Raw genomic sequence first — 57,671 nt, 5'->3', positions numbered from 1 at the left:
AACTGGAAACATCTTCCTGTAGGATACCACGGTAGAGCCTCTTCTATTGTAGTTTCAGGAACTGATATCAACCGTCCAAAGGGTCAAATGAAACCAGCTGACGTAGAGAAACCAATTTTTGGTCCTTGTAAGCAGTTAGACTTTGAATTGGAAATGGCGTTCATTGTCAACAAAAACACAGAGATGGGCGAGAGTATTTCTACTCAACAGGCTGAAGATGCTATCTTCGGAATGGTGGTTTTCAATGACTGGTCTGCAAGAGATATCCAGTCTTGGGAATATGTTCCGCTAGGTCCGTTTCTAGCTAAAAATTTCGGTTCGTCAGTTTCTCCATGGGTAGTTACTTTGGAAGCTTTAGAACCATTCAGAACGGCTTCTCCTACTCAAGATCCTGAGGTGTTGGATTATCTGAAATTTGAGGGCGATAAAAATTACGACATTAACCTTGAAGTATATATTCAACCAGAAAATGGTGAGGAAAATCTAGTCTGTGAAAGCAATTATAAGCATATGTACTGGAATATGACTCAGCAATTGGCTCATCACACTGTAAATGGTTGTAACGTAGAAGTTGGTGATCTATACGCAAGCGGAACCATTTCAGGAAGCGATCCAAAATCTTTCGGTTCTATGCTTGAATTAACATGGAGAGGGCAAAACCCGATTCAACTGAGCAACGGACAGGAAAGAAAATTCATCGACGATAATGATACAGTAACAATGAAAGCTTGGGCTGAAAAAGATGGTGTGAGAGTTGGTTTTGGTGAAGTAAGTGGTAAAATTATTCCTACAGTTTAATTATAATTTTTAATATAGAGATGCTTCGCTTTGCTCAGCATGACACCGCTAAAAATATACTGTAAAAACAGTTAGTATTAGAAATGTCATGCTGAGCGGAGTCGAAGCATTTTTTTTAACATAATTTAAATACTTAAAATTTAATTAAGTATTAAAACAAAAAACATGAAAACACTTATTCCATCTGAAATAACTCCGGTACAACTACAAACTGTAATGCAGACTGCCGTTTCACCACGACCGATTGCATTAGCTTCTACGGTTGATAAGAATGGTGAGATCAATCTATCACCGTTCAGTTTTTTCAATATGTTCAGTACGGTTCCTCCGATTTTGATTTTTTCACCTTCGAGAAGAGTACGTGACAATACGACAAAACATACTTTAGAAAACGTGTTGGAAGTTCCTGAAGTTGTAATCGGCACGGTAAATTTTCCTATTGTTCAGCAAATTTCTTTAGCATCTACAGAATATGGTGATGGTGTGAATGAATTTATCAAATCCGGCTTAACTATGAAGGAAGCTGATTTGGTACAACCTAAATTAATCGAAGAATGTCCTGTAAACTTTGAATGCAAGGTTTTAGAAGTAAAATCTTTGGGAGATCAAGGTGGTGCAGGAAATCTGGTCATCTGTGAAGTGCAGAAAATCCATATCAGAGAAGAATACCTGAATGAAGAAGGGAATCTTGATCAGAAAAAACTGGATATGGTAGCCCGTTTAGGCGGAAACTGGTATTCCAGAAATAACGAAAACAACCTTTTTGAAGTTCCAAAACCATTGGTAACTAAAGGAATTGGCTTCGATCTTCTTCCGGATGAAATAAAACTGAGCAAAGTTTTCACTGGAAATGATTTAGGAATGTTGGCCAACGTTGAGGTTTTACCTGCAGGAGATTACCATTCTGATGAAAAAATTCATCAAGATGCCCAAAAATTTCTACTTGAAAGTAAAATTGAAGAAGCCTGGAAAATGTTAATTAAATAATTTTTGGCTGGAAGCAAGAAGTAAGAAGATAGAGGTTGCAGTTGAAACGCAAAGTTTCATCGTTTAAAAACTTCCGACTCCAGGCTTCCTGCTTCCAGCCTTATTCATTTATAATTTCTTATTGATAAATTCAATAGATTTTTCTACTACTGTATTCAGATCTTTTGGCAACTCATTTTCTTCCCAAGGTTCTTTGGCTCCAAACGTATGGTTACCTTCTTCAATTAAAAATAGTTCTGAATTTGGATTTAAAAAGTGAAGATGCTCCGCACTTTTTACCCTTACACTTTCGTCATTGGTTCCGTGGATGATTAACATCTGTGCCATTGCCATTTCGGTGGCTCTTTCCACATCAAAACGCAGTTCGTTTCTTTTAAAATCTTCATAAAACTGATAATAATGAGGCATTTCCTGCTTCGTTCTTCCGTTTACCACATAAAATACCCCTGCTTTTTCCCATTTTTCAAAAGCGTCATTTTTAGGAAAACGATCCAATGTATCCACACTTGCCAGTGTTATTAAACCATTGATTCTTTCATCCTCAAAAGTTTTAATGATGGAAACCCCTCCTCCTCTACTATGACCCATTACAATTAGTTTTTGGTCATCCACTTTTTCATGTTGAATAAAATAATCTATTACCACTCCTAAATCCGAAAGTTCTTTAGAATAATTATTATTTCCAAACGCTTCCAGATCAGCAAAATTATGGGGATCTTCAACCGTAGTTCCGTTATGGGAAAAATTGAATTTCACAAAGAAAAATCCGGCTTCTGCAAACTTTTCCGCCATTAAATTCCAGGCTCCCCAATCTTTATATCCTTTATACCCATGAACAAAAATCACCAAAGGTAATTTCTGATCTGATTCAGGGCAGAATGCATCTGCAAGAAAGGTTCCGGTCTCCGGGTTATTTAACTGTATATCAATTTCTTTTATCAATTCCATAAAATCAACACATTTTGTTTAATATCTTTTTAAATTTGTATAATTCACTTTTAATTAAATATATGAAAAAAACTTTACTTCTTTTATTATTAACTTCATTATCGCTCGTTTTTGGACAAAGTACTAAAAAAGTCTTCTTTGTAGGAAACAGCTATACGTATTATAATGATCTTCCCGTTTTAATCGCCAGTATCGCTGCTTCAACAGGAGATGTTTTAATACATCAAAGCCATACTCCGGGTGGATCAACTTTACAAGATCATGCGAACAATCAGAATGTAACTTCTACCATCAGTTTAGGAAACTGGGATTATGTAGTGCTGCAAGAGCAAAGCCAGCTTCCGTCTTTTCCATTATCTCAGGTACAAACCGATGTTTTCCCCTTTGCACAACAGCTTTCTACACTGGTAAACAATCAAAACGCATGTGGAAATGTAATCTTTTACATGACTTGGGGACGAAAATCAGGAGATCAGTCTAATTGCTCTTCCCTACCCTACAATTGCACCTACCAAGGAATGGATGATAAACTATACGAGCGCTATATGCAAATGGCGACTGATAATGAAAGTTTGGTTTCTCCTGTCGGAAAAGTCTGGAGAAATATCAGAACTCAATATCCTTCTTTAGAACTTTATTCGTCAGATGAATCTCACCCGTCTTATTTAGGTTCCATGGCTGCTGCTTATACTTTTTACACCATCATTTTTAAAAAAGATCCTACATTGACAACTTTCAATGGTAATCTTACGGTAAGCGAAGCGAATATTCTTAAAAATACCGTGAAAAATGTGGTTTTTGATCATATGAATACCTGGTTGATTCCAACAAATGATGTTCACAGCCAGTTTTCATTTACATATCCGAGTTCCCAAACGGTTCAATTTACCAATCAGACTCAAAATGCAACCTCTTTTTTGTGGAATTTCGGAGATGGAACCACTTCTATTTTAGAAAACCCACAACATCATTATGCTACTCCCGGAAATTATACAGTAAGTTTAACGACCAATGCTTGTGGAGGTAATTCTACCAAAACAAAAAATCTTATAGTCAATAATTTAAGCATTCTTGAAAATTCTAAGAATACCGTTCAGATTTATCCGAACCCGACAAGCAATTTCATTAATATAGTTACTGATTCAAAGTTTTCTCTAGTTTCTCTAAAAGATGCGACCGGAAGAATCGTCAATCATAATTTGAAAACAACAGAATCCGGTTATATCATTTCTTTACAACATTTATCTAGCGGAGTTTATCTTTTGCAGTATAAGATCGATGAAAAAGAGTATACTCAAAAAATTATCAAAAAATAGCCCTATTTTTGCTGCATGTTGGATTTAAGAACGGTAACCGTAATGCGATACATTCTGCCACTTCGAGAGGGAGGTTCTCTTCCTGCTTTGGCAGAAGCTGATGACGATTTCAAATATGTTTTAAAATTCCGTGGTGCAGGTCACGGAGTAAAAATGTTGATTTCAGAATTATTGGGAGGAAAAATCACTGAAGTATTAGGATTAAAAATTCCTGAGCTAGTTTTTGTTAATCTCGATGTCGATTTTGGAAGAACAGAAGCTGATGAGGAAATTCAGGATTTATTGAAATTTTCAGAAGGTTTGAATTTAGGTTTGCATTATCTTTCAGGCTCTATTGCTTATGATTCGAGTGTAAAGGTTGATTCTCTTCTTGCTTCAAAAATCGTTTGGCTGGATGCATTTATCACCAATATCGATCGTACGTTTAAGAATACCAATCTTCTGATGTGGCATAAAGAATTATGGGTTATCGACAACGGTGCTTCTTTCTATTTCCATCATTCGTGGCAGAATTTTGATACGGCGGCAAAAACTCCGTTCAAATATGTAAAAGACCATGTTTTGTTATCACAGGCAACGCAACTTGATGAAGCAGATCGATTCGCAAAAGAAGTGTTGAATGATACTGTTTTCAGAGAAATTGTCAACCTGATTCCTGAGAACTGGTTACATTGGAACGATGCAGATGAAACACCGGAAGAAATCCGTGAAATTTATTTCAACTTCCTGAAGACCCGATTAGAACATTCTGAAATCTTTTTAAACGAAGCCAAAAATGCAAGAGGATAAAATATACGAATACGCAGTCATACGTCTGGTTCCTAAGGTTGAAAGAGAAGAATTTTTCAATATAGGTTTGGTGATGTTTTCTAAAAAGGAGAAATTCATCAAGGCAGACTTTTATTTATGTCCTGATAAATTCAGACTTATGCACAGTAAACTGGATTACGAAGATATTATTCAAAATCTGGAAAGTTTTAAAAAAATTGCAGAAGGAAATAAAGATGGTGGTCCTATCGCACAACTTGAAATTCCTGAGCGTTTCCGTTGGTTGACAGCAGTAAGAAGCTCTGTCGTTCAAACATCAAGACCTCATCCGGGAAAATCTAAGGATCTGGAAAAGACCTTTGGTAAACTTTTTGAAGAGTTAGTAAAATAACCATCTCTTAAATTTTACATTATGAAATCATTGAATCACAATATAGTTAACAGGTTTTTGACAAACCTGTTTTTTATTTTCCTTTTGGGAGTATTCAGCCTAGGTTTTTCTCAAAATCAAATTGAACAGGAAGCACAAAAAAGTATTTTTCTCCCTGAAAAAACTATAGTTTCCGAGAATATCACCTATAAAACCAACAATGAAAAACCTCTCCTTTTAGACATTTACAAACCGAAAAACTCTTCTTCCGAAAAACTTCCCGTTTTAATCTATGTTCACGGCGGAGGTTGGGTTGGCGGAGAAAAAACCATTCATGCCGATACTTATATCGAAAATACAATCTTAAAACTGGTAGAGAGAAACTATGCAGTTATCAGCATTGAATATACCTTAGTAAACGAAACAGTTCATTTTCCTTTGCCCATTCAGGATACAAAAGACGCCATACGATGGGTAAGAAAAAATGCTGAAAAATATAATTTTGACGCCAACAACATTGGTCTTTTCGGAGCTTCGGCAGGATCTCATCTTTCCATGTTAGCAGCGTATACCAAAGATAATGAATTTGTCGGAGCCCCTGAACTTTCGGGATATTCTGCTAAAGTCAATTATGTAGTTAATAATTTCGGACCTACAGACCTGAATACACTTCTGCATACTCGTGCAGGTAAAATTCCTGTATTCTTTATTAATTTATTTGCTAAAAACATTGTGGAATTAAGGTCTAAAATTGTGTTGGGAATGTCAGGTTATGATATCAAAAAAGATAAAAGAAAAATCGTTGAATATTTTAAAACCATTTCTCCTATTTCTTATGTTGATCATGGAATTCCGACTTTAATTCTTCAGGGAAATAAAGACAAAGTAGTTCCTATGCAGCAATCTAAAAAATTAAAAAGAAAACTTAGAAAAGAAAATATTGCCAACAGCTTAACCATTGTAAAAGACGGTGTACATGGTTTCAGAACTACAGACAAAGCATATCTTGAACAGCTTTCTAATGAAATGGTGGACTTTATTATTGCTCACAAAAAATAGTTATTGAATTAAAACCCAATAGATACCTTAAGTTTAACTAATACAACTTTTATATATCTAAAAATAGAATTCAAACTAATTTCACATGAAAATAAAAAAATTATTTTCAACCTCTATTTTCAGCGTCGTATTGATTACCTGCAGCTTTAACTCTGCGGATCTAGCAAAACACAAAAGCTCTAAGAAAATACCTGCAGTAAAAGAAACTATGTATTTTCCGCCTTCCAATAGTGACAGCTGGGAAACAAAATCAATTTCCAGTTTAGGATGGCATCAGGATAAAGTTCAGGATCTGCTGGATTATTTACAAAGCAAAAATTCTAAAAGTTTTATAATTCTTCAGAACGGAAGAATTGTAATGGAAAACTATTTTGGAGGACATACTTCCAAAACTCCTTGGTATTGGGCAAGTGCAGGGAAAACTCTTACCTCCGCCGTAACCGGAATTGCAGAACAGGAAGGCTTTTTGAATATCAACAATAAGGTTTCGGCATATATCGGAACTGGATGGACGAGTGAACCTTTAGCAAAAGAAAATCTCATCACCTGCAAAAATCTGTTGACGATGACTTCCGGCTTAGATGATAGCAGGGGTAATGATGTAACTCCAGCAAATCTCCAATACAAAGCTAATGCTGGTACAAGATGGGCCTATCATAATGTGTATGTAAAATTACAAGATGTAGTTGCGGCTGCAACTAAACAAAGCTGGTCGCAATATTTCAATACAAAACTCCGGGATAAAATCGGGATGACCGGAAGCTGGATTCAAAGAGGTGACAACAGCGTATATTGGAGTACTACAAGAAGCATGGCCCGCTTTGGATTGCTCGCTCTCAATAATGGAAACTGGAATGGCACACAGATTATTAATGCTAATTATTTTCAAAACGCAACCAATACGTCACAAAACATCAATCTTGCTTACGGATATTTGTGGTGGCTTAACGGAAAAGCAAGCTATCATCTCCCACAAACGCAAATTCAATTGAATGGAAAACTAATTCCAAGTGCTCCGGATGATCTGTTTTGTGCTTTAGGAAAAAATGATCAGAAAATCTACGTTGTTCCCAGTAAAAAACTGGTAATCATAAGAATGGGTAATGCAGCAGATCATGTGAATTTTGCTCGTTCAGGTTTTGATGAGGTCTTATGGCAAAAAATAAATGCCGTGATTAATTAATCGGTTCTGTATACAACTGACTTCCCCAAAATTGTAAATCTCTTTCTGCTAAATTAGAGTTAAAGAATATCTCATTTACTTCTTCTATGATCCTTGCAACAGCATTAGGATCTGCAGTTCTGATTCGGGTTTCATGATTGTCTTTTATACCTTTTGCTGTAAAATTCAAGGATCCCATATAAGCAATTTCATCATCAATCACATATATTTTACTATGAACGAATGTTTTGTTAAAAGAATTGCCGGTATTGGGAGAAATAAACACTTTAAAAGGGAACAACTGTTTATATGTATAATGATAAATCCGTTTGTTTTTAATTTGCCTCACGATAAAGTCTCTCACAAAAAACAGCACAACAACAAGAATAAAACCATAGGCAAACTTCCATTCTTTCAAAAGAAAAATTAAAGGAACTAAAACCACGGCCAAACCTATTATTGTAAAAAGCAGAGTTCCAGATAGACTGATCAAACCGTCTCTTGAATGTTTTGCTTTTTCATCAACATGTCTTTTCTGAACAATTAACTTATTAATATTCTTATCATTTCCGTAAAAATCTTCTATTTCATCACTGGTAATAAGACTGATCTTAATTCCTTTGGTATGCAAAAAAATCAATTCCTTAATTAACGAAGGAGAAAGATAAGGAGATACTATTTTTACATTTGTTTTTGCATTTCTGATATCCTGCAATAGTTTTGCGCCTGCACTTTTTCCTATATAAATATCGCAGACTGCATTATTATAAAACATACAACAAAATAATTTTGTTCACTTAAAGACTAATAAAAAACTTTGCAAGAATGACTTACAAAGTTTTTATGTGTAAAATATTTTTATTCCTGGATGATTACTCCAATTCTTTTTTCAATGTATTGGCAATAAAAGTTTTCAACTCTTCTCCATGAATATTGATGGCAATGATTTTTCCGGATTTATCCAACACCAGGTTATAAGGCAATTCTTGAATTCCATAGGCTTTGGCAATGGGACTTTTCCAAAACTGAAGATCACTGATTTGCGGCCAGATAATGCCTTCCCGATCAATAATTTTCTTCCAGTTTTCTTTAGACTTGTCCAAAGAAACGCCTATAATTTCAAACCTCCCTGTTTTTATCGCTTCTCTGTTTTCGGTATAAATTTCTTTTAAAAAGGGCTGTTCTTCAACACATGGAGCACACCAGGTTGCCCAAAAATCGAGCAAAATAATTTTCCCTCTCTGAGAACTCAGCTTAAAATCATTCCCTTGAAAGGTTTTTAAACGAATTTCAGGAGCTTCGTCATTCAGTTTCAATTGTTGTGCAGTAATGAATCCGAAACAAAAGAACAGAATACTTGATAATAATAGCTTTTTCAAAATATTAGTCATTCGTCGGATAATTATGATCGATCCAATTGGTTTTTACATTTTTTGGAAGATCCAGGATTTTCACATTTTTAAAACCCATTTCCACCAGTGCATTAAAAGCCGGGCGAATATTCGGACATCTGTCGTACGGACAACAACCGCAATAGATCACTATTTCTTTATTTTTATCCAGTTTTCCCACATAACTTTTCAGTTTTTCAAGGTTTTCAGGATCATTAGCCATTCCCATATCTACTGACCCTTTTACCACTGCAGAAGGACCTACAGACAGGATCAAAATATTTTTGGTTTGCTTTTTAATGATTTTAGCTGCTAAAATATCCGGAGCCATCACTTGATTTGCCGACCATGGAACAGATTGTGTCTGAGCTTTTAAAAGCCCGCCAAAACACATCATCATAGCCAGTAAAAACAATATTTTTTTCATATTAATTATTTTGGTAAGGTTAAATTTATCAATTATATTTTAGTCAGTTTAGCATATTTCAGGATCAAATTTTTCTCTCCTTCATGCATGAAAACTACTTTTGCTTTGATATTCTGAGGATCTGTACCATCCAGGAAAGTGACCTCTCCAATTCCAAATCGGTCATGTCTTACTTTATCCCCTACTTCAATATCCTGAGAAGAAGCACCGCTTGGATTGATAATCCTTGCTGTACTTACCGGTTTCAGCTTTCTTGGTTCTGCAATCGGTTTAGAATTTTCACTTCTTTCGATTGTTTTCTTTTCAACTCTTTTGAAGCTTTTCATTTCAGAAGGATGCTCATCAAATATGTTAGATTTCACTCCTGAATTATTAATGAATCGTTTTTCAATAGCCGGATTTACAAATTCGATATACTGATCATCAATTTCACTTAAGAATCTTGAAGGTTCCGCATCAGTAATTTTTCCCCACTGAAAACGTGAAATCGCATAAGAGAAAAAGACTTGTTTTTCAGCTCTCGTTAATGCCACATAGAACAAACGTCTTTCTTCTTCCAGATCTTCTCTAGTTGCCGAACTCATAAAACTAGGGAAAAGGTTTTCTTCCAAACCAACCAAATGAACAACCGGGAATTCCAGCCCTTTTGACAAGTGAATCGTCATTAACGAAACCATATCTTCCTCATCATCCTTCACTTGGGTATCCGCAGAAAGCGCAATATTTTCAAGGAAGTTCGGTAAGCTCGGATCTCCGTCTTCCAGCTGCATCTGCTCTTCGATGAAACCCTGCATCGAGTTCATCAATTCCTGAACGTTTTCTACACGCGAAATTCCTTCCGGAGTCTGATCGTCTTTTAAAAATTTAATTAAACCGCTTCGTTTTGCCACTTCCATCGCCACATTGTAAGCTGTCTCTGTTTTCAGCAATACCTGAAATGCTTTGATCATTGACCAAAAGTCATTCAGTTTGTTTAGAACGCCATTATTTAAACCCAATTGTGGAGCATAAATCGGAAGGTTACTCAACACACTAGAAACCGCAACGTTTTGAGCATCGGCAAACACCACTAATTTATTCTGAGTCGTTTCTCCAATTCCTCTTGCCGGATAATTAATGATTCTCATCAACGCTTCCGAGTCATTTTCATTCACCAAAAGTCGAAGATAAGCGATCAAATCCTTTACTTCTTTTCTTTGGTAGAAAGACAGCCCTCCGTACACTTTATACGGAATATTTTTACGTCTCAACGCATCTTCAAAAGCACGTGTCTGAGAGTTGGTACGATATAAAATGGCAAAATCGCCATATTTTCTTTGTTCCCGGTTTCTGGTTTCCCAGATATTTCCCGCTACGAAATTCGCTTCATCAGCATCAGACATGGAGCGATAGACTTTGATCTTTTCTCCTTCTTCATTTTCACTGAAGACGTTTTTCTTGAACTGCTGAAGGTTTTTTGCAATTACAACATTCGCGGCGTTTACAATATTTTGTGTTGAACGGTAGTTTTGTTCCAAAGCAACGGTTACCGCATCGGGATAATCTTTTTTAAAGTTTAAGATGTTGTAAATATTAGCACCACGGAAAGAGTAAATCGATTGTGCATCGTCTCCTACCACACAGATATTTTCAAATTTTGAAGCCAAAGCTTTTACAATCAAATACTGAGAATGGTTCGTATCCTGGTACTCATCTACCAAAATATACCTGAACCTGTCCTGATATTTCGCCAATGCTTCAGGAAAACGGGTCAATAACTCGTTGGTTTTTAACAATAAATCATCAAAATCCATTGATCCATTTTTAAAACACTGCTCTACATATCGTTGGTAAATCTGCCCGATGAATTTCATGTTGGCTTTTTCGTCTGCTTCCATTAATTCAGGATTGGCATAATATGCTTTTACCGTAATCAGGTTGTTTTTGTAGGTAGAAATTCTTGCCTGAACTTTTTTAGGCTTATACAAATCAGCATCAATATTCATGTCTTTCAACACTTTTTTGATGACGTTCAAAGCGTCTTGCTGATCGTAAATCGTGAAATTGGAAGGATAGCCCAAATAATGCGCTTCACTTCTCAGAATTCTCGCAAAAACCGAGTGGAAAGTTCCCATCCAAAGACTTTTTGCATTGCTTTGTCCTACCACTTTTGCGATACGTTCTTTCATTTCCTTTGCAGCCTTATTGGTAAAGGTTAGCGCCAGAATATTGAAAGGATCTATTCCATTGGTAATCAAATGAGCGATACGCATGGTAAGAACACGTGTTTTTCCCGAACCGGCTCCTGCAAGCACCATCAATGGTCCTTGTAAAGTAGTAACGGCTTCAAATTGTGATTCATTCAGTCCTTTCAGATAATCCTCCATACAGCAAAAAATTTTGGGAACACAAAATTAGTGTATTCTATGGAGAATTCAAATTTTGGTTTTAGAAGTTAGAATTTCATACTATAATTTCTAACATGATATATTTAATTTCCCTTCCCTAAAATTTATTTTAACTTTTTGTAACATTTAAAGTAAATTTGGCACTAATTGACAAAACAATTTCTATTTATGAAAAAGCGACTTCTTTCTGTTGCTGCAGCGGCTTTCTTCGGAATGGCTTTGAACGCACAACAAATTAAATTTGAAGAATATGACTTGCCAAATGGTCTTCACGTAATTTTACATCAGGATAATTCTGCACCGGTTGTAACGACAGGTGTAATGTACCATGTAGGTGCAAAGGATGAAGTAAAAGGAAGAACTGGTTTTGCTCACTTCTTCGAGCATCTTTTATTTGAAGGAACACCAAACATCAAAAGAGGTGAATGGTTCAAGATTGTTTCTTCAAACGGAGGACAAAACAACGCTAACACAACGAATGACAGAACGTATTACTATGAAACTTTCCCTTCAAACAACGAGCAGTTGGGTCTTTGGATGGAATCTGAAAGAATGCGTCAGGCTGTTATCAACCAAATAGGGGTAGACACTCAGAGAGAAGTTGTAAAAGAAGAGAAAAGACTAAGAATGGACAACCAGCCTTATGGAAATCTTTTCACTACAGTACAGAAAAACCTTTTCACCAATCACCCATACAACTGGCCAACAATCGGTTCTATGGAAGATTTGAATTCAGCAAAACTAGACGAATTCATTGCTTTCTATAAAAAATATTACGTTCCAAATAACGCTACTTTAGTGGTTGCAGGAGACATCAAACCTGAGCAGACTAAAAAATGGATCGAGGAATATTACGGAGGAATTCCAAAAGGAACGGTTTATCCTAAGAATTTTCCTAAAGACGAGCCTATCACAAAAGAAAGAGAAGTAACGGCTACAGATCCGAACATTCAACTTCCGGCTTATATTTTTGCGTACAGAACTCCGGGTAACAAAGAGAAAGATGCTTATGTTTTAGATATGCTTTCTTCTTATTTAAGTAGCGGAAAATCTTCTGTTCTTTACAAAAAATTAGTAGATCAGGAGAAAAAAGCACTTCAGGTTTCTGCTTTCAACCAAGGTCTTGAAGATTACGGAATCTTCGCATTCTTTGCAATCCCAATGGGACAAACAACGAAGCAGACTTTACAAGCAGACATTGATAATGAAATTAAAAAACTTCAGACAACTTTGATTTCTGATGAAGATTACCAAAAACTTCAGAATCAATTTGAAAATCAGTTTGTAAACCAAAATTCAAGTATTCAAGGAATTGCATCTTCATTGGCAACTTACAGAGTGTTAAACGGAGATACCAACCTTATCAATAAAGAAATTGACATCTACAGATCTATTACAAAACAAGATCTTCAGAATGCTGCTAAAAAATATTTGAATTCTAATCAAAGAGTAATCATCAATTACGTACCTGAAAAAAAATAGTCATTTAAAACTTTTAGGTTGAACTATGATTATTAAAAATTAAATTTTTACAAATGAAAAAGCAATTAACATATATAGCAGCAGCATTTTTATTCTCAGGAATGATTTCTGCACAAAAAATTGATATTAATGCAATGCCAAAACCAGGACCTACTCCTGCCATCAACATTGCAAAACCAAAAACGTTCCAATTAAAGAACGGTCTTACAGTAATGATTGTTGAAAACAACAAATTACCTAGAGTAAACATGAGCCTTTCTATGGACAGACAACCTTATTATGAAGGAGCTGTAACAGGAGTAAGCGAAATCATGGCAGACCAGCTTGGAAACGGAACAACGACTTTAAGTAAAGATGAATTCAACAAAAAAGTTGACTTCCTGGGAGCAAGCTTAAACTTTTCTTCTGCTGGGGCGTCTTCTAATTCACTTTCAAAATATTTCCCTGAAATTTTGACTTTAATGTCTGATGCCATCATTAATCCTAAATTTTCGGCAGATGAAATTAAAAACTCTAAAGATAGAGCAATCGAAGGTCTAAAAAGCGAAGAGAAAAATGCTTCGGCTATCGCGGGTAAAGTTTCTAATGCTTTAACGTATGGAAAAAACACTTCGAGAGGGGAATTCGAGTCTGTTGAATCAATCAATAAAATTCAACTTACGGATGTTCAAAATATCTATCAGAAATATTATGCTCCGGACAATGCTTATTTAGTAATTGTAGGAGATGTTAAATTTGACCAGGTAAAACCAATGGTTGAAAAGGCTTTCGGAAACTGGAAAAAAGCAAATACAAAATTTGCCGCTTTAGAGCCGGCTTCTAATGTAGCTAAAACTGAAATCAATGTTGTAGATGTTCCTTCTGCTGTACAATCTGTAGTTTCTGTAGGAAACATTAACACGTTGAAAGTGAAAGATGCTAATTTTTTCCCTGCAACAATCGCTAACTACATTCTTGGTGGAGGTGGTGAAGCAAGACTTTTCATGAATCTTCGTGAGAAAAACGGTTTCACATACGGAGCGTATTCAAGCATGACTCCAAGCAAATATTCTCCGGAATTCTCTGCTGAAGCGAGTGTAAGAAATGAGGTTACCGATAAAGCGGTAGTAGAATTCATGAAGGAACTTAACGGTATTTCTACCATTAAGCCTGAAGAACTTGCCAATGCAAAAGCAAAATTGAAAGGAAGCTTCATCATGTCTTTGGAGCAGCCAGCAACAATTGCAAGATTTGCAGTAAACCAAAAAATCCAGGATCTGCCTGCTGATTTCTATACCAATTACTTAAAATCTATCGATAAAGTAACTGCTGCAGACGTTACAAACGCTGTAAAAGCTACAATCTTACCAAACCAAAGCAGAATTTTCATCGCTGGTAAAGCATCTGATATTTCTGAAGGATTGGAAAAATTAGGTTACCCAGTAAAATATTTTGATAAAGAGGCTAATCCGGTTGCAAAACCTACTGTACAGAAAGTTGATGCTAATGTAAGCGTAGCTTCTATTGCTGATAAATACATCAATGCAATCGGAGGAAAAGCAAATTTGGCTAAGATTTCTTCTTACACAATGAACGCTTCTATGTCTATGCAAGGACAGAATATTGACTTTAAAACCATTAAAGCTCAAGGCGGAAAGGAATCAACTATCGTATCTATGATGGGGCAAACTATGCAAAAGCAGGTATTTGACGGAAAAACCGGTTATTCTGAGCAAATGGGTAAGAAAATCGATATGAAAGCTGAGCAAATTGCTGAAAAGCAAAAAAACACTGAGCTTTTTGAAGAATTAGGTTTTGCAAAATCAACTGATTATAAAGTAGCAGGAATCGAGAAAATTGCTGGTGAAGATTCTTACGCAGTTAAAGGAGGTGATACTACTTACTACTACAGTGTAAAAACCGGATTAAAAACCGGAGAAACTAAAACGGTAAAAGCTCAGGGTCAGGAAATGAGTATTCCTACAACATTCTCTAACTACAAAGATGTGAACGGTGTGAAAATGCCTTACACCATCTCAGTAAGTCAAATGGGAATGGATATGACTATGGAAGTAAAATCATACGAAGTAAACCAGGCTAAAGATTCTGATTTTAAATAAGAACAGATCGCTTTGATATTAAAAACAGCAACAATTGTTGCTGTTTTTGTTTTTACTTCATATCTTATTTTGCTATTCGATAAAAAAAGATTAAATTTGCCCATTCAAAAAGATAACAGAATTAATGGATACTATATTTACACTATTGATGGTTCTTATTATGATTGCCAGTATTTTATTGACAATCGTTGTTATGGCTCAAAATCCTAAAGGTGGAGGTCTTTCCAGTACATTCGGAGGGGCATCTTCTGCTCAGTTTGGAGTACAGAGAACCAATGACTTTATGGAAAAAGCAACTTGGACATTAGGAGCAGTAATTATCATTCTTATCCTAATCAGCGTTGTAATCACAGGGAAGCCTTCTCAAGCGGCTCCGGCTACACAACAACCTGTGAAAAAAGAAGCTCCAGTACAAAAATCTGCTCCGGCTTCTCAATCAACAACTCCGGTAGCTCCAACAAAATAAAAGATTACATCTTTATATAAAAATAAAAGCAACTCTTTTGGAGTTGCTTTTTTATTTTAGCTTAATCTGCTCTAATTTATATCTCAGTTTTAAACCTGCCTTAAGCAAAGAATATTGCAATGGCTTTGATTCTTTATAATATTTAGAAATAAAGATCTGCATAGCCCCGTAAAATCGTTCGAGATAGACTTCATCCTTTATTGTACTTTCTCCTTTATGATGCAGAATAGAAACTTTACCGTAATAATAGTTTTTGTAGCCATTATTTAAAAGCGTATAGCACAAATCAATATCTTCACCATACATAAAGTACGTTTCATCAAACCTTCCTATTTTTTCGTAAACCTTTTTCTTTATCAGGCAGAAAGCCCCTGTAACAACCTCTATTTCTGAAATATCAAATTCTGAAATATCATTCCGATAATACGATTTTGAATCTTTATTTTTAAAATTGGTAAAAAGCTTTTCAAAAGAATTAAACATATCCGGAACTGAGCGTTTGCTTTCCGGTAAAAAGTTTCCTTTTGCATCATGCATTCTCACCCCAAGACATCCGAAATTTTCTTTAGAATCCACAAAATCAAGGATCTCCTGCATATAGTTTCCCTCGATTTCAGTATCCGGATTAAGAATTAACAGATACTCTCCTATTGCCGCCTGTACCGCTTTATTATTAGCCTTTGCAAAACCTTCATTAACAGACGAGGAAATAAAATGAACTTTCGGAAATTCAGGAATAAGATCTCCCCACGAAGTATCCGTAGAAGCATTATCAATTACAATTACTTCATAATTTACATCTTCTATATATTTCTGAATAGACAAAAGACAATTTTTAAGTAACCGGGTTACATTGTAGCTAACAATAATAATTGACAGTTTCATATTAATCCTTTTCGTTGTAAGGCAATCGGTTGATAATCGACCTTCCTAAAGAAATTTCATCTGCATATTCCAGCTCATCCCCTACAGAAATCCCTCTAGCAATACTGGAAAAATTTACTTTAAAATTTTTAAATTTTTTATAAATGTAGTACGCCGTAGTATCACCTTCCATCGTTGCACTTAATGCAAAAATAAGTTCTTTCACACTTCCGTTATTCAACTTCCTTTCAATACTCGGAATATTCAGTTGATGGGGTCCCACTCCTTCCATTGGAGATATTTTCCCTCCCAAAATAAGGTATTTCCCGGTATACTTTCCTGTATTTTCAATCGCGATTACATCCCGGACATCTTCTACAATGCAAATCGTTTCATCACTGCGTTTATCGTTGCTGCATATTTCGCAGATCTCAAAATCAGAAAAATTGTGACAATCTTTACAATATTTTATTTCGTTCACAAGATTAATCAGAGCATTGCCCAGACTTGTCGCTCTGGAAGCAGGCTGTTTCAATAAATGTAATGCTAATCTCAAAGCCGTTTTCCTCCCGATTCCGGGGAGTCCGGAAATTTCATCTACTGCTTTCGCTAAAACTTTACTTGGATAGTCCATACCTACAAAAATAAAATAAAAAGATGAGTATCTATCGCTGGATTTCGTAAAATGAGATCTGTTTATTATAAAAATTCTATCTTTGAGCCGAAATATGAAAAAAATAAACTAAATGGTACTTAACAATCTAAATTATCCATTAGATTTTAAATTTAAAATCACAACTTTAGCCAGCGACTTCAACATTACTGACAAAAACGGAAATTATGTAGCGTATGTTCGTCAGAAAATGTTCAAACTAAAAGAAGACGTTATTGTTTTTAATGATGAGAGCAAATCAAAAGAACTTTTCAGAATCAAAGCTAACCAATGGATTGATTTTAATGCATCCTATTCCTTAAATGATCTTATCGACAACAAAAACTTCGGAAGACTGGCAAGAAAAGGAATGCGTTCTATATGGAAAGCAAGCTATGATATTTTAGACGCTCAAGATCAGCCGAAATTTAAAATTCAAGAAGATAGCGCTTGGGTAAGATTCTGGGATGGTTTTGTAGGAGAAATCCCAATCATCGGAATGTTTACAGGATACTTCCTAAACCCTTCTTACACCGTGACAGGAATAGATGGAAAAGCTTATTTTAAAATGAAAAAGATGCCTTCATTCTTTGGAAGGAGATTTCAGCTTGACCGACTAATTGATATCGATGATGAAGAAGAAAGTTTAGTTGTACTTTCATTACTTATGATGGTTCTATTAGAAAGAGCCAGAGGATAATAAAACACCAAAACCACATGAAATATTTTATCATTTTCTTTTCAGCATTGTTACTGATCGGATGTAAAAAAGACAAAGAAGCAATTTCCCCTCAAACATCGGGAGATTCTTTAACAGTTGTTCAGGATTCTACTAAAACAGAGACTTCTTCAGGGAAAATTTCTGTAGAAGTATTTCCTTTTCCTAAAGAAATCAAAGAATGCTCATGCTATTTTGCAAAAAATAAAGCCGACTTCGAAACCGAGAAATACATCTATGCCGATGATGCCGGAAAAACGGCTTATATGAAGCTTGACGGTAAAAGACTGGCTTTAAATCTTATTTCTTCCAGTGATATGGAAGCCGATGAAGAACTCAGCAAAGAAATAGAAAATGAAGAATATAAAATCTCTGTAAAAGGTAAAAAAATAAAGAACGAAGAAGCTTTATTATTCCAGGGAACACTGACTATCGAAAAACCTGATGGCACCGTAGTTACCATGCCTATTTATGGTGAATGCGGATGCTAAACCTGCTTCCGGTAAAAATACAAAAGAATGCTTCTGAATGATCGGAAGCATTTTTTATTTTGTAAATTTGAGAAAAATAAATTTCATGGAATTATCTAATATAGAACCGCAGATAATCTGGAAAAACTTCTCCAAATTAAATGCAGTTCCAAGACCCTCAAAAAAAGAAGAAAAAGTAATTGCTTTCATTAAAGAATTTGGTGAAAATCTAGGATTGGAAACTACAGTAGATGAAGTAGGAAATGTCATCATTAAAAAACCTGCCACTGCAGGAATGGAAAACCGCAAATCTGTTGTTTTACAATCGCATTTGGATATGGTTTGCCAAAAGAACAGCGATGTAAATTTTGATTTTGAAACAGAAGGAATCAAAATGGAAATTGACGGAGACTGGGTAAAAGCAAAAGGAACTACTTTGGGTGCAGATAACGGGTTGGGAGTTGCTACCATCATGTCAATTTTAGAAAGTTCGGACATTCCTCACCCAGATCTGGAAGCGCTTTTCACCATAGATGAAGAAACAGGAATGACGGGAGCTTTAGGCTTAAAACCAGGTCAATTAACCGGACAAATTTTATTAAATCTTGATACCGAAGAAGACGATGAAATTGATATCGGTTGTGCAGGAGGAATTGATGTTACGATTACTCAGACCTACGAAACAGAAGCAGCAAACGGACAAATAGTAAGACTTGAAGTAAAGGGATTACAAGGAGGCCACTCAGGAATGGATATCCACAAAGGTTTCGGAAACGCCAACATTATCTTAGGAAGGCTTCTTTACAAAGGGCTGGAAAAACAAAACATTCAGTTGATTTCTATTGATGGAGGCGGATTGAGAAATGCGATTCCTAGAGAAGCAGTAGCAATTGTTTCTGTAAGAAATGCCCAGGAATTCATTTTAGAAGTTACTGATCTTAAAAAAGAAATTGTAGAAGAATTTGCAACTATAGAAGCAGGTCTTCAGATCAATATCGAAAATGCTACTTCTTCTGAAAAAGTACTTTCCGAAACCGATTCAAAGAAAATTATTCTGACATTAAAATCTCTTCACAACGGAGTGTACAGAATGAGCCCGGATGTAAAAGATCTGGTAGAATCTTCAAACAATGTAGCAAGAGTAGAACTAAAAGGCGGAGCTTTAAAAATCTTAAATCTTTCCCGTTCTTCTGTAGAATCTTCTAAATATTCTGTTGCTGAACAATTAAAATCAGTAGCTGAGCTTGCAGGAATGAATACTGAATTCAGTGGTTCTTATCCGGGATGGAAGCCAAAGCCGGGTTCTGAGATCGTTCAGTTGATGGAAAAAATCTATGTTGAAAAATTCAGTGAGAAACCACACGTTGTAGCATGTCATGCAGGTTTGGAATGTGGAATTATCGGAGCTAATTATCCTGAAATGGAAATGGTAAGTTTCGGACCTACGATCAGAGGAGCGCACTCTCCGGATGAAAGAGCGAATATTCCTTCTGCTCAGAAATTCTGGGCATTCACTAAAGATATTTTAGCGAATATTCCTTTAAAATAAATTGAAAAAATATACTATTGAATATCCAAAATCTTACGATTTTGGATATTTTTAATTTCAACCATTCCTTAAAATTTAAAATTATTATGAAAAGTATCACGGTATTTTGCGGTTCAAGTTTCGGTTCAGATGATGTTTTTAAAGAACAAGCCACTTTGCTTGGACAAACTTTGGCAAAACAAAATATTCAATTGGTATATGGCGGAGCTGATGTCGGTTTAATGGGCGCTGTTGCTGACGGAGCTTTACATGCAGGAGGAAAAGTTATTGGTGTTCTTCCCCACTTTTTACAGTCAAAAGAAATCGCTCACAAGCAATTGACCGAAGTCGCAACAATATTTGGTAATAGATGAAACCGAATTCATCTTTAGTTGAAAAGCATTTATTCCAATAAAGAATCTGTTTTTGAATGTTAATTTATTAGTTACATTTAAGAGATTTTACAAAATATTAGGAATGTTAAAAAAAAAGAATTAATTTGATGATTTCAAAAAATTAGTAAATGAAGAAAAATTTATTTTGGAGATTATTGTCATTAATAATCTTAACTTTCTTTTTGAATTCATGTCGGAGTGAAGATCTTTTACAAGATGATAGAGGTGAACAAAAATACCAGGTTTCTATACTGAATAAAGAAGAGGTTAACAGGCTGAAACCACTTTTAAAGGAACTTTCAGAAATAAAATCTAAGTTCAGATATAATACCAACACTAATGAGAAAGTTGTTCAAAATGAGATTTTAGATGGTGCAATTATTGGAACGAATCGGGTTTTATTAGTTGAAAATAATGGAATAAAAACTTATACATTTCCAATTTCAAGAACATACCTTAGTAGTAAGTCTGAAAACCTGGTTGTAAAAGAAAATGCAGATCATAGCTTTTCAGGTGTTTTAATTCAGTACGATCTTACAAAAGAGCAACAGCAAAAATTTATTTCTGGAGAAATAACAGACATTAAAGCAAAGATTAAAATTTACGATATTGATAAACTTAACATTGCGGCAAGGGTCCAGACTGACCAAGTAGGATGTTATATCATCACTTGGGAAACTGGTTGGTGCTCTGCCGCTGTACACCAAACAGGAAGTGATAGTACTTGTAAAGTAGGAGGTGCACCTGCTCCAACAATATTATCAATAGAGGATACCTGCAATCAGGATTCTGGAGGTGGAAATGGAACAGGTGATGGAGGATTAGGAGGAATTGGAACGGGAGGAGGACCAATTGATTTAGGGGGAGTTTATATTACTTTTCCATTTGTTTCTTTAGGATATGAATATTATCAAACAGAAGATCCAGCCGATCCAAATTATGTTCATTATGTTAATACAGCCAACTATTTTATATCATTAGGAAATACGTTGAACCAATTAAGAGTTAATAATCCTGATTTGTTTTATTATACTTACTTTTACTTTAAGAATAATGGGATCAATATTCCAACAAAAAAATTTATTACAGAAAGATTGACAGGATTAAATGTATGGTATGAGAATGTAAACAGCAATCCTAATCTTTCTCCAATGAACAACCAATATTTTCTTAATTGGGCATTTCAATATCTAATACAGAACCCCGATATTACTTGGCAAGAATTCTACGATGAATATCTATCTACACCCTGTGATAATATTAAAAGTAAATTTAATGATGTTAAATTCAAAGAAAAAGTTACAACCATAGATAAACCAGCAGTTCTTGATTATGATCATGAGATGGGGTATTCAGCAGCATATCCAGTTAATACAACCATTGCAGAAACTCAATATCAACCAATGGAAAATTCACTTGGTACACATAATGTTGTTTTACCGAGCGGAAACCAATATTTTGGATTTATACATTCTCATAATAATGAAAGTAATGGAGGGACACCAATTAAAATATTTTCGCCAGCAGATGTTATAACTTTCTTAACAAGTTGTGTAAGAAATGCTGAAGAGAATGGAAATATAAAAGATGCTTATTGTATGGTTATTACATCTGAAGGGAATTATATGCTCCAATATAGTGGTAATGGCGATTTTAGCATTGGTCCCAATCAAATTAGTAATTGGAAAAATTGGTATTTAACAGAGATTCAAAAACTACAAAACGAAGATGGAACTTTTGATCAGGCTGATATAGAAAAGTTTTTTGCTAATTTTTTAAGTCAATCAGTTAAAATAACGGGATTAGAGGTTTATAAAGTAGAAAAGATAACAGGTAATGCCTCTAGAATAAATACAGATGGATCAAAAACTCCTTGTCCATAAAATTTAAAATTTAAATTATGAAAAACATATTATTACTTATATTATTCATACTAGCAACATCTTGCAAAGCACAAACCTATCCATTACGAACTTATTCTACAGTACCTTCAGATTCTTATATAAAAGATTTAGATGATGAGTTATTAGCATATGAAGGTACATGGACTGGACAGTGGAATGGAAAAATTTTTAATCTAAGTTTGAAGAAGATTAAAAAATATTTTACTCATTTGAATAATAATCCATATTACATGGATGTATTAATAGGTAAATTTAAGGTTACTAATTTAAACGGATTGGTGTTATTTGATAACACATCAGTTTCTGATAGTGATGCTAAAATTGTTGGGGGGAAAATATTCTCCCAAAGTAGTACAAAATATTCTTTACGATATTTAGATCCTGATATTTGCGATATGAATGGATTAATAATGATTAATTTTACAGACCAATCAAAGACAATGCTAAATTGGAAATTTTCTGATACGACTGATATTATTACTTCAGATTGTTCATTTTATAATTCTAATCCATTTCCAGATCCGCTGCCAAAGAGTATTGTTCTAACAAAGCAATAAATTAATTATTAAAGGGGAAACAATAATGTTGATTGCTGACGTTTGATTAAATTAATTTTTAAGGATTTGTATGTAATATAATTGATTAACATTTTCTTAAATAATGTGATGAAAATGAAAGTTGGCATTTAATTTCTTTGCCTCTACATATAATAATACAACTGAGCTTATTCTAGTAGAAACCATGCACGAAAGAAAAACTAAAATGAACGACCTTTGTGATGGCGTGATTGTTCTTCTGGGAGGTTACGGAACCTTGGAAGAGTTTTTCGAAATGATCATCTGGGCGCAACTCGGACTTCATCAAAAGCCCATTGCTGTTTTAAATATTGACGGTTTTTATAACGACCTGATAAAGCTTGTTCAAACCATGGTTGATAAAGGATTTTTAAAATCCATTAACAGAGATATGTTACTGATTAGTGATACTGTTGATGAGTTGTTGGCAATGATGAAAAATTATCAAGCTCCGACTGTTGGAAAATGGATTTCAAAAGGTGAAGTTTAGTACATTTGCAGTATTAAAATTTTTCACACATAAAAGAAATATAAAATGAAAAATATTTTTCTGACTGCAGGATTATTTTTAAGTCAAATAATTTCTGCGCAATATCATTATCCTTCAACTCCCGAAAAAACAGTTGTTGATGATTATTTCGGCACCAAAATCACAGACAACTACAGATGGCTGGAAGATATCAAAAACCCTGAAGTAGAGAAATGGTTTAGATCCCAATCGGATTTTAGTCATAGTCTTATTAATAAAATCCCACACCGTGAAGATCTGTACAAACGTATGAAGGAGGTACAGGAAATGAACGGTGATTCTTTCGACGCCATATTCCAAAGACAAAATGCTTATTTTTATACCAAAACCAAGAAAAGTGAAAACCTTTCCAAATTATACTCCAGAGATCTTTCTTCCGGAAAAGAAACATTGATTTTCGACCCTGAAACGCTTGGTAAGGATACTCAGATCACCAATTTTGCGGTTGATTCTAAATCCAAGAAAATTGCCATTTTATTATCAAAATCAGGTGGTGAAATTTGTACTTTAAGGATTTTGGATCTCACAACTCATCAACTTCTTAATGATGAGATCGGACCTATCTGGAGCGAATTTGCTTTTGAATTTACACAGGACGACAAAGGTATTTTGTATACTAAAATGAGTACTTCAGATCCTAACAGCAACATGCTTTTAAAAGATATGAAAGCGATGCTTCACGTAATAGGAACGGATACAAAAACAGATAAAATACTCGCTTCAAGAGAAGAATATCCGGAACTGAATGCTTTAACCGAACAATTTACAAGTGTCTATTTTACCGATGATTATAAATATATTGTTCTGAGATTAAGCTCCGTAAAATCTGAAAGCCCGATTTTTGTTGCTCCCTATTCAGAGTTAAAAAATAAAAAAGTAAAATGGAGGCAAATTGTAAAACCTTCAGATGACATTACGGATGTGTTTATTTCCGGTGACAAGCTTTTCCTGCTTACCCATAAAGATGCTCCGAATTACAAAATAACCCTTACAAGTCTTTCAAAACCTGATTTGAAGAATGCTAAAATAGTCGTTCCTGAGAGCAATAACAACGTAATTATCAGTATTCACAACTCTAAAAATTACCTTTACTATTCTTTAGGAGACGGTATCGTGAGAGATAAGTATCAGGTAAATATCAATACATTGGAAGGAAAAAAAGTTGCTTTTCCAACCGGAGTTAATAGTTCGTTATCACTCAGCCAGAGAGAAAATGATAATATTTACTGCAATAATGTCAATTGGCTAACTCCCTTAACAACGTATGAATACAATCCGGAAAAGGGAGATATCATAAAAAGCAAATACCTTAATTCTGAGACCAATTATCCTGATTATAATGCGCTTTACACTGTAAAAGAAGTTGAAGTGAAAAGCCACGACGGTGTAATGGTGCCGCTTTCTATTATTTATCCTAAAAACATGAAAATGGACGGGAATAATCCGGCTTATATTACAGGATATGGCGGTTACGGTTTTTCTTATGAACCCCGCTTTTCAGCAAGACTTTCCGTATTATTGGAACAAGGCGTTATCCTTGCCGTGGCTCACGTAAGAGGTGGCGGAGAAAAGGGTGAAAGATGGCACGAAGCAGGAATGAAAGCAACCAAACCAAACACCTGGAAAGATTTTATTGCCTGTACAGAGTATTTGATTAACCAAAAATATACTTCTCCTTCAAAATTAATCGGAAATGGAGTAAGCGCAGGCGGAATTCTTATCGGAAGAGCGATTACCGAAAGACCGGATCTTTATGCAGTTGCAATTCCTGAAGTTGGGTTAACCAATGCGATAAGAACAGAAATAACAGCAAACGGACCTAACCAGATACCGGAAATCGGAACATTAAAAAATGAAGAAGACACAAAGCATCTGATTGAAATGGATGCTCAAAGCAAGGTAAAAAAAGGAGTAAAATACCCTGCCGTAATTGTACGTGTAGGTATGAATGATTCCCGAGTGGTTCCTTGGATGCCAGGTAAATTTGCGGCAATCTTACAAAATAATTCAGCTTCTAAAAAACCTGTTGTATTGTATGCAAATTACGACAATGGACACTTTACAAGCGATTATGATGTTATTTTCAAAGAATATGCAGATATTTTTTCTTTTGCATTGTGGCAGGTTGGACATCCGAATTTTCAGCCTTCGAAAAATTAAGATAAACAAAAGCCTTTCAGGTATTTAAAAGCTTGTGTTCATATAATAAGTTGAATTTTTTTGTCATGAATATTTACAATGTAAATAAAGAAATGCTTGGAGTCGGTATAACATTTTTAACAATATTTGTTATTGTCCCATTAATTGTTCCTCAAACCGACTGTAATGAATTTCGAGAAACATTAAAACATGAAAAATGTTCAATAAAGATAGATTCGATAGAAAATTTTGGACCTTTTAAAATTTTAGGAACAAATCCCGAAACTAATGAGCCTTGTGAATGCAATCACTATAATAGGTGGTGGAATTTTTATAAAGACGAAATGAAACCCGGCGATTATTTTATAAAAAATGAAGGAGAGGCATTCTTTAAAATAGTAAAACCAGATACAATAATTACTCACGAATGGAAATGTCCATCTAAATAAACAAAACCTCCCGAAGAAAATCTTCGGGAGGTTTTTTATTATCATTTAAATAAATTCGTCTAAGGATAAGGAGCAATTTCCACTTCCAGTCCTTCCATTTCAGGAACGATATGCAATTGGCAACCCAATCTGCTGTTATCTTTCACATGGAAAGCTTCTGCTAGCATTGCATCTTCTTCAGCTTCCATTACATTCAGTCCCGGATCATTGATCACGTAGACCTGACAAGAAGCACACATCGCCATTCCTCCGCAAACTCCTATAGTTCCCTCTTCTGCTAATTCATAAGAGCGGATAATTTCCATGAGATTCATGGACATATCCGTAGGAGCTACAATATCGTGCGTTACACCTTCTCTGTCGGTGATTTTTATATTAATATCTGACATAATTTTGCAAAATTAGTCAATTTTTTTCACAACTGCTTTCTCAGCTTCTTTTCTACTTCCGTCGAATCCATCTACACCACTTACTGTTGTATATTTCAATACGAATTTTTTACCTGGATTCAGTCTGTTGTACACACTCTGACACATCAAAGTCGCTTCATGGAAACCACAAAGAATCAATTTTAATTTTCCTGGATACGTATTGATATCACCGATAGCGTAGATTCCATCGATGTTCGTTTGGTAATCTAATGCGTTATTTACAACGATCGCATTTTTCTCGATATTCAATCCCCAGTTTCCGATTTCTCCTAATTTTGGAGTTAATCCGAATAATGGAATAAAATAATCTGTCTCAATATCGTAAGGATCCTGACCGTCTACAGCAACAGTAATCGCTTCAACTTTTCCATCTCCTTTGATTGCCGTAACTTCAGCAGGAGTGATTAATTTAATTTTCCCTTGATTTTTTAAATCCTGAACTTTTTCAACAGAATCCAAAGCTCCGCGGAACTCGTTTCTTCTGTGAATCAATGTAACTTCACTGGCAACATTGGATAAGAAAACACTCCAGTCAAGTGCAGAATCTCCTCCTCCTGCAATAACTACTCTTTTATTTCTGAAATGTTCAGGTTCTTTTACGAAATATTCAAGACCTTTTTCTTCATAGTCAGCAATATTATCCATAGTCGGCTTTCTAGGTTCAAAAGTTCCTAAACCTCCTGCAATTGCAATTGCTTTTGCTCTGTGAACAGTTCCTTTGTTAGTCACTACTTCAAACCATTCATCATCTACTTTTGTATAAGAAACTGCAGTTTCTCCCAAAGTGAATCCCGGTTGGAATTGTTTGATCTGCTCCATTAAATTATCCACCAATTCACCTGCATTTACAGACGGATACCCCGGAATATCAAAAATAGGTTTTTTAGGATAAAGCTCTGCCAATTGTCCTCCCGGCTGAGGAAGTGCGTCGATGATGTGACACTTCATTTTTAATAATCCTGCTTCAAATACAGCAAAAAGCCCAGTTGGTCCTGCTCCTATGATCAATATATCGGTCGTTATCATAATAATAAGATAATTTAATTATACTTGTAGCTGCAAATTTACTAATTTTAATGCGAAGCATATTTAATTCAGTCTAAATAAAAAACTGAGATTTGTCAAATAGTGAGAAAAATAAAGCAAAAAATTTGGCAACCTTTTTGTAAATGTCTAATCATGAAGAAAATTTTAAACCTTTTCACCATATTTATATTCTCTCTGAGCTTTGCTCAAATAGATAATGTCGCGAACGGTGAATCCATCACACTTAGAATTCACTACGGATTTCTGAATGCAGGAAGTGCCACTCTTACCACCCAAAATACCACTTATAAAGGGGCACCCCACCTTTATGTAAAAGGAACAGGGCAAACGACAGGAGCTGTAAGAGCTTTTTTCAAAGTAGAAGATTTATATGAAAGTTATATTAATATCAATACAGGATTACCAAGCTTCTATGTGAGAAACGTAAAAGAAGGAAGCTATCGCCAGCATTTTGAAACCACTTTTAATCATGACAATAACACCTTAATCCTGACAGATAAAAAAACGCCTGCCAATGGTTCTAAAGTCATAAAATCAGTAAAAGGGGTTCAGGATATGCTTTCCTGTTTTTATTATTTAAGAAGTAAAAGCCCGGCTGAGTTAAAAACAGGTACTATTATCAATATGAATGTATGGATTGATGATGAAATGTTCCCCTTTCAGCTAAGAGTAGTGGGTACAGAGAATTTAAAAACAAAATTCGGGACCATCAACTGTCTGAAAATAATACCATCTGTAAAAAGTGGCAGAGTATTTAAAGAAAAAGAAGGCGTTACCATGTGGGTTTCCAATGACTACAACCATATTCCTATGCTTCTAAAAGCAGAATTGGCAGTAGGTTCTTTGAAGGCAAGTATTGATGATTTTAAAAATGTAAAATATCCTTTAAAGTTTGTAAAATAACATAGTGTTAGTTTTCTATAAAAATAGTTTCGGCTGCCCTTTGGGCAGCCGAAACTATTTTTACCCCACTGATAAACAAATAATATTTACATTTCAAATTTCTGATAAAATGAAAAATTTCAACTTTTATTCTCTACCTTATGTAATAATTTTTAAACTTGGATTGTCATGAATATATAAGCCTAAGAAAAATCATGAAAACCAAATTACTCATCACCTTATTATTATTTTCCAGCTTCATTTATTCCCAGAAAAAGGAAGATGATCATATCGTAAGAAAAAAAATACTCATTACAAAAACCCCATCTTCACCCAAAATTGACGGTATCCTTGATGATGCAGAATGGCAGAATGCTCCCATTGCAACTAATTTCATTGAACGAAATCCTAATAACGGAAAACCTCAGGAAGATTCAATAAAAACCGAAGTCAGAATTTTATATGATGACACCGGAGTTTATTTCGGAGCACAGATGTATGACCCCACTCCAAATAAAATCGCTAAAGAGTTAACAGAAAGAGACGGCATCAACAATGATGATTTTTTTGGTGTTGCTTTGAACGGCTATAATGATAAACAGCAGAGTTTAGAATTTGTAGTTACAGCAGCTGGAGTTCAGTTTGATGCAAAAATCACCACTGATGGCGAAGATGATACCTGGAATTCTATTTGGTACAGTGGTGCAAAAATCAACGAAAAAGGTTGGGCAGTTGAGATAAAAATTCCTTATTCGGAACTAAGGTTTCCTAAGAATAATGTTCAGGAATGGGGAATGAATATGTTCAGAAGAATTCAGAGAATCAAAGCGTCTTATGACTGGAATTTTGTAGACAATGCAAAAAGCTCTTACACTCTTTTTGACGGAGTTTTACAGGGAATTGAAAACATTAATCCTCCAACCCGACTGTCTTTCACTCCTTATTTTTCCACTTATGTAAACAGTTTTGACGGAAAAACTACTTCAAGTTTTAACGGCGGAATGGATGTTAAATACGGAATCAATGATGCTTTCACTTTTGACATGACCCTGATTCCGGATTTCGGACAGGCCAATTTTGATAATTCGATTTTAAATTTAACCCCGTTTGAACAGCAGTTTTCCGAACAAAGAACCTTCTTTACCGAAGGAACCGAATTATTCAGCAAAGGAGGAATGTTTTATTCAAGAAGAGTTGGCGGAGAACCATCTCGTTATCCTGTAATCAATGACAATGAAGAGGTGACTGAATATCCTGCAAAAGTAAAATTATTTAATGCTTTTAAAATTTCGGGAAGAACCAAAAAAGGATTGGGTATCGGTTTTTTCAACGGAGTTACGCAAAAAATGGAAGCTACTATTTTTAATCATGAAACCGGAGAAACCAGAAAGGAAGTCGTGGAACCATGGACGAATTATAATGTCTTGGTTTTTGACCAGAGATTTAATGGAAATTCTTCTGTATCATTGATCAATACAAACGTTACGAGGGACGGAAACTTTCGCGATGCTAATGCAACAGGTCTTCTTTGGGATCTTAACAATAAGAAAAACACATATAAAACTTTCGGAAGCCTGAAAGGAAGCTGGGTAATGGATGGCGAAACGAAATTCGGAACAAAAGCCGAAGCTGGACTGGAAAAAATTGCAGGAAAACACCGTTTTAACTTCGTTGGAAACCTGACGACAAAAGATTGGGATATTAATGACGTAGGATTTTCAACCAAAACCAATTTTGCCAATTATAACACTTGGTACGGTTACAGAATCTTGAAACCTACAAAAACATTCAATAATATATATCTGAATTTTAATCTGAATTATTTTCACAGATTAGAACCTTTTATCTTCCAGAATTTTATTTTTAATCACAATAATAGTTTTACAGATAAAAATTTTAGAAGTTTCGGTGGTGGGATTGAATTTACACCTTTTGGTCAGAATGATATTTATGAACCCCGTACTTTTGGAAGACATCTTAAAGTTCCCGGATACTTCGACTCATGGATTTGGCTTGAAAGTGACAGCAGAAAAAAATTACAGTATAATTTTACCATAGATTATTATGCATTTGATGAGAAAGGAAGAAACCAGGTAATTACCAACTTTGGGCTACGCTATCGATTTTCAGATAAATTTAATGTAAACTGGAGTTTCAACCCAAGTTTCAGTAATAATGAAACCGGTTTTACAGGAAAAAAAGACACCGATATTTTCATTGGAAGAAGACAGAGAAACACGTACGAAAATGCTTTAACTTCTAAATATACATTCAACGAAAAAACGGCTCTTACCTTAACATTCAGACATTATTTTTCAGACGTTACCTATAAACAGTTTTACACGTTAAACCAGGACGGAGGTTTAACTGAAACCAATCTTTTTGACCGAAATTTAAACGGAACTTATAACGCATGGAACGTTGATTTAAGATTTTCATGGTGGTTTGCTCCGGGAAGTCAGCTGACTTTCTTGTATCGAAATGCCACTTCAAATTATCTTGAAATGTCCAGATTAAATATGACAAAAAACTATGATCTGCTTTTCAGTGAGCCTACTGTAAATAACTTTTCATTAAAACTCACTTACTTTTTAGACTACAATCGTGTGAAAAGCTGGACGAAGAAAAAGAGTATAAAAAGCTAATAACCACAGTAATTTTTTATGAATCAGTTTTTAATTACGTTTTGTTTCTTAGGTCAGTAATTAAAAACAAAAAACCTCCGAAAATTTCGGAGGTTTGATTTTTTATAATGTTTTAAACTGTTCTAAAGTTCTGATATCATTTTCGAAGAACATTCTGATGTCGCTCATTTGATAAAGAAGCATTACGATTCTTTCAATACCCATTCCGAAAGCATATCCTGAATATTTATCAGCATCAATATTTACATTTTTCAGAACAGCAGGATCTACCATTCCGCAACCCATGATTTCCAACCAACCTGTTCCTTTTGTAATTCTGTAGTCAGTTTCAGAGTTTAATCCCCAATATACATCAATTTCAGCACTTGGCTCTGTAAACGGGAAATAAGAAGGTCTCAATCTGATCTTAGATTTTCCAAAAAGCTCAGTGGTAAAGAACTGAATGGTTTGTTTCAAATCTGCAAAACTTACGTTCTCATCAATATACAACCCTTCAATCTGATGGAAAATACAGTGTGAACGTGAAGAAACCGCTTCATTACGGAATACTCTTCCCGGAGATAAAATTCTGATCGGTGGCTGATTTTCTTCCATATAACGGATCTGTACCGAAGAAGTATGCGTTCTCAGCAAAATATCCGGATTCTGTTCGATAAAGAACGTATCCTGCATATCTCTTGCCGGATGATATTCCGGAAGGTTCAATGCTGTAAAATTATGCCAGTCATCTTCAATTTCCGGTCCGTCTGCTACAGCAAAACCGATTGATTTAAAGATTTCAATAATTCTGTTTTTCACCAAGTTGATCGGATGTCTAGAACCTAGATCTAATGGAAAAGCAGGTCTTGTAAGATCTTCTTTTTCTAAGATAATAGAAGATTCTGAAGCATTTTTCAAATCCTCCAACTTTACATTAACAGCTTGCTTTAAAGTATTGATTTTTTGCCCAAATTCTTTCTTCTGGTCGTTCGGAACTTCTTTAAATTTTTCAAAAAAATCGTTCAGAATACCTTTTTTACCATTGTACTTAATTCGGAAGTTTTCAATTTCTTCTTTTGATGTGGTACTGAAGCCGTTTACTTCAACTAGTAATTCTTCTATCTTTTCTATCATTGTTTTACCCTTTCAAAATGTTTTGCAAAAATACGGTTTTTCAACGAAATAATTTTCCTTAAACTGTTAAAAAAAATCTGCCTCTTTTCCGGAGGCAGACTTCAATCACTTATTTACTTAAATAAAAAAATTACTTTTTTTCTAAAGCCTTCACATTAATCTGGAGAGTCACTTCATCTTTGATCACTCCATTGGCTGCAGGTGCCTGGAATTTCACCCCAAACTCATCCCTGTTTATATCTTTCGGTTCGGTAGCAATGCTTACCATACCTTCTTTTACGGAAACATTCGCTTTAAACGAAACCGGTTTTGTGATTCCTTTAATCGTTAAATTCCCTTCCAAAACAGTATTATAATCCCCTTCTGCAGAAGGTGCAATTTTAGTAATTTCATAAGAAGCGGTAGGAAATTTCTCTACTTCAAAGAAATCCCCGCTTTTCAGATGTCCGTTTAATTTCTCCAACTGATCTGCATCATCTTTTAAATCAACAGAGGTTAAAGAATTCATATCGGCAACAAATTTTCCGCTTTCAAGTTTTCCTTCTTTTACGGTAACATCGCCGCTTTCAAACTTTATCGTTCCAAAATGGCTTGTGCTTTCCGATTTGAAGATTTTATATCCTTTCCATTCTACCCTGCTGTTCAGAGTATCCAGAATAAATTGATTCCCATCTTTAGTCGTTGCAATTTCATTGCTTTCACTTGTTAATGGTTTTTCTTTGCTGCAAGAAACTGCAACTGAAGCAATCAGCAGAGTCGGAATTGCTAGTAGATACAGCTTTTTTCTCATTTTCATACATTTTATTACTACAGCTAATATAATAAAAATATTCTTTGTTTCCTAAAACATATCATTTCATTACATTTGTATTATGCTATTAGAAATAAACAATTTATACTTCTCACATACAAAAGAAAAACCTCTGTTTCAGAACCTTAACCTGAGATTTGAAGCCGGTAAGATTATCGCATTGGCAGGAGAAAGCGGATGCGGAAAATCAACTTTATTAAGTTTGATGTATGGTCTTTTGGATTGGGAAAGCGGAGAAATTATTTTTGACGGCGAAAAACTGATGGGTCCTAAAGGAAATCTCGTTCCGGGAGAGGCTGACATGAAATTTGTTGCTCAGAGTTTTGATTTAATGCCTTACGCCACAGTAGCTGAAAATGTCGGGAAATTTATATCCAATATCAATTTAACTCAGAAAAAAGAAACTGTGGCAGAACTTCTTGAAGTAGTCGGATTGGAAGAATATGCGAATGTTCTACCTAAATATCTGAGCGGAGGACAACAGCAGAGAGTAGCCATTGCAAGAGCTCTTTCGGTTTTACCAAAACTGCTTATTCTGGATGAACCTTTCAGTAATCTGGATTTTCCCAGAAAAATTGAGCTTCGTGAAAAACTTTTTTCATACGTAAAACAGAATAAAATTTCTTTAATCATTTCCACTCACGAACTTCAGGATATTATTCCGTGGCTGGATCAGATTATTGTATTGCAAAACGGACGTTTAATTCAAAATGATAATCCGGAAGAAACCTTCAGAAGCCCCTACAATTCTTATGTTGCTAAACTTTTTGGCGAAGTAAATATTTTTACAGAAACAGAAATCACAGATTTCAATATCAAAAAATTCTCCTATTACCCGAAAGAAATTAACATTTCAGAAAACGGTATAGAAGCAGAAGTTTTAGAAAGCAGATTTGCCGGAAATTATTATTGGAATAAAGTTAAAACCAGAAATAAGGAGATTGTTCTGTATACGGATGAAAAACTAATAGGTTCTGTCAAAATTTCGTTTATCTAAAGCAAAAACCAATTCATAACCAACACATTTCCTTAGACTTATACTGTTAAAATTTTAATAAAAAAATACAAACGTAAGAATCGAATTTAAACTTTTCTTACATTTGTATTTCCACAGCATAAGGAAATTTTTGGTTAATTCTCTTTCTGCCTTTAAGACAAAATTAGCACTCCTGCAATCAGTCTTTGAAAGATTACACTGTCCAATTTTTTCCTTTTTTTTATGCTTTTTTCACAAACTCTGATTTCAAAGCCATTGCTCCGAAACCATCAATTTTGCAATCAATATTATGATCACTATCTGGTCTTAAGCGAATATTTTTCACTTTAGTTCCTGCTTTTACCGGTTTCGGCGCTCCTTTTACAGGTAAATCTTTCATTACAATCACAGAATCTCCGTTTTGTAGTTCGTTTCCGTTGATGTCTAAAATTTTGTCATCATTTCCTGCCTCAGCGGGATCCCATTCGTGGAAACATTGGCTGCAAACCATCAAACCATCCTGCTCGTAGGTAAATTCTGAGCTACATTTCGGACAAAGTACAGTATCACTCATATTTTTAATTTTTGCAAAGGTAAGATTTTACAACGAGTTGCAAGTTTCGTGATTCGGATTTAAACAACATCAACCACAGGAAAGCCCGAAACTCAAAACACGAAACTCGTATCTCAACTTAAATTCGTATTTTTGCAGATTCAAAATAGCAGAACCCAATTTTATGGAACTTATTCACAGAAACTTAGCAATCGGAATTCACGATGCTTTACAGGAAACATTTTTCGAGAAAAATAAATACGCCGATAAAGTAATCGAAAGGCTTTTAAAAGCCAATAGAAAATGGGGAAGCCAGGACAGAGCCGTTGTTTCTGAAATTTTCTATAACATTATCCGTTGGAAAAAACGTTTGGAATACTATATGGGTGAAGGTGTAAAACCTAATAACATCTACAAACTTATCATCGCCTATCTTCTTTGGAGCAAAACCAATTATAAAAAATTTGAAGAATTCGACGGGATCAAAATTGCAGACATTTTAACCAAACTTAAAAAAAATACCGTTCCTACAAAAGCAATAGAACATTCTATTCCAGACTGGTTAGCTGAAACGTTGGAAAAAGAATTAGGTCCAAAATGGGAAAAAGAAATGCTTGCTTTGAATGAGCAGGCCCCGACAGTTTTGAGAGCAAATTCTTTAAGAACGACGACAAAAGAACTTATTTCAGATCTTTCTGATGAAAATATAGTTTCTTATCCTATCAAAAATTATCCTGATGCAGTGCAGTTGGAGGAGAAAAAGAATGTTTTCCTTACTACCGCTTTTAAAGAAGGATTGTTTGAAGTTCAGGATGCTTCTTCTCAAAAAATCGGGTATTTCCTTGATGTAAAAGAAGGGCAAAGAGTTGTGGATGCTTGTGCAGGTGCAGGTGGAAAAACACTTCACTTAGCTGCTTTAATGCAAAATAAAGGACAAATTATCGCTTTAGATATTTTCGAATGGAAATTAGCAGAATTGAAGCGTCGTGCAAAAAGAGCCGGAGCTCATAATATTGAAACCCGCATGATTGCTGACAATAAAGTTATTAAAAGGCTTCACGAAAAAGCGGATAGATTACTTATTGATGCTCCTTGCTCAGGACTTGGAGTATTGAAAAGAAATCCGGACAGCAAATGGAAAATCGATCAGGACTTTATCGATAGAATTAAAAAAGAGCAACAGCAGATTCTTCAGGATTATTCTAAAATGCTTAAAAAAGGAGGAAAAATGGTATATGCAACATGTTCTATTCTACCTTCTGAAAACAATTTACAGGTTGACGAATTCATTAAAAACAATCCGAATTTCAAAATGATTAAAGACGAAAAAGTAATGCCAAGCGAAGGCTACGACGGATTCTACATGGCTTTGATCGAAAGAGTTTCTTAAGATAAACGAACATACAATATATAAACTACTCTATTTTTTGGAGTAGTTTTTTTTTATTTAATCGTAACATTTCTAAATTTTCAATACTAATAGAGATATAAAATTCACAAAGAATAATCTTCTGCAAATTAAAATTTATCTTTGTGAAAAACCCGATTTCATTATGCATCAAAGAATTTTATTAAGTTTTTTTACTTTCCTATGCTGTTTTTCTTTTGCTCAGACTTATGAAGTGCAATATATCAGTTCATCCAACGGAAAAGTTTTAACAGAACAATCTCCAACATTAGTTTGGGCCAATGAAAAAGAAAATTTCATATTAAACAATAAAATCCGGGAACAAAAAGCAGATTTCCCATTTGAACTCACCAAGATTGAAAAGCCATCCAACACCATTGTTTCTTATGCATTTTTAAAACCCAATGAAACGATTTCAGCTTCTGATGCAGAATCTGTTGGAAAACAGAATTTTGAATTAACCAACGAAACCAAAAAAATCTTAGGTTATAACTGTAAAAAAGCAGTAACTAAAATCAATTCAAACACCATTGAAGTTTGGTACACGAATGATTTAAAAATCCAGGGCGGACCTTCCACAATAGGGCAAAATTTAGGTTTTGTTTTAGAAATTGAAAGGAATAAAAATTCTGTAATCACAGCAAATTCCATTAAAAAAATTAAGAAAACCGATATTGATAAAATCCTTAAAGGTTCGATCAGCTCTACAGATCAACTAGGGTATAGAGATCTTTTGTGGAAAAGCAGATTTACAACGTTAAAGGTCTTCGATAATGAAACCATCAACTTTTCCGATGCCTCAAAATCTGATGAAAATGTTAAAAGATTTGCCAACGGAACCATCATTCTTAAAAAAATTAAATTTCCAAAAATTAGTGAAGGAGAAAATATTTTCGCTGAATTAAAACAGCAATCAAACGGAGATGCTTACGACCGAACCGGAACTGTTTTCTTTGTTCCTCAAGATCAATCACAATCTTTTTTTGACGGACTGGAAAAAGGAGCAAAAACACTTCCTGTCTATGACAACGGAAACGGGAAACAATATTATGGTGTAACTGCCACAGAAAATTATAATCCGGCTATTGAAATGATGCGATTTTTTACGGCTTTCGGAATTAATAAATTCAATCATATCCAGCTAAAAGATAAAAACTGGCAGACCATCAGTCCTTATCGTCAGGACATTACTGAGCTGAAACCATCTTTATCTGAAAAGGAGCTGTGGATTGGTACATTCATCGGAAATTATGACAAAGGAGGTCATAAAGTAAGTCTGGAAATTACGATTCATAAAAGCGATCAAACAGTCAATAAAAACAATACTGTTATTCCATTATTCAATACCTTAAATATTATGGAAATGGCGGGACAGGATTATTCCACCATGTTCAATCAGGACAAAGGATTATGGGTAGAATTCACCTTAAAAAAAGATTTGAAAAATGCTCAGTTGAGATACATCACAACAGGTCATGGCGGTTGGGAAAACGGCGACGAATTCGTTCCTAAAGCCAATTCTATATTCCTTGACGGGAAAATGACCTTCTCTTTTGTACCTTGGAGATCAGACTGCGGTTCTTATCGACTTTATAATCCTGCTTCGGGTAATTTTCCGGATGGACTTTCATCATCAGATTTAAGCAGATCAAACTGGTGTCCCGGAACAATTACCAACCCTAATTTTATTCAGCTTGGAGATTTAAAAGCCGGAAAGCATACTATTCAGGTGAAAATTCCACAAGGTCCTACCGAAGGAACAAGCTTCAGTTCATGGAATGTTTCAGGAGTTTTATTGGGTAACGAATAAAAAAAAACCTTCTTGCAAGGATTCTTGCAAGAAGGTAAAAACACAAATGATGAAAAAAAATTATTTCGAATTACAAATAAACGATAAAAAAATATCATATTAATTAACATAGATTAATTTTTATATCATTTTTATTTCGTAAATAGTAATTCAAAATTAAAAATTTCCTTCAAAATAAAATAAAATTCTAATTAAATAGAATTTTTTACATAAAAAATACATTTTAAAAATAAAAAATAAATCAATTACCACTTTTTGATTGTTATTTTAAAACACTCATTCTACATTTGTCACATCAAAAAATAGAAAAGAATGTGTGGAATTGTATGCTTGTTTGATGCCAAACAAAAAACAGAAATATTACGACCTCAGGTACTGGAAATGTCTAAGAAAATCCGCCATAGAGGCCCTGATTGGAGTGGTGTATTTCAAAATGATAAAATAATTTTCTCTCATGAAAGACTGGCTATTGTAGATCCCTCTTCAGGAAAACAACCTTTATTTACCAAAGACGGAAGTGTTGTTTTAGCCGTGAACGGAGAGATTTACAACCATCGTGAACTCAAAGAAGAGTTTCCTGATTATGAGTTTCAGACCCAATCGGATTGTGAAGTAATTTTAGCGCTTTATACAAAATACGGAAAGGACTTTCTGGAAAAACTCAACGGAATTTTTGCTTTCTCTTTATATGATATTGAAAACGATATTTACCTTATCGCAAGAGATCATATGGGAATCTGCCCACTGTATCACGGTTGGGATAAAAACGGAAACTATTATGTAGCTTCAGAATTAAAAGCATTGGAAGGGGTTTGTAAAACCATTGAAACTTTTCTTCCGGGACATCTTCTGTACAGTAAAGACGGAGCTGATCTTCAGCAATGGTATAAAAGAGACTGGAAAGATTTCGATCATGTGAAAGATAACGAAACTGATATTTCTAAATTAAGAAAAGGGCTTGAAGATGCGGTTCACAGACAATTAATGAGCGATGTTCCTTATGGTGTGTTACTTTCCGGAGGACTGGATTCTTCTGTCATTTCAGCAATTACTGCAAAATTTGCAAGACAAAGAATTGAAAGTGGAGATACTCAGGAAGCTTGGTATCCAAGATTACACAGTTTCGCAGTCGGTTTAGTGGGCTCTCCGGATTTAGTCGCAGCACAAAAAGCAGCCGAATTCATTGGCTCTGTTCACCATGAGATCAACTTTACCATTCAGGAAGGTCTGGATGCTGTTCGTGATGTGATTTACCACCTGGAAACATATGATGTCACCACGATTCGGGCTTCTACACCGATGTATCTTTTGGCAAGAGTGATTAAATCAATGGGAATAAAAATGGTACTTTCAGGAGAAGGTTCTGATGAATTATTTGGTGGCTATCTATATTTCCATAAAGCTCCGAACGCCAAAGAATTTCATGATGAAACGGTAAGAAAACTGGAAAAACTTCATTTGTATGATTGTTTGAGAGCCAACAAAGCCTTAATGAGCTGGGGAATTGAAGGTCGTGTTCCTTTTTTAGATAAAGAGTTTATGGATATTGCTATGTCGATCAATCCTAAAGACAAAATGATCAGCACAGCAGATGGTAAAATCGAAAAATGGGTGTTAAGAAAAGCTTTTGAAGACATTCTTCCTGAATCGATTGTATGGAGACAAAAAGAACAGTTTTCTGATGGGGTTGGTTATTCCTGGATCGACACTTTAAAAGAAGTCGCAGAAAAAGAGGTTACTGAAGAAATGATGGTCAATGCAAAATTCAGATTTCCTCTCAACACCCCTCAAAATAAAGAGGAATATCGTTACAGAACGATTTTTGAAGAACATTTCCCAAGTGAAACGGCTGCAGCAACAGTTCCTTCTGTCCCTTCAGTGGCATGTTCTACGCCAATTGCCTTAGAATGGGATGAAGCTTTCAAAAAAATGAACGATCCAAGCGGAAGAGCGGTAAGGGTACATGAAACATCTTATAAGTAAAGAAAACAGAGAATAGAATAAGGATTAACTTCTTAAAAACAGTGGTTTAAAGCATTCATCCTCACTTAAAATTCTAATTTCAAAAAAATAATTTTATCAATCCTGTAGCGATACAGGATTTTTTTTTGAATTAACCATAATAATATTCACATAATTTAACCGACAATAAAAAATATTATCTAATAAATAATTATATTTGGAAATCGAAAAATTCAATTATAAGAAAATGAAAAGAAACATTACTATCTTTTTTGCTTTATTATCCATGAGTTTTGCTTTTGGACAAGGTAAATTTGCCAAATATTTAAACTCAAAAAAACTTGCCTTAACGTATAAAACGGTAAAGGATAATGAAAAAGATGATTACTATCAACAATATTATTGGTTAGCAAAAGCTGAGCAACTTAAAACATACCCACACCTTAAAGATGTAAAACCTATCGTTTTATATGAGTTTGTAAAAAAAGTAAACCCTCAAAATCCTACTAAAAAATTGGATGCAAGAGGGAAAGAGCTTAGAGCTACTGCAGAGCTATCTCTTAACCAGTACTTTAAAAACAAAAACTTTGTAAACAATTCTGTATTGATGTATAACCTTGAAACGTATGTAGATCCTTCTCAAGGTGAATATTTTACAAAAGTTGATCCTGAAAAAATAAAAGAATTAGTATCAAAAGAACTTTTTGCTTTTAACTCATTAAACAAAAAGACTAAAGAAGAGGTAACCTATTATCTTTGGATTGACAAGAAAAATGACGACTTCAACATCGTAGATATTATTCCTAACGAAAAAGAAGATAAAGCATTCTATACAAGACTAAAGCAATATCTTCCAAACTATAAATTTTCAAAATACGTTCCATCTGTAAAAAAAGGAACGAAGACGGATAAAACAGACGTAGAATATTACTACATCATGCCGTTTGAGCAGAACAACGATAATATCGAATACAAAACAAAAGATTTCAAAACTTACATTTTAAGCCAGTACAGAAAAGCAGGTGACGAATGGAAAGGAGTAGAAAAACCTAGAAAATAAATCAGAAAGTCTTGTGAAATCTCACAAGACTTTTTTAATTTTATATAGATTTCTTTATCCAAGGAACTGATGGTATTCGGTACAGCATATCAGTCTGGAAACTTTTATAATAAATTTTAGAAGTTTAAAAACGTAAGAGAAGTCTAAATCTAAAAAAATGTCAGAAGTAATTTCGCAGCCCAATTCAATAAAAAAAATATTACCCTTGATTCTTGCTACAGCAATTTTCATGCAGATGCTGGATTCTACCATTTTAAATACTTCTTTACCTTCTATAGCAAAAGACCTGAAAGAATCTCCGCTTAATATGCAGAATGCGATCATCAGTTATGTTTTAACATTGGCTGTTTTCATGCCCGCAAGTGGATTTTTAGCAGACAGATTCGGAACAAAAAAGGTTTTCATTTTTTCTTTAGTGCTTTTCAGTTTAGGTTCATTATTCTGTTCACTATCACAAAACCTTACTCACCTAGTTATTTCACGAGTGATTCAGGGAGTGGGAGGAAGTTTGATGACTCCTGTCGGAAAATTGGCACTTATTAAAACTTTTGATAAGAATGAATTATTAAAAGCCATGAATTACGCCATTATTCCGGCTCTTATCGGACCGGTTTTGGGACCTTTAGTCGGTGGATACATGGTAGATTATCTTTCGTGGCATTGGATTTTTCTGATCAACATCCCGATTGGAGTTCTGGGAATCATTTTAGGACTAAAATTTATGCCTAATTATACTTCAAAAGATGTAGATTTTGACCTGAAAGGATTTTTAATTTTTGCAGCAGCCTCTCTCCTCCTCTCCATTTCATTGGAACTTTTTGGTAATATGCAAAACACAACCCCCGTTTTGGTGGTCTTTATTTTAGGTTTCCTTTGTATGTACTATTATTACAAACATGCTAAAAGAGATGAAAGTCCTATTTTTCCTTTAAATTTACTTCAGGTAAGAACTTTCCGTGTAGGAATTATCGGAAATCTTGCAACAAGATTGGGAATCAGCTCCGTCCCTTTGTTATTACCTTTAATGATTCAGATTGCTTACAAACAATCGGCAGTAACTTCAGGCTGGATTATCGCACCCATGGCAATAACCGCTATGTTTGGAAAATCTTATGTCATTAAAATTTTAGATAAATTCGGCTACAGACAAACCTTAATGTTCAATACGTTTATCATCGGAACATTAATTTGTTTGCTTGCCATTCCTGATATTCATACTTCTTTATATTGGTTTATCCCCATTATTGCTATTTTGGGATTTTTCAATTCTATTCAGTTTACATCCATGAATACAATTTCCATTGCCGATTTAAGGAATTTCCAGACCAGCAGCGGAAACTCATTATTATCGGTAAATCAGCAATTAGCAATCGGTTTCGGAATTGCTTTTGGATTAATTGTTTTAAAAATATTTGAAAACACAGACCTCATCAAAGGAGAAATTCACAATGCTTTCCGATACACTTTCCTTACAGTAGGAATTCTTACGATCATTTCAGGATTGGTTTTCCGAAGACTTCATATTTCAGACGGAAAAAACATGAGATCCAAGGAAGACTAAAGCAAGAATGCTACTTACCACAGGTCAATGCTTTTGATTCTAAACTACCCTACCTTTGTTCTATAAAATACAATAATATGGCAACTAAAAAGGTAGAAATGGTAGTATCTCCAAAACCTGCCCATTTTGTAGGCGATGGTTTTAGAGTGCATAATTTCATTCCCGGAGTAAGCGGAATGGATATGAAAAGAATGGATCCTTTCATTATGCTTGATTACAATTCAAAATTTCATTTCAACGGAACTGAAAGACCAAGAGGTGTGGGAGTACATCCTCACAGAGGTTTTGAAACCGTAACAATAGCATATGAGGGAAAAGTAGAACATCACGACAGCGCAGGTGGCGGCGGAATTATCGGCCAAGGTGATGTACAATGGATGACGGCAGCAAAAGGAGTTCTGCACAAAGAATATCATGAAACGGAATGGGCAAAAGAAGGGGGAATTTTTCAAATGGTTCAGCTTTGGGTCAACCTTCCTTCAAAAGATAAAATGAGTGATCCAAAATATCAGGCTATTAAAAACTCTGATATGAAAAAAGTGGATCTGGATGAAAACGGATTCATAGAAATTATTGCCGGAGCGTATAAAGACCAGAAAGGTCCTGCAACAACTTTCAGTCCGGTACATATGATGAATGCCAAACTGAAGAAAGGAGGAAAAGCAACATTTGATTTCCCTGCAGATTTCAATACAGCAGCTTTGGTCATTGAAGGAAGCATTCTTGTAAACGGTGAACAAAAAGTGGCAACCGATCATTTGGCTCTATTCAAAAATGAAGGGGAGAATTTCACATTGGAAGCAACGGAAGATGCTGTTGTACTAATCATAAGCGGACAACCGTTGAAGGAACCTATTTTTCCACATGGTCCTTTCGTTATGAATTCCAGAGAGGAGATCATACAGGCTTTTGAAGATTATAATTTAGGGAAATTCGGTTATTTAGCTGATTAAGATTTAAAACAAACTTAAAACTCAGTTATTTCTTTTTTTCTTAACTTTATATAATTGCATTACAAGGATATATCATTCTGAAAAAGGCAAAACGAAGTGATAATTTTCTCTTAACAACTTAATTTCAATCTTAGTCTAAAATCATCATTAAGATTGAAATTAAGTTATTTAAAAAATTACCTTCCAAGCTTCATTCTGTAATAATAAAAAATTCCAAAAGCACCATAAACACTAGAAAATTCACTACATTCGTTTAAACAAAATATAAAACCTCATTACATATCATGTCAAACATAGGACTTATCATTGAAGAAAAATCAGCAGATATAGGAAACTTTTTGGTCGGAAGACTTTTACCTTTCCGTGAAAAAAGAGCAGTCGGACCTTTCGTTTTTATCGATCATATGGGACCTTCCGAATTGAAAGATTATCAAAATCTTGACGTTCCTCCGCATCCGCACATTGGTTTATCTACTTTAACTTACCTGCTTGAAGGATCAATTTTCCACAGAGACAGTATCGGAAGTGCTCTTGAAATCAAGCCGAGTGCTGTAAACTGGATGACTGCCGGAAAAGGTGTTGTCCATTCAGAAAGAACCCCTGAATACCTGAGAAATTCTAATAAAAGACTTCATGGTTTCCAAATTTGGGTAGGATTACCAAAGCACTTGGAGCAATCTGAGCCGACTTTTCATCATATTGAAGCAGATGAAATTCCAGTTTGGGAAGAAGACGGAATTCAGTATAAATTAATTGCCGGAGAAGCATTCGGGAAAACATCTCCGGTTCCGGTTCACAGCAAATTGTTTTTTATTGAAATTAAAACAAAAGATGCAAAAAAAATAAGCATTGGGAAAGATCTTTACGGAGAAGCTGCCATGTATGTTTTAGACGGAACGGTAACTACGGATGGAAATTCTTACGGTTCAAAACAATTAATGATCGCCAAAGACACCAAATTGTGCGAATTCGAAATGAGTGAGAACGGAACTGTTTATCTTTTCGGTGGTGAACCGTTTGAAGAAGAACGTTTTATATTCTGGAATTTTGTAAATTCAAACAAAGAAGTCATAGACGAAGCAAAAGTAAATTGGCACGATCAGAATCACAATGCTTTTCCTTTGGTTCCGGGTGACGAGGAAGAATATGTTCCGCTTCCGAAAGCTATTTTAAATAGAAAACCTTAAGAAAATTTAAATATAAACGATGAAAATATTGGCATTTGCAGGAAGTACTTCTTCCACTTCGATCAACCGAGAACTGGTAAAATTTGTTTTGAAAGATTTTCAGCAAGAGGAAATTAATTTAATCGACCTGAATGATTTTGATATGCCTGTTTTTTCGGTAGATCGTGAAAAGAAAGGTTTTCCGGATGAAGCACACAACTTTTTAAAAGTTATTGAAGAATGCGATGTGATCATCTGCTCATTGGCAGAACATAACAGATCTTATAGTGCTGCTTTTAAAAATGTTTTTGACTGGGCTTCAAGAATCAATGTAAAAGTTTTCCAGAATAAACCGATGTTGTTGATGTCAACTTCACCGGGAGGTTTTGGCGGCGGAAATGTGATGAACACAGCGAAAACATTCTTTCCTCAATTTGGTGCCGATATTAAAGAAACTTTTTCACTTTCGAAGTTTTATGAAAATTTTGATCTGGAGAGCGGAGTAATCAATCCTGAGATGTTGAAGGATTTGAAAACTAAGATTGAAAATTTTAAAAATCAAATTAGAAACTGATGACAAAAGGTAGACTGGAAGCATTTAGCGATGGGGTTTTGGCTATTATCATTACTATCATGGTTCTTGAATTGAAAGTACCGGAAGGCAGTAGCTGGAATGATCTCAAACCTCTTCTTCCTAAGTTTTTGGCCTATATTTTCAGTTTCATTTATGTCGGAATTTATTGGAACAATCACCATCATTTGTTTCAAACGGTAAAAAAAATCAATGGAAGTGTTCTTTGGGCCAATCTTCATCTTTTGTTCTGGTTGTCACTCATGCCTATTGCAACAGAATGGATCGGAGCCACACGCTTTGCAGAAAATCCGGTGGCGACCTATGGTATAACGTTGGTCATGTGCGCTGTAGCTTACACCATTTTGGAAAATATTATCATAAAATCAGAGGGAGAAAGTTCAAAATTAAAAGAAGCTATTTCTTCTAAATTTAAAGAATATGCGTCCATCGTTTTATATGCTTTAGGAATCGCGACTTCATTTTTTTATCCTTACCTTGCCATAGGGTTTTATTATCTTACGGCTTTGATGTGGCTGATTCCGGACAGAAGAATTGAAAAATCATTAAATCAAGACTAATATGGAAAGACACGAATATATCAATGGAAACATTACGGTTATTTGGCAGCCTCAGAAATGCATTCACTCAGCGGTATGCGTAAAAATGCTTCCGAAAGTTTACAATCCCAAGGAACGACCTTGGATAAAAGCAGAAAATGCAACGGCTCAGGAGCTTAAAGATCAGATCGATCACTGTCCTTCCGGAGCATTAAGTTATCAATTCAATACAGAAAAATAATGGCAGTCACCGTAAAAGCAAGTTTAGGAAAAGAAAAATATTATACAGAGGTTATTGCCGGTGAAAATACTCTTATCACGGACGAACCAGTTGATAAAGGCGGGCAAAACAAAGGCTTCAACCCATTTGAAATATTGGCAACTTCTTTGGCAAGCTGTACTGCAGCTACCTTGAGAATGTATATCGAGAGAAAAGAATGGGATGTTGAAAAAGTAAACGTAGAAGTAGAACTGGAGAATTTCCCTTTAACCAAAAGAGCAGTTTTCAAAAGAGATATAACCTTTGAAGGAACAGAACTTGATGAAGAACAGTTAAAAAGACTTCACACGATTGCGGACGCTTGCCCTGTACATAAAATACTAACAAACGACATAGAAATATTAACAAAATTCTCATAATATGATTGAAGTAAAACAAAAGAACGACGAAAAACACGGAAATTTTGAAGCATTCATAGACGGAAACCACGCAGGATTGATGACCTACACTTGGGCCGGAGAAGAAAGATTTATTATAGACCACACTGAGGTAGAAGAAGCATACAACGGAAAAGGCGTTGGCAAAGAAATGCTTTTGGCAGCAGTAGAGTTTGCAAGAAAAAACGGAAAAACAATTATTCCGCTTTGTCCTTTTGCAAAAGCCAGTTTCCAGAAACATAACGAGCTTCAGGACGTTTTAGTGAATCAAACTCAAGCGCACTAACTATTTTTAAATAGGTGACCATACAGAAACCTTCCGGATTACAATCCGGAAGGTTTTTTCTTTTTCAACAGAACAGAAAAAAACTATATTTGCTGAAATTAAAATGTAAACATGAATTCAGGAACTGTCCTTTTGCTGTTTGTTTTTGTATACTTTATCGGTCTTCTGGTAATTTCTTATTTTACAAGTCGAAATTCCGATAACCAATCATTTTTCATTGGTAACAAAAAAAGCAAATGGTGGCTTGTTGCTTTCGGAATGATCGGAACGAGTTTAAGCGGAGTCACTTTCATTTCCGTACCGGGAACCGTTGGAAAAATGACCGGAAGTGAGTACATCTTCGGTGGTTTCGAATATTACATGATGGTGATCGGCTTTTTTATCGGTTATTTTATTGTCGCTGCGATCCTGCTTCCATTATATTATAAAATGAATCTTACTTCTATTTATACGTATTTAGGAAAAAGATTCAATGTTGAAGCGCACAAAATCGGGTCTATATTTTTTATTATTTCAAGAGCGATTGGCGCCACAGCAAGATTATATCTGGTCGTGAATGTTTTACAGATTTTTTTATTGGAAGGTTTAGGAGTTCCATTTTGGCTGACTGCTTTGGTGCTTTTATTAATGGTCCTTTTATATACTTTTGAAGGCGGTGTAAAAACCATCGTCATCACAGATACCTTGCAGACTTCGTTTATGATTATCAGTTTGATTGCCTGTATCGTTTATATTTTATCCAATTTAAATTTATCTTTCGGAGAAGCTTATACCATCTTAGAACAGAAAAACTATACCCATTTCATTAATTTCGATCCTAATTCCAAGACCTTTTTCCTAAAAACAATTTTAGGAGGGATCTTCATCACGATTGCCATGACGGGTCTTGATCAGGAAATGATGCAGAAAAACATCTCTGTTGACAATCTTAAAAACTCTAAGAAAAACATGTTGACTTTTGCAGGAACTTTACTTTTTGTAAATCTTGCGTTCTTGTTTTTAGGAGGTCTTCTTTATCTTTTCGCATTACAAAACGGTGCTGAATACGGACAAATAGCTGGAGATCCAATCACCAATATTTTCGGGTTTAAGGATTCTGCAGGTGAAATCAAAAATATTATGGGAGATGATCTTTTCCCTGCGTTATCTCTTCAGGGGCATTTCCCGATGATTATTTCGGTTATTTTTATTATCGGATTGATTTCGGCATTATTCCCTTCTGCAGACGGAGCTTTAACGGCCGTTACCAGTTCGTATTGTGTAGATTTATTAAATTTAAATGAAGACAAAACCAAAACTGAAAAAGAGAAAAAAAGACTTCGTATGAAAGTTCATTTGACTTTTACAATTGTTTTCTTTATTTTAATTATGATTTTCAAAGCATTAAATGACAAATCGATCGTGTATCTGATTATGGAAATTGCCGGATATACTTACGGACCGCTTTTAGGACTTTTTGCCTTTGGAATTTTCACCAAATTTCAGATTTCAAAAAAATATTCAATTCTGGCAGTCACTATTTTGGCTCCGATTGCTACGTATTTGATTAATTATCTTATAACTACTTACACCGATTATAGAATTGGTGTTGAATTAATTGTTTTAAACGGGTTGCTTACTTTCATCGGTTTGTGGCTGGTAAGACATCAATCGCATTTGAAAGTGGTTTAATTAAATTATTAAGCCTTAAATAAATAAAAACTAAAATCCGGATTTTACGTCCGGATTTTTGCATTTCCGTAACCCAGTAAAAAATTGTAAATTCGCGTGCAAAATAAATCTTATATAATGAGTAAAAGTATCGAAGAGTTAAAATCTCTTACTACGCAAATCAGAAGAGACATTTTAAGAATGGTTCACGCTGTAAATTCTGGTCACCCAGGTGGAAGTTTAGGTTGTACTGAATACTTCACAGCCCTTTACGGAAAGGTAATGAACTATAATCTTCCTTTCACGATGGAAGGTAAAAATGAAGATCATTTCTATCTTTCAAACGGACACATTTCTCCGGTATTCTATTCTACTTTGGCTAGATTCGACTTTTTCCCTGTTGATGAGTTAAGTACTTTCAGAAAATTAGATTCTAGATTGCAAGGTCACCCTACGACTCATGAAGGTCTTCCTGGTGTAAGAATCGCTTCTGGTTCTTTAGGACAAGGTCTTTCTGTAGCTCTTGGGGTAGCACAAGGTAAAAAATTAGACGGAGACAGCTCTTTAGTTTACTCTCTACATGGAGACGGTGAATTGCAGGAAGGTCAGGTATGGGAAGCATTTATGTATGCTGCAGCAAAAAAAGTAGATAATATCATTTCTACCATCGACTATAACGGTCAACAAATTGACGGAAGCACAGAAAATGTACTTTCTCTAGGAAATCTTCATGCAAAATTAGAAGCTTTCGGATGGATTGTTTTGGAAGAGAAAAATGGTAACGACCTGGAAGCGGTAATTGCTATTCTTGAAAAAGCAAAATCTGAAACAGGAAAAGGAAAACCGGTAGCAATCATTCTTCATACAGAAATGGGAGCTGGTGTAGACTTTATGATGGGAACTCACGCTTGGCACGGAAAAGCTCCAAACGATGAGCAATTGAATACTGCATTCAAGCAATTATATCTAGAAGCTCCTGCTGATTACTAATAATTGGTAATGAGTAAAAGTAATCAGTAATAAAATAATTAGAAAAAAATGAAATTTACATATACAGAAAAAAAAGATACACGTTCAGGATTCGGAGCTGGATTGGCTGAACTTGCTGATACAAACCCGAATGTTGTAGCACTTTGTGCAGACCTTATCGGATCTTTGAAAATGGAACAATTCATTGAAAAAGCTCCGGAAAGATTTTACCAGACAGGTATTGCAGAAGCTAACATGATGGGTCTTGCTGCAGGTCTTAGCATCACAGGAAAAATTCCTTTTACCGGAACTTTCGCTAATTTCTCTACTTCAAGAGTTTATGACCAGATCCGTCAGTCAATCGCTTATTCTGGAAAAAATGTTAAAATCTGTGCATCTCACGCAGGTCTTACTTTAGGAGAAGACGGTGCTACTCACCAGGTTTTGGAAGATATCGGTATGATGAAAATGCTTCCTGGAATGACGGTAATCAACCCTTGTGATTACAACCAGACAAAAGCAGCTACCATTGCCATCGCTGATCATGAAGGACCTGTATATTTAAGATTTGGTAGACCAGCTGTTCCTGTATTCATGCCGGAAGATATGCCTTTCGAAATCGGAAAAGGAATTATGCTTCAGGAAGGTACTGATGTAACGATCGTTGCAACAGGTCACCTGGTTTGGGAATCTTTAGTTGCTGCTGATGAGCTTGAAAAAGAAGGAATTTCTTGTGAAGTGATCAACATCCACACCATTAAACCTCTTGATGAAGAAATCATTTTGAAATCTGTTGAAAAAACAGGTAAAATTGTAACTGCAGAAGAGCACAACTACCTTGGTGGTTTAGGTGAATCTGTTGCGGGAATGTTGGCTAGAAAAAGACCTACAAGACAGGAATTCGTAGCGGTAAATGATTCTTTTGGAGAATCTGCAACACCTGCTGAATTGATGAAAAAATATAAAATCGACGCTGCTGCTGTAAAAGAAGCTGTGAAGAGAATTTTAGCGTAATATATTCTTACCTATATATGAAAAGCATCCTTTTTAGGATGCTTTTTTTATTTTAATCGTGATTTTATATTTAAATAAAAAACGGACTAAAAGCCCATTCTAAATATTATATTTTTTTAATCAAAAGACTATTTAAAAAACTTCCATTTCGGAATAATAGCCAACATTCCGAATCCTGTAAAAAGGAAAAGATTGGTAACGTCTGTATACAGGAACGTTGACAAATAATAATTATGCATAAAGAAGTGCAAAACAAGCAACGCCGGAAAAGCAAAGATCCCTATTTTTCTGTAAAAAAACATTAAAATAAGACTTACCACCATTAAGGCATCAATTGTGAAAATAGCATAGGAATACCAAGCCGGAATGTTCAGTGTCTCATGTTGCAGATATTCATCAAGATCAATTCCGAAACCCATAATTGTAAACAACATCAAGGCAGCAAACGCTCCTATAAATCCCCATCCTTTCTTCGGATCTTCGTCAAAATAGCTATATTCTTCCATAGGTACAAAAATAAAGAACTTATGAGAGATTTCATAAGTTCTTTTATATAATTCGTTTAAAATTTGATTAAATAGAGATCGCGTTAATCAATCTGTTTTTATCGCTTAAGAATTCTTCCATAGAGATCATACTTTCAGTTCTCATTACATCCTGAATATCATCTATTTGATAAATAATTCTTTTAGCATCATCAGTATTCTTAGCTCTTACTTTACAGAAGATATTATATTTTCCTGAAATAACGCTCGCTTCAATTACATTAGGAATTGTTGACAATTCTTTCAGAACCTCTTGTGTTCTGTTAGATTTTGTTAATAAAATTCCGATAAAAGCAGTGAAATGATAGTCTAATTTTCTGTAATCGATGTTAAGAGATGATCCCAAAATAATACCCGCATCCTCCATTTTTTTCACTCTTACGTGAATTGTTCCAGCAGAAACATCCATCTGTTTTGCAATTTCAGTAAAAGGCATTCTTGTATTTTCTACTAAGAAATCAAGAATTTTCTTGTCTATTTCGTCCAGTTGATAGTTCATATTAGTCTGATTGTATTTTTTGTAAAAAACAAATATATTTTTTGCAAATTTAAAAAAAATAATTTAGTAAAAAAAATTATAGCAAACATTAACAATAATTAACACGGATGATAAAAATCATTAAAATATTCTAATTATTTAACCTCCGATTTTACAGAATCTGTTTTTATTTCGCTTTCAACTTTCGGTTGTTTTTTATTCTTTTTCTTCTTAAACAGGGAATTAAAACTTTTACTCCAAACGACACCCACTCCATATGACTGATTTGCTGAGCCATTTGCATTAAGCCCGGTTCCCATTCCAATATTGGATGGTTTTGAATATCCTCTTAATATTACTGTACCATCATTCTTCTTAGAAATATCATATTCTATAGAACCTTCTCCAGACAGGAAGTTATTAGTATCTGCATTATCTGCTTTAGAAAGCGGAATACCAAGCCCTGTTTTTACATTCACCCTTGGTGAAAGTTCAAAACTTACTCCGGCATTGGCTCTGTCTCCTGTGTTTGAGTTCTGATCTCCTTTCACATAATTTAAATCAATCTGAAATTCATTACTCATCGTATTTAATGCCGAACCTAATTGTTTTAAAATCATATTGTATCCTGAGCTTTCAGCAACTCCGGCAAAATCAACTCCTACTCCACCCGTCGTCATATTAAAGCTGTTAAGCAAAAGCACAGACCCAAACTGCAAGACTTTTTCTCCATCCTGACTTAGCTTAGTATTTAACGCTTCTTTCACCTGACTGGAAACATCTAAAGCTGATAATCCCAACTCCACATCAGGATTAGTCAAAGTTTCGGTAATCTTCGCCTGAAGAAGAATTTTAATTGGCTGAAGACCGCTCATACTTAAGTATTCTCCGGTGTTCGAAACCATTCTCATATAATTTGCAGTAATGTCTAAAGTCGGTTTCATTGCGTCACCATCCCAACGTATGCTGCTTCCTTTTTCTATCTGGAATGTTTTATTAAGAATTGCCTTGGAAATAAATGTTCCATTGTCTACCATATAAGCACCATTCATCGAAATATTCCCTTGTCTGCTCATCTGGAATTTCAGGTTATTGGCAGTTCCTTTTACAGAAATATTCCCTACATCATCACCTACCAAAACGTTTACGGTTGTTCCTTTATCAATATCCAGACTTAAGTCAACATTTACATTGGCTCCGGATTTCTTTTTATCTTCTAATACAATTTCCCCTACTTTATTTTCCTGTAAAAACCTCAGCATTTTAAATTCATCCACATTCGTGGTAGAAGCCGAGTTAAAAGTAAATGTACTTCCAAATAAAGCTTTAAATGGTGTTCGCGGGCTGGTTTCTATATCCAGAGCAGAAACCGGTCCGGAAATCGTGGCTTCTCCCTGTCCATATACTCTACCCCAAAATAGATCATTATCTTTCTGAGTAGAATTTAATACTAAGAGGTTATTCGCATTAAAGAATAAAGCGACCTGCATTGAAGATAAAGTTTCAAAACGGATATATCCGGAAACTGTTCCTTGAGAGTTTGTTCTCCCATCATGAACTTCGATATTATTAAGGATAGCCAACCCTTTTGATAAAGGGATTACGGTATCATCAAAAGAATAGTCTACTCCTGTAAATAAGAGCTTCAGACCAAATCCTTTTAACGCAATATCTCCACTATAATCGAGATCACTCAACTTTCCGCTTATTTTAAGATCTCCTGTTGCCTTTCCACGCATATTTCCAAAGATAGACTGTACAAACTGCTGTGTAAAAGCCAGATCAAAATCTCTCATCTCTGCGGTAAGGTCTATAACAGGAGACGAGGTATTGTTATTTACAGTTCCGGTAACATGCAAATTATTATTTCCGAGAACTCCCGCGGAAGCAACTTTTATATCAACATCATATACGTTTAAAGAAAAACTGTTGGTTGCTGATATGGTAATATCTCCCATATCATTTCCATTCATGACAATATCATCTATGGTCATGTCAACCAATGGCTGTAACGTATTTTTGTCCATTCGTATCTTAACGTTACCATTGGCAAGTCCTTTTATTCCCATAGGATTACCCCCCGACTGCATTTTTAAAAGTTTCTCTATCGAAAAATCTTTTACTTCTGCATCCACATAAAAATCTTTTGCAGATTTAAAGGTTGATTCATTGATTTGCAAAGAACTGCTATCAGAATAAATTCTTAAATTCCTTATTTCAAAATCTGCTGTTTTCTTCCTGTATATAATAGAATGATCTAGACTCGGATCTGTATCTATTTTCCAGGTTACATCATTAAATGCAATTTCGGTAGGCTCAAATCTGAAAACGAAATCTCCTGCTGCATTTGTAGACTGATTGAAATTGATCGCATAGCTTTTCAGCTTGTCTTCCATATCATCTTCAGGACTTCCGTGTTTGAAATTTGTTGAAATTCTGAGGATAGTATTGTTTTCATTTTTTCCGGATAAGGTAATATCCCGAAGTATGTTTTTATTGTATTCTATCTTATTGATTTTAGCATACAACTGCTGATCAAGATTGGCCGTATTAATCCTTACCATGATACTGTCGACCATAGCACTATCTTTTGTAATATTGGCTCTCTCATTAATTTTATAAGAAGGATTGGCAGCAGCCAGCGCTTTATCTGCATCTGTAATTTCCTCTACTTTGGTCATTACATACTTCAGAGATGCTGCATCAAGATTTAAGATTAAATTATTCGAATTTCCATCATATTCTCCTTCCACTTTCGCACCTTGTGGTAATTTAAGATCCGGCATAAAGTAGCTGATCAAGCCTTGCTCAACATCAAAATTCATGGCGAAATTCTGACCTCTGTATAGTTTTCTAGGTGGCGGACCTACTAAAATTTTCCCTAATCCGTTTTCAACCATACCGGCAAGATCTGCAAGATTGTATTTTCCTGAAATTTTGCCATCAACAGCTCCCGGAGCATTAACATCAATCACCCTTCCTCCGTTTTCCAAATAGGTTTTCAGTTTTGCATTAGGAATTTTATAGCGCTGACCTGCCGTTGCAAAATCTATATTATTTGCTTCTACATCCAGATTTAAATCATTAACTGTAGACATTGCAATTTTTCCGACCACCTGCCCGCTCACAATCTGGTTTCCGGGTTTCCCTGTGAAATAATTCATATTTAAATAATTCACATTGGCATCTATGTTTGCAAAAATTCTTGAGGTACTGAAATCTATTAATCCTTTTACAGTGGCTTTAGCCTGTTCGTCATTAACCGTAATTAAACCGTTATATTTTTTATGATCCAACAGCCCGTCTAAATAAAGGTTGTTGATCTCCTTATTCATAATCTCAACACTCGAAATCTGAGATTTCGTGCTCAATTTCATTGTATTGACATCAAAACTCTGCCCGTTAAGATTAAATTTACCAGAAATCAAGCCTACAGATTTGTTTTTTGTAATCACAGAGGTATTCAGATCTTTAATTTCTGCATATCCTACATATTTTGGTAGTGAGGAGCTATAATCCGTTAATGAAAAGTTTGAAATTTTTGCCTGCCCTATTCCGGTCATCAGATTTCCTGAAGATATATACACCTGCTTCGGAGTTACTTTAGCAGTTCCGTTATATTTTAATCTTCCGAAATCATCTGCAAAGTTTTTCATCTTTTTAGAAATGAAGGTCGGCATCATTTTCTTAAGCTCTACATAAGTAAAATCGGTAGAAAGATCATTGGTTTCAATTAAGAAATTTCCTTTCAGCAATCGATGTGCTTTCAGTTTTTTGGTAGCAATGTTCACTTCAGGATTTCTGATTAAGAAATTCTTTAATGTAAACTCATTGAGAGGTCCTTCCATATCTCCGGAAAGATTGAACGGAATAAAATTATCCCAATTGGTCACAAAATAACTGATATCATATCCGCTAAGCTGACTTCCCTGATTGATATTCATTTCCCATTTTACTTTGTTAGTAAAATCGGCCCAAGAACCTTTATGAAGATTAAACTTAATATTCCCTTGCAATAATGAATGATCCGTATTGAAAGTCAAATCTTTAAGCAACAAAAAATCTTCTGTCATAGAAAATTCTGTAGAAAAGGTTTCTACAAAATGAGATTTGCCCCATCTTTTGGTAATAAATGTGAAGTTGTTAATCTGTGCCGAGATATTTGCCCCGTTCACTCTTACTTTTGGAGCTTTCAGATTAACATGAGTCGCGGTAAGCCATTTTCCAGGTTCACCCGGCGAATTTTGATTAATGATAGAAACTTTAGAATCCAAAATCTCTAATCGGGAATTGAGCTGAAAAGGAGGTTTATTAGGATCTCTTTTTTTCCCACTGTCAAATAATTTGGTAAATCGTATAAAGTTCGAAATACTATCGCCTTTATAAGTAATTACTTTTACATCGGCGTTTTTAAGAATAAGACCGTTAAAACTTAAAGAATTATTTTTACCAATATTGGTCGCTAATGAAAACCAGTCTGAGTTGGCAATAAATTCTTTAGCTTTTATAAATTCTAAGCCTTTATAATCTTTGATTTTTAACCCTTTAATCGTAACATCTCCAAAAAAGTCAACCTCAACACTTTCTGTAGACATATCGGCTTTAAAATCTCTGTTTACAATCTGTAAAGCTTGATCTGCAGCCCATCTTTTAGTAACCGGTAAATTAATTACCACAAAAGCAAGAACAACTACTCCAAGAACAAACCAAAAAAGAATCAGTAAAAGTTTCGCCCACCAGGAATAGCTTGTGACATCTTTAGCAGCCTGCTTTCCTATTTCCTGAGCAGCGTCTAAAGGGTGCTTTATAGCATCTGAGGCAAATTCAGAAGCTTCCTTTACGGTTTCCTGAACATTTTCCACAGTTTTCTGTACCTGATTTCCTAAGTTTTCAGCTACTGATTTTTTGTTCTCATTGTCGTTATTATTCTCTAACTTTGCCATTATTATGAGCGACTCTATAATTTTAGGTATCGAATCGTCTTGTGACGATACTTCAGCAGCTATTATCAAAGGAAATGCTATTCTTTCTAATATTGCCGCCAATCAGGCAATTCATAAAGAATATGGTGGTGTGGTTCCTGAATTGGCATCAAGAGCACATCAGCAAAACATTATTCCTGTTGTTGAAAAATCCTTACTCAAAGCAAATATACAACAAAATGCAATCTCTGCCATAGGCTTTACACGTGGTCCCGGACTTTTGGGTTCACTTCTTGTGGGTACCTCATTTGCTAAGTCATTAGCCATGAGTTTAGATGTTCCATTAATTGAAGTAAATCACCTTCAGGCACACATTTTAGCCCATTTTATTGAGGATGCAAATCCTATGCCGCCCAAATTTCCGTTTTTGTGTCTTACCGTAAGTGGGGGTCACACAATGATCGTCCTGGTAAAGGATTATTTTGATATGGAAATTATCGGAAAGACTATTGATGATGCTGCCGGTGAAGCTTTTGATAAAATCGGAAAAATATTTGACCTGGATTATCCGGCTGGTCCAATCATTGACAGATTAGCAAAAGAAGGAAATCCTGATGCATTTAAGTTTAATAAGCCTAAGTTAGAAAATTACGATTATTCTTTTAGCGGAATTAAAACTTCGGTATTGTATTTTATCCAAAAAGAGGTAAAAAAAGATCCTGATTTTATTAAAAACAACCTCAATGATCTTTGTGCCTCGGTACAAAAATGCATCATCGAAATCTTAATGAATAAACTGGAAAAAGCAGCGAAAGATTTAAACGTCAAAGAAGTTGCCATTGCAGGAGGAGTTTCTGCCAATTCAGCTTTAAGAAAAGTAATGCAGGACAATCATGAAAAATTAGGATGGAGTATTTATATCCCCAAATTTGAATATACGACCGATAATGCTGCAATGATTGCCATGGTTGCTCAACTGAAATTCGAAAAAGGAGAGTTTACGGATCTAAGAACCACAGCAACGTCTAAATACGATTTATAATGAAGATATTATTAGAAGAAAAAGTACTGGGAACCCATTCTAAAAAGAACTCAAAATATTATTGGGTTTTGGAAACCGTTACAGGAAAAAATGAAGCTGTTGCTGAAGCTGAAGAGGAAGATTATTTAATGGTGAGCTCAGAAACCGGATATATTCAAAATATAAAGGAAGAGGTTTTAGAAAAAATAAATTCAGAGAATGTTTTCAGCTTTGCCTATGAGCCGAAAGAAGGAGATTATTTATCCATCAAAAATAATTTAAGAAAAAACGAATATCTGAATATGATTTTCATGAATAATAGTTGGGTTGAGGAAATTTACATGTGTTCTTACAGAGACTGCGAAGGTGATATTTATACGACGATAAAAACAGGAGTTGCATTTTTAAGCGAAAATGAGATCTTTTTTTAAAAAATAATACCTTTTTTCTATGAAACTTTTTTTTGGAGAGATAAACAACGGAAAAGCAATCATCAACGATGAAGAACAACAACATATTGTAAAGGTTCTTCGCATGAAAAATGGTGAAGAAATTCATGTAACGGATGGAAACGGAAACCTTGCCTCAGGAACATTGAGTATTGAGGGAAAAAAAGCCAATATTGACGTTTCTGAAATAAAAAGAGATTTTCCTGATTTCAATCCAAAACTCCATATTGCGATTGCACCAACAAAAAACATTGACCGTATTGAGTTTTTTGTAGAAAAAGCCGTAGA

Annotated in this window: 53 protein-coding genes and 2 pseudogenes (2 of these 55 running past the window's edge); 40 read left to right on the top strand and 15 right to left on the bottom strand. The window is 34.8% G+C overall.

The features are described 5' to 3' along the window. Both fahA and LV842_RS07630 read left to right on the top strand, forming a co-directional pair. Positions 1-798, top strand: the 3' portion of a protein-coding gene (gene fahA, locus LV842_RS07635; protein WP_233110859.1) for a fumarylacetoacetase. Its footprint begins 450 nt before the window's first position; 798 of the gene's 1,248 nt are visible here — the last part of the coding sequence; its start codon lies beyond the left edge, outside the window; it ends in the stop codon at positions 796-798. Between the two features lie 165 nt (positions 799-963). Then, on the top strand, positions 964-1,785 hold the full coding sequence (locus LV842_RS07630) for a flavin reductase family protein (protein ID WP_233110858.1): 822 nt from the start codon (positions 964-966) through the stop codon (positions 1,783-1,785). A gap of 108 nt (positions 1,786-1,893) precedes the next feature. Here LV842_RS07630 and LV842_RS07625 read toward each other — a convergent pair whose 3' ends face one another. After that, positions 1,894-2,733: an alpha/beta hydrolase family protein gene (locus tag LV842_RS07625; protein ID WP_233110857.1), complete on the bottom strand. Its 840-nt coding sequence runs from the start codon at positions 2,731-2,733 to the stop codon at positions 1,894-1,896. A gap of 62 nt (positions 2,734-2,795) precedes the next feature. On the opposite strand from LV842_RS07625, the gene LV842_RS07620 reads away from it, so the two are divergent. The 5 genes from LV842_RS07620 to LV842_RS07600 all read left to right on the top strand — a co-directional run bounded on the left by LV842_RS07620 (position 2,796) and on the right by LV842_RS07600 (position 7,429). Continuing rightward, positions 2,796-4,049 carry a PKD domain-containing protein gene (locus LV842_RS07620; RefSeq protein ID WP_233110856.1) on the top strand — a complete coding sequence of 418 codons (1,254 nt, stop codon included), beginning with the start codon at positions 2,796-2,798 and terminating at the stop codon, positions 4,047-4,049. Positions 4,050-4,064: 15 nt separating this feature from the next. Beyond that, complete coding sequence (locus tag LV842_RS07615) at positions 4,065-4,838, top strand: HipA family kinase (RefSeq protein WP_233110855.1); 774 nt, start codon at positions 4,065-4,067, stop codon at positions 4,836-4,838. Next, positions 4,825-5,208, top strand: a complete 384-nt coding sequence (locus tag LV842_RS07610) for a DUF3037 domain-containing protein (protein WP_233110854.1) — start codon at positions 4,825-4,827, stop codon at positions 5,206-5,208. Before LV842_RS07615 ends, LV842_RS07610 begins: the two co-directional genes overlap by 14 nt. A gap of 21 nt (positions 5,209-5,229) precedes the next feature. Continuing rightward, positions 5,230-6,246, top strand: coding sequence for an alpha/beta hydrolase (locus LV842_RS07605; protein WP_233110853.1), 1,017 nt, complete (start codon positions 5,230-5,232; stop codon positions 6,244-6,246). Positions 6,247-6,337: 91 nt separating this feature from the next. Beyond that, entirely contained in the window at positions 6,338-7,429 is a 1,092-nt protein-coding gene (locus LV842_RS07600) for a serine hydrolase domain-containing protein (protein ID WP_394801207.1), read from the top strand. On the opposite strand, the gene LV842_RS07595 is transcribed toward LV842_RS07600, so the two are convergent. The 4 genes from LV842_RS07595 to LV842_RS07580 form a co-directional block, all read right to left on the bottom strand. Further along, positions 7,422-8,183 carry a phospholipase D-like domain-containing protein gene (locus tag LV842_RS07595; protein WP_233110851.1) on the bottom strand — a complete coding sequence of 254 codons (762 nt, stop codon included), beginning with the start codon at positions 8,181-8,183 and terminating at the stop codon, positions 7,422-7,424. The two genes, LV842_RS07600 and LV842_RS07595, sit on opposite strands and share 8 nt — an antisense overlap. Before the next feature lie 97 nt (positions 8,184-8,280). Beyond that, positions 8,281-8,787, bottom strand: a complete 507-nt coding sequence (locus tag LV842_RS07590; RefSeq protein ID WP_233110850.1) for a TlpA family protein disulfide reductase — start codon at positions 8,785-8,787, stop codon at positions 8,281-8,283. A gap of 4 nt (positions 8,788-8,791) precedes the next feature. Beyond that, positions 8,792-9,226 (bottom strand): rhodanese-like domain-containing protein, encoded by a 435-nt coding sequence (locus LV842_RS07585; RefSeq protein WP_233110849.1) that lies wholly within the window; start codon positions 9,224-9,226, stop codon positions 8,792-8,794. Between the two features lie 32 nt (positions 9,227-9,258). Continuing rightward, the gene (locus LV842_RS07580) at positions 9,259-11,592 is read right to left on the bottom strand and encodes an ATP-dependent helicase (protein WP_233110848.1); all 2,334 of its coding nucleotides are present in this window, start codon (positions 11,590-11,592) and stop codon (positions 9,259-9,261) included. Between the two features lie 189 nt (positions 11,593-11,781). Between LV842_RS07580 and LV842_RS07575 the strand changes: the two genes are divergently transcribed. The 3 genes from LV842_RS07575 (at position 11,782) to secG (ending at position 15,660) form a co-directional block, all read left to right on the top strand. Further along, entirely contained in the window at positions 11,782-13,095 is a 1,314-nt protein-coding gene (locus tag LV842_RS07575) for a M16 family metallopeptidase (RefSeq protein ID WP_233110847.1), read from the top strand. Positions 13,096-13,148: 53 nt separating this feature from the next. Further along, positions 13,149-15,194: a M16 family metallopeptidase gene (locus tag LV842_RS07570; RefSeq protein WP_233110846.1), complete on the top strand. Its 2,046-nt coding sequence runs from the start codon at positions 13,149-13,151 to the stop codon at positions 15,192-15,194. Between the two features lie 124 nt (positions 15,195-15,318). Beyond that, positions 15,319-15,660, top strand: a complete 342-nt coding sequence (gene secG / locus LV842_RS07565) for a preprotein translocase subunit SecG (protein WP_233110845.1) — start codon at positions 15,319-15,321, stop codon at positions 15,658-15,660. Positions 15,661-15,711: 51 nt separating this feature from the next. On the opposite strand, the gene LV842_RS07560 is transcribed toward secG, so the two are convergent. Continuing rightward, positions 15,712-16,551 (bottom strand): glycosyltransferase family 2 protein, encoded by an 840-nt coding sequence (locus LV842_RS07560; protein ID WP_233111058.1) that lies wholly within the window; start codon positions 16,549-16,551, stop codon positions 15,712-15,714. Next, on the bottom strand, positions 16,547-17,158 hold the full coding sequence (gene recR / locus LV842_RS07555) for a recombination mediator RecR (RefSeq protein ID WP_233110844.1): 612 nt from the start codon (positions 17,156-17,158) through the stop codon (positions 16,547-16,549). Before recR ends, LV842_RS07560 begins: the two co-directional genes overlap by 5 nt. Before the next feature lie 112 nt (positions 17,159-17,270). Between recR and LV842_RS07550 the strand changes: the two genes are divergently transcribed. From LV842_RS07550 to LV842_RS07510, 9 genes and pseudogenes are all read left to right on the top strand, one after another. Then, positions 17,271-17,876: an LURP-one-related/scramblase family protein gene (locus tag LV842_RS07550; RefSeq protein WP_233110843.1), complete on the top strand. Its 606-nt coding sequence runs from the start codon at positions 17,271-17,273 to the stop codon at positions 17,874-17,876. A 17-nt stretch (positions 17,877-17,893) separates the two neighbouring features. Further along, positions 17,894-18,385, top strand: coding sequence for a hypothetical protein (locus tag LV842_RS07545; RefSeq protein ID WP_233110842.1), 492 nt, complete (start codon positions 17,894-17,896; stop codon positions 18,383-18,385). 85 nt (positions 18,386-18,470) lie between these two features. Then, positions 18,471-19,913 carry an aminoacyl-histidine dipeptidase gene (locus LV842_RS07540; protein WP_233110841.1) on the top strand — a complete coding sequence of 481 codons (1,443 nt, stop codon included), beginning with the start codon at positions 18,471-18,473 and terminating at the stop codon, positions 19,911-19,913. 86 nt (positions 19,914-19,999) lie between these two features. Beyond that, positions 20,000-20,251 (top strand): annotated as a pseudogene (locus tag LV842_RS07535) (LOG family protein); the annotation flags it as partial. A gap of 164 nt (positions 20,252-20,415) precedes the next feature. Continuing rightward, positions 20,416-22,170 (top strand): hypothetical protein, encoded by a 1,755-nt coding sequence (locus LV842_RS07530; protein ID WP_233110840.1) that lies wholly within the window; start codon positions 20,416-20,418, stop codon positions 22,168-22,170. Positions 22,171-22,187: 17 nt separating this feature from the next. After that, on the top strand, positions 22,188-22,748 hold the full coding sequence (locus LV842_RS07525) for a DUF6705 family protein (RefSeq protein ID WP_233110839.1): 561 nt from the start codon (positions 22,188-22,190) through the stop codon (positions 22,746-22,748). A gap of 148 nt (positions 22,749-22,896) precedes the next feature. After that, positions 22,897-23,256, top strand: a pseudogene (locus LV842_RS07520) (LOG family protein); the annotation flags it as partial. A 45-nt stretch (positions 23,257-23,301) separates the two neighbouring features. Continuing rightward, entirely contained in the window at positions 23,302-25,455 is a 2,154-nt protein-coding gene (locus tag LV842_RS07515; protein ID WP_233110838.1) for a prolyl oligopeptidase family serine peptidase, read from the top strand. A 65-nt stretch (positions 25,456-25,520) separates the two neighbouring features. Next, a complete protein-coding gene (locus tag LV842_RS07510; RefSeq protein ID WP_233110837.1) occupies positions 25,521-25,883 on the top strand; it encodes a hypothetical protein in 363 nt (120 codons plus the stop codon). Positions 25,884-25,942: 59 nt separating this feature from the next. Here the strand turns inward: LV842_RS07510 and LV842_RS07505 are convergent, their stop codons facing one another. Next, complete coding sequence (locus tag LV842_RS07505) at positions 25,943-26,272, bottom strand: 2Fe-2S iron-sulfur cluster-binding family protein (protein ID WP_233110836.1); 330 nt, start codon at positions 26,270-26,272, stop codon at positions 25,943-25,945. Between the two features lie 12 nt (positions 26,273-26,284). Then, positions 26,285-27,340: an NAD(P)/FAD-dependent oxidoreductase gene (locus tag LV842_RS07500; RefSeq protein ID WP_233110835.1), complete on the bottom strand. Its 1,056-nt coding sequence runs from the start codon at positions 27,338-27,340 to the stop codon at positions 26,285-26,287. A 153-nt stretch (positions 27,341-27,493) separates the two neighbouring features. Between LV842_RS07500 and LV842_RS07495 the strand changes: the two genes are divergently transcribed. Both LV842_RS07495 and LV842_RS07490 read left to right on the top strand, forming a co-directional pair. Then, a complete protein-coding gene (locus tag LV842_RS07495) occupies positions 27,494-28,264 on the top strand; it encodes a DUF3108 domain-containing protein (RefSeq protein WP_233110834.1) in 771 nt (256 codons plus the stop codon). Positions 28,265-28,458: 194 nt separating this feature from the next. Further along, on the top strand, positions 28,459-30,888 hold the full coding sequence (locus tag LV842_RS07490; protein WP_233110833.1) for a DUF5916 domain-containing protein: 2,430 nt from the start codon (positions 28,459-28,461) through the stop codon (positions 30,886-30,888). Between the two features lie 102 nt (positions 30,889-30,990). On the opposite strand, the gene pheS is transcribed toward LV842_RS07490, so the two are convergent. Together pheS and LV842_RS07480 are read right to left on the bottom strand one after the other, a co-directional pair. Beyond that, on the bottom strand, positions 30,991-32,001 hold the full coding sequence (pheS, locus tag LV842_RS07485) for a phenylalanine--tRNA ligase subunit alpha (protein WP_233110832.1): 1,011 nt from the start codon (positions 31,999-32,001) through the stop codon (positions 30,991-30,993). A 130-nt stretch (positions 32,002-32,131) separates the two neighbouring features. Beyond that, the gene (locus LV842_RS07480) at positions 32,132-32,791 is read right to left on the bottom strand and encodes a YceI family protein (protein WP_233110831.1); all 660 of its coding nucleotides are present in this window, start codon (positions 32,789-32,791) and stop codon (positions 32,132-32,134) included. A gap of 82 nt (positions 32,792-32,873) precedes the next feature. Here LV842_RS07480 and LV842_RS07475 point away from each other — a divergent pair, with 82 nt between their 5' ends. Next, positions 32,874-33,809, top strand: coding sequence for a sulfate/molybdate ABC transporter ATP-binding protein (locus LV842_RS07475; RefSeq protein WP_233110830.1), 936 nt, complete (start codon positions 32,874-32,876; stop codon positions 33,807-33,809). Between the two features lie 220 nt (positions 33,810-34,029). On the opposite strand, the gene LV842_RS07470 is transcribed toward LV842_RS07475, so the two are convergent. Then, positions 34,030-34,362, bottom strand: coding sequence for a zinc ribbon domain-containing protein YjdM (locus LV842_RS07470; protein WP_039364616.1), 333 nt, complete (start codon positions 34,360-34,362; stop codon positions 34,030-34,032). Between the two features lie 163 nt (positions 34,363-34,525). Between LV842_RS07470 and LV842_RS07465 the strand changes: the two genes are divergently transcribed. The 15 genes from LV842_RS07465 to LV842_RS07395 all read left to right on the top strand — a co-directional run bounded on the left by LV842_RS07465 (position 34,526) and on the right by LV842_RS07395 (position 49,968). Beyond that, the gene (locus LV842_RS07465) at positions 34,526-35,731 is read left to right on the top strand and encodes an RsmB/NOP family class I SAM-dependent RNA methyltransferase (protein ID WP_233110829.1); all 1,206 of its coding nucleotides are present in this window, start codon (positions 34,526-34,528) and stop codon (positions 35,729-35,731) included. 163 nt (positions 35,732-35,894) lie between these two features. Beyond that, positions 35,895-37,559 (top strand): GLPGLI family protein, encoded by a 1,665-nt coding sequence (locus tag LV842_RS07460; RefSeq protein WP_233110828.1) that lies wholly within the window; start codon positions 35,895-35,897, stop codon positions 37,557-37,559. 312 nt (positions 37,560-37,871) lie between these two features. Then, positions 37,872-39,542 carry an asparagine synthase B gene (asnB, locus tag LV842_RS07455; protein ID WP_233110827.1) on the top strand — a complete coding sequence of 557 codons (1,671 nt, stop codon included), beginning with the start codon at positions 37,872-37,874 and terminating at the stop codon, positions 39,540-39,542. Between the two features lie 226 nt (positions 39,543-39,768). Next, positions 39,769-40,581 carry a hypothetical protein gene (locus LV842_RS07450; RefSeq protein ID WP_233110826.1) on the top strand — a complete coding sequence of 271 codons (813 nt, stop codon included), beginning with the start codon at positions 39,769-39,771 and terminating at the stop codon, positions 40,579-40,581. A gap of 157 nt (positions 40,582-40,738) precedes the next feature. Continuing rightward, positions 40,739-42,142 carry an MFS transporter gene (locus tag LV842_RS07445; RefSeq protein ID WP_233110825.1) on the top strand — a complete coding sequence of 468 codons (1,404 nt, stop codon included), beginning with the start codon at positions 40,739-40,741 and terminating at the stop codon, positions 42,140-42,142. A gap of 77 nt (positions 42,143-42,219) precedes the next feature. Beyond that, complete coding sequence (locus LV842_RS07440; RefSeq protein ID WP_233110824.1) at positions 42,220-43,095, top strand: pirin family protein; 876 nt, start codon at positions 42,220-42,222, stop codon at positions 43,093-43,095. Positions 43,096-43,379: 284 nt separating this feature from the next. Then, a complete protein-coding gene (locus LV842_RS07435; protein ID WP_233110823.1) occupies positions 43,380-44,282 on the top strand; it encodes a pirin family protein in 903 nt (300 codons plus the stop codon). 19 nt (positions 44,283-44,301) lie between these two features. Further along, on the top strand, positions 44,302-44,835 hold the full coding sequence (locus LV842_RS07430) for an NADPH-dependent FMN reductase (protein ID WP_233110822.1): 534 nt from the start codon (positions 44,302-44,304) through the stop codon (positions 44,833-44,835). Next, positions 44,835-45,413: a TMEM175 family protein gene (locus tag LV842_RS07425; protein WP_233110821.1), complete on the top strand. Its 579-nt coding sequence runs from the start codon at positions 44,835-44,837 to the stop codon at positions 45,411-45,413. Before LV842_RS07430 ends, LV842_RS07425 begins: the two co-directional genes overlap by 1 nt. Before the next feature lies 1 nt (position 45,414). Next, positions 45,415-45,633 carry a (4Fe-4S)-binding protein gene (locus LV842_RS07420; protein ID WP_233110820.1) on the top strand — a complete coding sequence of 73 codons (219 nt, stop codon included), beginning with the start codon at positions 45,415-45,417 and terminating at the stop codon, positions 45,631-45,633. After that, positions 45,633-46,031: an OsmC family protein gene (locus tag LV842_RS07415; protein WP_233110819.1), complete on the top strand. Its 399-nt coding sequence runs from the start codon at positions 45,633-45,635 to the stop codon at positions 46,029-46,031. Before LV842_RS07420 ends, LV842_RS07415 begins: the two co-directional genes overlap by 1 nt. 1 nt (position 46,032) lies before the next feature. Further along, a complete protein-coding gene (locus tag LV842_RS07410; RefSeq protein WP_233110818.1) occupies positions 46,033-46,335 on the top strand; it encodes a GNAT family N-acetyltransferase in 303 nt (100 codons plus the stop codon). A 111-nt stretch (positions 46,336-46,446) separates the two neighbouring features. Beyond that, positions 46,447-48,006: a sodium:solute symporter gene (locus LV842_RS07405; protein WP_233110817.1), complete on the top strand. Its 1,560-nt coding sequence runs from the start codon at positions 46,447-46,449 to the stop codon at positions 48,004-48,006. A 96-nt stretch (positions 48,007-48,102) separates the two neighbouring features. Next, a complete protein-coding gene (locus LV842_RS07400) occupies positions 48,103-48,975 on the top strand; it encodes a transketolase (protein WP_317207295.1) in 873 nt (290 codons plus the stop codon). A 48-nt stretch (positions 48,976-49,023) separates the two neighbouring features. Further along, complete coding sequence (locus tag LV842_RS07395; protein WP_233110815.1) at positions 49,024-49,968, top strand: transketolase family protein; 945 nt, start codon at positions 49,024-49,026, stop codon at positions 49,966-49,968. A gap of 128 nt (positions 49,969-50,096) precedes the next feature. On the opposite strand, the gene LV842_RS07390 is transcribed toward LV842_RS07395, so the two are convergent. The 3 genes from LV842_RS07390 to LV842_RS07380 all read right to left on the bottom strand — a co-directional run bounded on the left by LV842_RS07390 (position 50,097) and on the right by LV842_RS07380 (position 55,934). Further along, positions 50,097-50,474 carry a hypothetical protein gene (locus tag LV842_RS07390; RefSeq protein ID WP_233110814.1) on the bottom strand — a complete coding sequence of 126 codons (378 nt, stop codon included), beginning with the start codon at positions 50,472-50,474 and terminating at the stop codon, positions 50,097-50,099. A gap of 67 nt (positions 50,475-50,541) precedes the next feature. Next, complete coding sequence (locus tag LV842_RS07385) at positions 50,542-51,012, bottom strand: Lrp/AsnC family transcriptional regulator (RefSeq protein WP_233110813.1); 471 nt, start codon at positions 51,010-51,012, stop codon at positions 50,542-50,544. A 134-nt stretch (positions 51,013-51,146) separates the two neighbouring features. Next, on the bottom strand, positions 51,147-55,934 hold the full coding sequence (locus tag LV842_RS07380; protein WP_233110812.1) for a translocation/assembly module TamB domain-containing protein: 4,788 nt from the start codon (positions 55,932-55,934) through the stop codon (positions 51,147-51,149). Between the two features lie 4 nt (positions 55,935-55,938). Here LV842_RS07380 and tsaD point away from each other — a divergent pair, with 4 nt between their 5' ends. The 3 genes in view from tsaD to LV842_RS07365 are tightly spaced (at most 19 nt apart) and all read left to right on the top strand, a layout consistent with a single transcriptional unit that may run on beyond the window. Then, a complete protein-coding gene (tsaD, locus tag LV842_RS07375; protein WP_233110811.1) occupies positions 55,939-56,955 on the top strand; it encodes a tRNA (adenosine(37)-N6)-threonylcarbamoyltransferase complex transferase subunit TsaD in 1,017 nt (338 codons plus the stop codon). Further along, on the top strand, positions 56,955-57,365 hold the full coding sequence (locus tag LV842_RS07370; RefSeq protein WP_233110810.1) for a hypothetical protein: 411 nt from the start codon (positions 56,955-56,957) through the stop codon (positions 57,363-57,365). Before tsaD ends, LV842_RS07370 begins: the two co-directional genes overlap by 1 nt. Before the next feature lie 19 nt (positions 57,366-57,384). After that, on the top strand, positions 57,385-57,671 hold the 5' portion of the coding sequence (locus LV842_RS07365; RefSeq protein WP_233110809.1) for an RsmE family RNA methyltransferase. Its footprint extends 409 nt past the window's final position; 287 of the gene's 696 nt are visible here — the first part of the coding sequence; the start codon lies at positions 57,385-57,387; the stop codon falls past the right edge of the window.

Origin of the sequence: Chryseobacterium gwangjuense (genome assembly GCF_021311115.1) — a bacterium.
GTDB lineage: Bacteria > Bacteroidota > Bacteroidia > Flavobacteriales > Weeksellaceae > Chryseobacterium > Chryseobacterium gwangjuense.
This window is presented reverse-complemented; position numbering and strand designations above follow the sequence as displayed.

Excerpts from the sequence above, each read along its gene's own strand:
- LV842_RS07620 (WP_233110856.1), top strand. The coding sequence starts at position 2,796 with ATGAAAAAAACTTTACTTCTTTTATTATTAACTTCATTATCGCTCGTT.
- LV842_RS07510 (WP_233110837.1), top strand. The coding sequence starts at position 25,521 with ATGAATATTTACAATGTAAATAAAGAAATGCTTGGAGTCGGTATAACA.
- LV842_RS07615 (WP_233110855.1), top strand. The coding sequence starts at position 4,065 with ATGTTGGATTTAAGAACGGTAACCGTAATGCGATACATTCTGCCACTT.
- LV842_RS07580 (WP_233110848.1), bottom strand. The coding sequence starts at position 11,592 with ATGGAGGATTATCTGAAAGGACTGAATGAATCACAATTTGAAGCCGTT.
- LV842_RS07425 (WP_233110821.1), top strand. The coding sequence starts at position 44,835 with ATGACAAAAGGTAGACTGGAAGCATTTAGCGATGGGGTTTTGGCTATT.
- LV842_RS07545 (WP_233110842.1), top strand. The coding sequence starts at position 17,894 with ATGAAATATTTTATCATTTTCTTTTCAGCATTGTTACTGATCGGATGT.
- LV842_RS07415 (WP_233110819.1), top strand. The coding sequence starts at position 45,633 with ATGGCAGTCACCGTAAAAGCAAGTTTAGGAAAAGAAAAATATTATACA.
- LV842_RS07595 (WP_233110851.1), bottom strand. The coding sequence starts at position 8,183 with ATGTTTTATAATAATGCAGTCTGCGATATTTATATAGGAAAAAGTGCA.
- LV842_RS07460 (WP_233110828.1), top strand. The coding sequence starts at position 35,895 with ATGCATCAAAGAATTTTATTAAGTTTTTTTACTTTCCTATGCTGTTTT.
- LV842_RS07575 (WP_233110847.1), top strand. The coding sequence starts at position 11,782 with ATGAAAAAGCGACTTCTTTCTGTTGCTGCAGCGGCTTTCTTCGGAATG.
- LV842_RS07480 (WP_233110831.1), bottom strand. The coding sequence starts at position 32,791 with ATGAGAAAAAAGCTGTATCTACTAGCAATTCCGACTCTGCTGATTGCT.
- LV842_RS07405 (WP_233110817.1), top strand. The coding sequence starts at position 46,447 with ATGAATTCAGGAACTGTCCTTTTGCTGTTTGTTTTTGTATACTTTATC.
- LV842_RS07470 (WP_039364616.1), bottom strand. The coding sequence starts at position 34,362 with ATGAGTGATACTGTACTTTGTCCGAAATGTAGCTCAGAATTTACCTAC.
- LV842_RS07530 (WP_233110840.1), top strand. The coding sequence starts at position 20,416 with ATGAAGAAAAATTTATTTTGGAGATTATTGTCATTAATAATCTTAACT.
- LV842_RS07370 (WP_233110810.1), top strand. The coding sequence starts at position 56,955 with ATGAAGATATTATTAGAAGAAAAAGTACTGGGAACCCATTCTAAAAAG.
- LV842_RS07610 (WP_233110854.1), top strand. The coding sequence starts at position 4,825 with ATGCAAGAGGATAAAATATACGAATACGCAGTCATACGTCTGGTTCCT.
- LV842_RS07550 (WP_233110843.1), top strand. The coding sequence starts at position 17,271 with ATGGTACTTAACAATCTAAATTATCCATTAGATTTTAAATTTAAAATC.
- LV842_RS07625 (WP_233110857.1), bottom strand. The coding sequence starts at position 2,733 with ATGGAATTGATAAAAGAAATTGATATACAGTTAAATAACCCGGAGACC.
- LV842_RS07450 (WP_233110826.1), top strand. The coding sequence starts at position 39,769 with ATGAAAAGAAACATTACTATCTTTTTTGCTTTATTATCCATGAGTTTT.
- LV842_RS07515 (WP_233110838.1), top strand. The coding sequence starts at position 23,302 with ATGAAAAATATTTTTCTGACTGCAGGATTATTTTTAAGTCAAATAATT.
- LV842_RS07435 (WP_233110823.1), top strand. The coding sequence starts at position 43,380 with ATGTCAAACATAGGACTTATCATTGAAGAAAAATCAGCAGATATAGGA.
- LV842_RS07500 (WP_233110835.1), bottom strand. The coding sequence starts at position 27,340 with ATGATAACGACCGATATATTGATCATAGGAGCAGGACCAACTGGGCTT.
- LV842_RS07465 (WP_233110829.1), top strand. The coding sequence starts at position 34,526 with ATGGAACTTATTCACAGAAACTTAGCAATCGGAATTCACGATGCTTTA.
- asnB (WP_233110827.1), top strand. The coding sequence starts at position 37,872 with ATGTGTGGAATTGTATGCTTGTTTGATGCCAAACAAAAAACAGAAATA.
- LV842_RS07385 (WP_233110813.1), bottom strand. The coding sequence starts at position 51,012 with ATGAACTATCAACTGGACGAAATAGACAAGAAAATTCTTGATTTCTTA.
- LV842_RS07540 (WP_233110841.1), top strand. The coding sequence starts at position 18,471 with ATGGAATTATCTAATATAGAACCGCAGATAATCTGGAAAAACTTCTCC.
- LV842_RS07390 (WP_233110814.1), bottom strand. The coding sequence starts at position 50,474 with ATGGAAGAATATAGCTATTTTGACGAAGATCCGAAGAAAGGATGGGGA.
- LV842_RS07430 (WP_233110822.1), top strand. The coding sequence starts at position 44,302 with ATGAAAATATTGGCATTTGCAGGAAGTACTTCTTCCACTTCGATCAAC.
- LV842_RS07420 (WP_233110820.1), top strand. The coding sequence starts at position 45,415 with ATGGAAAGACACGAATATATCAATGGAAACATTACGGTTATTTGGCAG.
- LV842_RS07605 (WP_233110853.1), top strand. The coding sequence starts at position 5,230 with ATGAAATCATTGAATCACAATATAGTTAACAGGTTTTTGACAAACCTG.
- secG (WP_233110845.1), top strand. The coding sequence starts at position 15,319 with ATGGATACTATATTTACACTATTGATGGTTCTTATTATGATTGCCAGT.
- LV842_RS07475 (WP_233110830.1), top strand. The coding sequence starts at position 32,874 with ATGCTATTAGAAATAAACAATTTATACTTCTCACATACAAAAGAAAAA.
- LV842_RS07410 (WP_233110818.1), top strand. The coding sequence starts at position 46,033 with ATGATTGAAGTAAAACAAAAGAACGACGAAAAACACGGAAATTTTGAA.
- LV842_RS07395 (WP_233110815.1), top strand. The coding sequence starts at position 49,024 with ATGAAATTTACATATACAGAAAAAAAAGATACACGTTCAGGATTCGGA.
- LV842_RS07505 (WP_233110836.1), bottom strand. The coding sequence starts at position 26,272 with ATGTCAGATATTAATATAAAAATCACCGACAGAGAAGGTGTAACGCAC.
- tsaD (WP_233110811.1), top strand. The coding sequence starts at position 55,939 with ATGAGCGACTCTATAATTTTAGGTATCGAATCGTCTTGTGACGATACT.
- LV842_RS07445 (WP_233110825.1), top strand. The coding sequence starts at position 40,739 with ATGTCAGAAGTAATTTCGCAGCCCAATTCAATAAAAAAAATATTACCC.
- LV842_RS07525 (WP_233110839.1), top strand. The coding sequence starts at position 22,188 with ATGAAAAACATATTATTACTTATATTATTCATACTAGCAACATCTTGC.
- recR (WP_233110844.1), bottom strand. The coding sequence starts at position 17,158 with ATGGACTATCCAAGTAAAGTTTTAGCGAAAGCAGTAGATGAAATTTCC.
- LV842_RS07440 (WP_233110824.1), top strand. The coding sequence starts at position 42,220 with ATGGCAACTAAAAAGGTAGAAATGGTAGTATCTCCAAAACCTGCCCAT.
- LV842_RS07380 (WP_233110812.1), bottom strand. The coding sequence starts at position 55,934 with ATGGCAAAGTTAGAGAATAATAACGACAATGAGAACAAAAAATCAGTA.
- LV842_RS07495 (WP_233110834.1), top strand. The coding sequence starts at position 27,494 with ATGAAGAAAATTTTAAACCTTTTCACCATATTTATATTCTCTCTGAGC.
- pheS (WP_233110832.1), bottom strand. The coding sequence starts at position 32,001 with ATGATAGAAAAGATAGAAGAATTACTAGTTGAAGTAAACGGCTTCAGT.
- LV842_RS07585 (WP_233110849.1), bottom strand. The coding sequence starts at position 9,226 with ATGAAAAAAATATTGTTTTTACTGGCTATGATGATGTGTTTTGGCGGG.
- LV842_RS07630 (WP_233110858.1), top strand. The coding sequence starts at position 964 with ATGAAAACACTTATTCCATCTGAAATAACTCCGGTACAACTACAAACT.
- LV842_RS07490 (WP_233110833.1), top strand. The coding sequence starts at position 28,459 with ATGAAAACCAAATTACTCATCACCTTATTATTATTTTCCAGCTTCATT.
- LV842_RS07570 (WP_233110846.1), top strand. The coding sequence starts at position 13,149 with ATGAAAAAGCAATTAACATATATAGCAGCAGCATTTTTATTCTCAGGA.